This window comes from Bacillus sp. Hm123, assembly GCF_051842975.2.
In the GTDB taxonomy this organism is placed as follows: Bacteria; Bacillota; Bacilli; order Bacillales; family Domibacillaceae; genus Bacillus_CE.
Map to the genome: position 1 here is coordinate 1,229,482 of NZ_CM200277.1, position 57,671 is coordinate 1,287,152.

Here is a 57,671-nt window from a genome sequence, read left to right on the forward strand (position 1 = left end):
GAGATGTGATTGACCTAGCACCAACTTTGGAAGAAGCGATTCTTTTGGAAGTACCAATGCAAGTGTTGAGCGAAGATGCTGATCAGCATGTGATTCCATCAGGGAAAGGCTGGGAGTATCATAGCGAAGAGGAGCTTCCGAAAGAAGAAAAAAAGGTCGATCCGCGATTAGCAGGTCTGGCTGACTTTTTCAAATCAAATGAGGAATGAAAATTGAGAAGTACCAGCTAATTCTGGCTTCATATACTTACAATCTCTTTTAAGGAGGTGGAAATAATGGCAGTACCTTTTAGAAGAACTTCTACGACTAAAAAGAACAAACGCCGTACGCATTTCAAATTACAAGTACCTGGTATGGTAGCATGCCCGAACTGTGGTGAAATGAAATTGGCTCACCGTGTTTGTAAAGAGTGCGGAACATATAAAGGAAAAGAAGTTGTAAGCAAATAATTTTGTTTACTTATTCGATCCTAATAAAAAAACGTGAAGAGACCATGGCTCTTCACGTTTTTTTATTGAAGACTTTACTAGATGGAGGCTACAATGGGTGAAAGGGGAGGGAAAGTGGATGGATTTTCAAATGAAACGATTACATAATGGCATTTTAGAATTTACAATCACACGACCAGAAAAAAGAAACGCTGTCAATTTCGAAGTGATGGAAGGGTTAGATCGAGCGATTGAACGTGCGAAAGAGCCGGATGTGCGAGCGTTAGTCATTACAGGCGAAGGAGAGCAAGCCTTTTGTTCAGGTGGAGATTTATCGGTTTTTCATGCGCTACGAACAGAAGAGGAAGCATACCGCATGCTTTCAAAAATGGGCAAAATCTTGTATAAACTAACGATTTTACCAAAGCCGACGATTGCGTTAATTAATGGGACAGCGGTCGGTGGAGGCTGTGAAATTGCGACTGCTTGTGATTTCCGAATTGCTAAGGCAGGAGCGAAAATGGGCTTTATTCAAGGAAGTTTAGCGATTACAACCGGTTGGGGTGGAGGGACGTTACTGTTTGAACGAATCGCTCCTTATCATGCCTTAAAACTATTATCGGAAGCAGCTATTTATCGGGCCGAGCAATTAGCCGATATTGGCTTCATTCATCGAGTGGTTGATAAAGTCAATGAGGAAGTTGTTGAGCGTTTTTGCAGAATGAATCTACTATTCATAGCTCGGTATTATCTGCCTATAAGCAAATACAAATTCGGAAATGGGCATCTAGTGACCTATCGGAGAGAATCGAACAAGAAATTAGGCAATGTGCGATTCTTTGGGAGGCAGAAGCTCATCATGAGGCTGTCGCTAGCTTTTTAAACAAGAAATAAAAAATTGGACCATAATGGATGAGTATCCGATATGGTCCAATAACGATTTAACTAATTTTTTGTGTGATGATAGAGTTTGGGTCCCAAAGTAAACGGGAACTAGTCTCTGATAAGGGTACAAAGTTCATTTTTTGCCAGAAGCTATTGGATTTCACACGTGCCTTAGTTAAAATCGGCAAATTAAAGGATTTAGCAAAGTCGACAAGCTGTAAGCCGAGGCCTTTATGCTGAAATTGAGGTAGTACCTCTAGTTTCCAAATTTCAAGGTATCTGTCTGAAATATCTTTCAGTAAGTTTTCTCGATCTTGCTTCACATATAAACACATGCGAGCAACAAGCTTATCTCCGTAGTAAATACCGTAAAATGGGGAGGTTGCATTATCCTCGACCATAGTGATTTGAATCTCTTCTAACATGGATAGTTCTTCTAATCCATACTCTTTAAAGCTTTTAAATTCTTCTATCGTTTTGAAATTTACTTTTAAATTTTTAACTGATAATTGCATGTTATTTCCTCCTATAAGTATTGAGAATTGCATAATCAATTTTATATTTTTATTATATAATATAAATTCAGATAAATGAATAGGCTTCTTGATAACGCTTTCATTTTTTGTGGAATTACTAAAAGAAACGATCATTCTATTGTGAAAGAGGTAAAAAGTTGTGGGAATTGGAATCATTGGAGGCGGCGCTATAGGCCTTTTGTTCGCCACGCAAATGACAGAAATGGATTCAACGATCGTATTTACTAAAACGGTTGAACAAGCAAGGACGCTCTCTGAACAAGGGATTACACGTATCGAAGACGAACAAACAGTCACCCGTTATGTTCAAGCAGATATAACAGAACATATGAGGGATTATCAGCTCGATCTTTTATTTATTGCTGTGAAACAATATCAATTGCCAAACATTCTTCCTTATCTCCAGCAAATAAGCGATGATGTCCCATTTGTGTTTTTGCAAAATGGGATGGGACATTTACAAGAATTAGATCGTTTGACTCATAAGCATCTGTATGTGGCAACCGTCGAGCATGGAGTGCTTCGTACAGACATGACGATGATTGGCGTGAGAGGACGAAATCGAACAAATATTTCTGTTTATCGAGGGGAAGAGCAAAAGTTATCTCCGTTTTTGAAGTTGTTTGAGGAAACGTTTCCGTTCGTGTGGAGAGAGAACCCAAGAACGATGCTACTTGAGAAGTTGGCGGCGAATGTCGTAATTAACCCATTAACAGCGGTATTAAAGGTCACTAATGGAGAGTTGATGACCAACTCCGCTTTTTTGAAACTGGCTCAAACTATATTTATTGAATTTTTAGCGGTATTTCAAAATGATGTCCAAGAAACACTGTGGACGAACATTGAGCAAATTTGTTTAAAGACCGCCAATAATCGCTCCTCGATGTTAAGTGATTTAGAAAAAGGGCAACAGACGGAAGTAGAAGCGATTGTAGGCTATGTGTTGAACGAAGCAGCGAAGAAAGAAGTAGATGTTCCATTGCTACAAACCCTTTATTGGATGATCAAAGGGTTAGAGAAAAAATCATTCAATTGAGTCGCAATATTTCTTCTTATTTTCAATAGATGGTATACTCAAACAAGTAAAAATGTATGTAGAAAGGAAGTTCATATATATGGAACTGGATCGGATTTCCCTTCCGGCGATTAATCAATTTGCTTCTCTTTACTTAAAGCAAGAAGCGCCTGTAACGGACTTTTTTCATTATCAATTAACGGAAGAAGATGTGTATCAACAGCGAGTAGCTGACTTAAATAACAGAAGCTTTATGAGGGACTCTCTCGTAGATTGTATTGAGAGTTATATGGGAACATTACCAAAGTCTGAAATGGTCGCGACCTCCCTTCGAAAATTAAAGGATGAACGGTCGACTGTAGTGATCGGTGGACAGCAAGCGGGCTTATTAACGGGGCCGCTGTATACTATTCACAAAGTTATTTCGATTATCAAATTAGCAGAGCAAAAAGAAAAGGAACTCGGTATTCCTGTTGTTCCTGTTTTTTGGATTGCTGGGGAAGACCATGACTTTTTAGAAGTGAATCATGTTTATGTTAAATCTGATGAAATGATGGAGAAAAAAACGTATCCAGAAAAAATGTTAGAAAAGCGAATGATATCTGATATTGAATTTGATCATCAGCAAATGAAGCATTGGGTGGAAAAGTTATTCGCTAATATGGAAGAGACGGAACATACGAACCAGCTGTTACGTTTCGTCCATGAAGCGATCGATCGCTCTGTGACGATTACCGACTTTTTCACGAGTTTGATTCATTCCTTATTCAGTCAATATGGACTACTTTTGGTTGACGCAGCTCATCCTTCATTAAGGCGATTAGAGTCATCGTTTTTCAAACAGATGATTGAGCGGACGGAAGAAATTACGGCGAGCGTGCAAGAAGCGCAACAAACCGTGACAACTCATTCGTTTAAGCAAATGATCGAGTTATCTCCTCAAGCAGCCAATCTGTTTATTTATGAAAATAATGAACGACTGTTGCTAGAATATGATCGAGCTAGAGAGTTATTCATCAGGAAAAGTGGAGGTATTCAATATTCTAGAGAAGAACTGCTTCACTTATTGGAGTGTCATCCAGAAAAATTCAGCAATAATGTAGTGACGCGGCCATTGATGCAGGAATGGTTATTTCCTACGCTTGCTTTTATTGCTGGTCCGGGTGAAATTGCTTATTGGGCGGAGTTAAAGAATGTCTTTGAATTATTTGAGATGAAAATGCCGCCGATTGAAGCTCGTTTAAACATGACTTTAATTGAACGAAACATTGTGAGCGACTTACAGGAGTTAAACATTTCGCTAGATTCTGCTTTAATTCATGGAGTAGAAAAGGAACAAGAGCTGTTTTGGCAGTCGGTTAGAGATGATCATTTTCATGAGTTGATTGCGTCCGTTCAAACCTCTTTAATGGAACACTATGATATGTTTGAGGAAAGAGCAAAGCGATTGCATAAAGGGACACTACCGATTATCGAAAAGAATCGTCAGTTTCATTTGCAACAGCTGCAATTTTTAGAGAAAAAAACAGATGATATGTTGAAACGTCAGCATGAGGATGTACTAAGTAAATATGTTCGTGTGCAGCAGGCATTAAAGCCTGGAGGAGCCCCTCAAGAGCGGATATGGAATGTTTTCTACTTTTTAAATAAATATGGTCTTGATGTTGTTGATGAACTAATGAAACTGGACTATGTATTTAATGGGGAACATCAAGTGGTGAAAATTTAACATGTGAACCAGATCTTTTCGTAAATAGTGAGAGATCTGGTTTTTTATTATGTTTGGAAATTGAATAAATTGTAAGATTCACCCGTAAAAAGAACGGTTTTTGTGAATGAAGGCGATGTGATTACTGGCTAATTCAGAGAATATGGTGAGGGAAAGTGGTTTATGAGCGAATTTAGCGAAAGAAAGAGATGAAAAGTTTTGTTTAAAAGCAGGGATTTAATGGTTTGGGCAGAAATCAAAAATAGTGGAGAAAAGCGGGTGGTTGTGGTAGAGTTAGGGAAGAAAATCAATCGCTAAAATTGTCGAGATTAAGGTTGATTTTGATATTTATGAAATCGATTGGAATGGTGATTCTTGAACTTTGAACATACAACCGTATTATTAAAAGAAACAGTAGACGGATTAAACATCCACCCGAATGGAATTTATGTAGATTGTACACTTGGCGGTGCTGGACATAGCGAATATTTATTATCTCAACTAGGTGAAGAGGGAAAGTTATACGCTTTTGATCAAGACGAAACAGCGATCAAACATGCGAAGGAAAAACTTGCTCGCTTCGGGGATAAGGTTGTATTCGTGAAAAGCAATTTTAAATATATACGTGAAGAGCTTCAACGTCTCGGTGTCGACAAAGTAGATGGTATTTTATATGATTTAGGCGTTTCATCCCCGCAACTGGATACCCCAGAAAGAGGATTTAGCTACCATCACGATGCCCCGTTAGACATGAGAATGGACTTAACAGGCGGTGTCACTGCCTATGAAGTGGTCAATCATTGGCCATATGAACATCTCGTCAGAATCTTTTTTCAGTATGGAGAGGAAAAATTTTCAAAGCAAATTGCTCGTAAAATTGAAGCGGCTCGCGAGAAGAGCCCGATTGAAACAACGGGTGAGCTTGTCGAGTTAATTAAAGAGGGCATACCAGCGGCAGCTAGAAGAAAAGGGGGTCATCCGGCGAAACGAATTTTCCAAGCGATTCGAATTGCAGTGAATGATGAGCTAGGTGTGTTCGAACAGTCAATAAAGAACTCCATTGAATTACTGAATTCAAAAGGACGGATTAGCGTCATTACGTTCCACTCATTAGAGGATCGAATTTGCAAAACAATTTTTAGAGCAGCAAGTAAAGGGCCGGATCTTCCGCCTGGTTTGCCTGTGATCCCTGAAGAGTATCAACCGGAACTAACGTTAATTACTAGAAAACCAATACTACCTTCAGAAGAAGAGTTGCAGCATAATAACCGTGCGCGCTCGGCAAAGCTTCGTATTGCTGAGAAAAGATAATCGAATGAACAGGGGAGGAGAAGATGAATAATTTAGCGAAAAAGCAAGTCGTACATTCGAGTAAGCAAGCCACTATTAATAGAGGTGAACAACGACAAAAACGTTTTTTGTTTACGCCAGGAGAAAAAATTCTATTTCTGTTATTCGCATTGACCATTTGTTTCATGGGGGCACAAATTATTTCTACTCAAACAGCTGTCTATGAAGTGAATACAGAGATTCAACAGATTGAAAACAAGGTTAAAGAGCAACAAAGGGTAAACAATGACCTTAAAGTTCAAGTAAGTGAAGAAAGCACTTATGAGAAAATATGGAAACGAGCGAAAGAATTGGGGCTTAATTTGAGTGAACAAAATGTTAAGGTTGTGCAACCACAATGAACGCAAATAAAAAAAATATGAACAAAGGAGCAGCGATATTATTTTCAATATTCGCCTTGCTCTTTTTTGTCTTATTCGTTCGCTTTTTAACGATTCAAGTGTCTGGAAAAGTGGATGGGCACTCATTGAAAAATGAAGCGCTTCAAAAATATTTACGGACGGATGTTTTAGAGGCGAAGCGGGGAACGATTTATGATCAAAAAGGAGACGTCATCGCTGAAGATACAAGTTCATTTACCCTTGTAGCTATTTTAGATCAGTCCATGACGACCGATCCTAAAAAACCTAAGCATGTGACGGACCGAGAAAAAACGGCTAAAGTATTGGCTAAGTATATTGATCTTGAGACGGATGAAGTTGAAAAGATATTAAACAAAAAAAAGTCAGATGGAACCCCTCCTTTCCAAGTTGAATTCGGCAAAGCAGGTCGGAACTTATCGAATAAAACAAAGAAAAATATAGAAAACGAAAAGTTACCTGGAATTGTCTTTATGAGAGATTCAAAACGTTTCTATCCCAATGGAAAGTTTGCCTCTCACTTAATCGGTTTTGCCCAAAAAACAGATGACGCCAACCATTCCATGATAGGAAGAATGGGGATTGAAAAAGCGTACGAAAAGTATTTACAAGGTACCAATGGAAAAATACAGTATAAAAGTGATTTGTGGGGATACTTATTACCCGGAAAGAAAGAAATGGTTAAAGATCCAGAAAACGGAGATAACATTCACTTAACGATTGATACGAAAATACAAACGTTTTTAGAAGATGCTCTCAATGAAGTGGAGCAGCAATATAAGCCGGGCAAGGCATTTGGTATTGTGGCTGATGCGAAAACAGGAGCGATCTTAGCAATGAGTCAAAGACCGTCATTTCATCCTGGAACAAGAGCAGGCTTAGATCAAAACTGGCAAAATGATTTAGTGGAATATTCATTTGAACCAGGATCGACGTTTAAAATGTTTACCTTAGCTGCTGCGATCGAAGAAGGGGTGTTCAACCCGAATGCTTTCTTTAAATCTGGTAGTTATAAAGTTGGACCAAATGTCATTCGAGACCATAATGGTGGAAATGGTTGGGGGAGTATTAGTTATTTAGAAGGGATGCAACGATCCTCCAACGTTGTGATGGCTAACTTGCTAGAAAAAATGGGTCCGGATGTCTTTAGACAATACTTGGATGATTTTCATTTTGGTCAAAAGACGGGCATTGATTTACCTAATGAAGCGACGGGTAGTATTCTTTATCGCTATCCGATTGAAAAAGTGACAACATCTTTTGGACAGGGAACAACTACTACTCCTTTGCAAATGATTCAAGCCGCAACGGCGATCACCAATGAGGGAAAAATGATGAAGCCTTATGTCATTGATCAAATCGTTGATGATCAATCAAAAGAGGTAGTCGTTGATCATAAGCCAAAAGTGGTAGGCGAACCGATTTCAAAAGAAACCGCTCAGCAAGTGTTAGATGTATTAGAAACAGTCACTAGTTCTGAACATGGAACGGGAAAAGCGTATCAAATTCAAGGATATGAAGTAGCTGGAAAAACAGGAACAGCCCAAATGCCTGACCCAAAAGGAGGGTATTTAACAGGGCGAAACAATTATATTTTCTCCTTTTTAGGAATGGCTCCTAAAGATGATCCGAAATTAATTGTTTATGTGGCGGTGGCTCAACCTCAATTAGAAGAAGAAGGTGGGTCTGCTCCTGTTTCTAAAATATTCAATCCTGTTATGAGAAATAGCTTACAATATTTGAATATCGAACCGAAGCAAGGAGTTACTGTGAAAACAGTGAAGCTACAGGACTGGACGAAGAAAAAGAAGGAAGAAGCAGTCAAATCCTTATCAAAAGACGGCGTAAAGCCGGTTGTTATAGGGAAAGGGCGAAAGATCGTTGGACAGCTTCCAGAAACAGGAGCTAAGTTGCTGCAAGGAGAGAAAGTGATCTTAAAAACCGACGGCGAATTAACGATGCCTGATCTAAAAGGATGGTCGTTACGCGATGTGACGAAGCTTGCAAACCTTGCAAACCTTCGGGTGAGCTTCACGGGAGAAGGGTATGTACAGAGCCAAAATATTCAACCAGGTACCGTGTTAAAATCGAATCAAAAGCTAATTGTGACATTGAAGAAACCAAAAGAAAAATCGAAGAAATAACAGAAAGAAAGCTGCTCAGCTAGGCAGCTTTCTTTTTTTCATAAAAGCAATTGTTTTGCATATATTGGATTGAGAATGGAAGGGGGGGCTTGGTTGAAAAGGGCATCGGCTGTTACGGTAAGGAAACGGCTTATTTTTGTCTTGTTATCTGGGTTAATCATTTTCTCCATCATCGGTTTTCGTCTGGCATATGTGCAGTTTGCCTTAGGCGATGATTTGACGAATAAAGCAAAAGACTTATGGAGTAGAAATATCCCTTTTGAGCCAGAGAGGGGAAAGATTGTGGATAGAAATGGGGTCGCTTTAGCTGACAATAAAAGTGCACCAACCGTTTACGTCGTCCCTCGACAAATTGAAGATCCAGTCAGTGCCTCTAAACAATTAGCTTCGGTATTAAATATGTCACCGACTAAGGCATATCAACATGTTACAAAACAAATCTCTATGGAGAGAATTCATCCAGAGGGGAGAAAAATCTCTTTTGAAAAAGCAGAACAGGTGAGAAATTTAGAAATCAAAGGAGTATATATAGCGGAGGATTCGAAAAGGCATTATCCATTTGGCAAAAGCTTAGCTCACGTTTTAGGTTTTGCCGGCATTGATAATCAAGGGTTAATGGGATTAGAAGCATTTTATAATAAGGAGTTAAGTGGTCAAAAAGGCTCCATGAGTTTTTTTTCTGATGCAAAAGGAAAAAGAATGCCGCAAATGCCAGATGGTTATACTCCCCCAACTGACGGACTGAATTTAAAGTTAACGATTGATTCAAAGATCCAAACGATTATGGAAAGAGAATTAGATTTAGCAGAAGTGAAGTATCAGCCAGATGGAGCGGTTGCTATCGCTATGAATCCTAACAATGGAGAAATTTTGGCGATGGCGAGTCGACCTTCTTTCTATCCGGAGAAATTCCAGGAGGCATCTCCGGAAGTTTTTAATCGAAATTTACCGATTTGGAGCACATATGAGCCGGGATCTACGTTTAAGATCATTACGCTTGCCGCAGCATTAGAAGAAAAGAAGGTGGACTTGTATAAGGATCACTTTCATGACCCCGGATTTGTCAGTGTAGGGGGAGCGAAATTAAGATGTTGGAAGAGAGGAGGACACGGTCATCAATCCTTTTTAGAAGTCGTTGAAAACTCTTGTAACCCTGGGTTTGTTGAGTTAGGGGAACGATTAGGGAAGGAAAAACTTTTGTCTTATGTTCGGTCCTTTGGATTTGGTGAGAAAACTGGAATTGATTTACAAGGGGAAGCGAAAGGATTATTATTTAAGCTAAATCGAATGGGACCAGTGGAGCAAGCGACGACCTCTTTTGGACAAGGGGTGTCCGTCACGCCGATACAGCAAGTAGCAGCGGTTTCTGCGGCGGTGAATGGTGGCACGTTATATGAGCCATATGTAGCGAAAGAATTGGTGGACCCTGTTAGTAGAGAGGTAGTGAAAAAGAAAACGCCTGTTGTCAAAAGACGGGTCATTTCTGAAGAAACATCCAAACAAATTCGTTTTGCTTTAGAAAGTGTTGTCGCACAAGGAACCGGAAGAAATGCCTTTGTGGAAGGCTATCGAGTGGGAGGCAAAACGGGAACGGCACAAAAAGCTCGTGATGGAGTTTATTTAAAAAATAATCACATTGTCTCCTTTATTGGAGTAGCACCAGCGGATGATCCGCAAATTGTCATCTACACAGCGATTGACAATCCGAAAGGAACGATACAATTTGGTGGGACGGTCGCGGCCCCTATTGTAGGGAAGATGATGGAAGATAGCCTGCAAATATTAAATGTTCAACCAAGAAAGAAGCAAATAGAGAAAGAAGTGAAGTGGGATGATCCGCAAATTGTGAAAGTGCCAAATTTAATTGGCTTATCAAAGAAGGAGTTATCTGTACAGTTAGAAAATTTAAAATTAGAGATTTCGGGAAGTGGTCAAAAAGTAGTGCAGCAATCACCGATGCCTGGTACAAAAGTCGAAACAGGCTCAGTTATTAGGATATATTTAAATTAACAGCTTGAAAGAAACCTATTTCCCGTCATATAATTGGCGGGGATTTTCATTTATTCATGAAAGCAGTCGCATCTATTGCTTTTTTTAGTTAAAATAGTAAAGGTAATTAAAAAGCAATCAATACATAGGTTGGCAATAAAGAAAGGATTGAAAATAGTGAAATTATCAGACTTATTAAAGTCACTTCCTTATTATAAAATGGTAGGCTCAGCGGATCCTGTAGTGTTATCGATTGAAAATGATCATCGTCAAGTCATGGATGGCACTTTATTTCTTTGTATAAAAGGATATACGTTTGATGGACATTCCGTCGCGCAAGAAGCGATCAATAAAGGAGCGGTCGCGATTGTCGCAGAGCAGCCGATTGAAGTAGAAGGAGCACCCGTTATTCTTGTATCGAGCACGAAACGAGCGATGGCTACGCTTGCGGATTGTTATTACGGCTCCCCAACTAAGCATATGAATGTCATCGGTATTACAGGAACGAACGGCAAGACAACAACGAGTCATTTGTTGAATGAAATATTTGTAGAAGCAAAAGAGACGACAGGCTTAATTGGTACGATGTATATGAAGATCGGGGATGAAACGATAGAAACGAAAAATACGACGCCTGAAAATTTGACGCTACAAAAAACATTTAAAGATATGTATGAGAAAAACGTGACGACAGCCATTATGGAAGTCTCCTCGCATGCTTTATTAGAGGGGCGTGTCTGGGGTTGTGATTACGATATTGCTGTATTTACTAACTTAACGCAAGATCATTTAGACTATCACCATACGATGGAAGACTATCGGGCAGCGAAAGGTTTGCTTTTTACAAGGCTTGGTAATACATTCTCGGCAAATAAACCGAAATTTGCTATTTTAAATGAAGATGACGAAGCGTCGGCGATTTACAAGCAAGAAACAGCCGCTCATCTTGTGACATATGGGATTGATCACGAGGCGATGTTCCGAGCGAAAAATATGAAGTTGACAGCTAGCGGAACGGAATTTGACTTAGTGTTTCCAGAAGGTAGAAAAACCGTTCGTACTAATTTAGCTGGGAAATTTAATGTGTACAATGTTTTGGCGGCGATTGCAGCGGCTTATTCTAAAGGGATCTCAATCGATACGATTCTATCAGCGATTGATAAAATCAAAGGTGTAGCTGGCCGGTTTGAGCTAGTGCCGAACGAAGAAAATATTTCCGTCATTGTTGATTATGCACACACGCCAGATAGTCTAATCAATGTATTAAAAACGGTTAAAGAGTTAGCGACCGGTCGTGTATTCGTTGTTGTTGGTTGCGGGGGAGACCGCGATAAAACAAAACGACCGTTAATGGCTCAAGCAGCATGTGAATTCGCTACGAATGCAGTATTTACTTCTGATAATCCTCGCAGTGAAGATCCTTTAGCTATTTTAAAGGATATGGAAGCAGGAGTGCATGGAGAAAGCTATACGATCATTGCCGATCGAAAAGAAGCCATCTTCTATGCGATCGAAGCAGCCCAGCCAGGAGATATTGTCGTGATTGCTGGAAAAGGGCATGAGACCTATCAAATTGTAGGTGATCGCGTATTAGATTTTGATGATCGTGCGGTGGCGAAAGCGGCGCTTGTAAACAGGAAAGAAGAGGAGAAATAATATGCTAGAGAGAGATGTCTTTTTAACGATGGCGATGGCTTTTGTCATTACTGTGGCGATTGCACCGTTGTTCATCCCGTTTTTAAGAAGGTTGAAGTTTGGGCAAAGTATTAGAGAGGAAGGGCCTGAATCCCATCAAAAAAAATCGGGAACACCGACGATGGGTGGGATCGTGATCCTGCTATCGATCATTATTACCGCGCTATTTATGGCGCAAATTTATTCAGGGATCGGCACAGAAACGGTTTTGCTATTATTAGTGACAGTTGGATTTGGGTTACTTGGCTTTTTGGATGACTTTATTAAAGTGGTCATGAAGCGAAATTTGGGCTTAACATCGAAGCAGAAGCTTTTAGGTCAAATCGTGATCTCGATTATTTTCTATGTTATTTATACGAATGCGAATTTATCAACGGAATTAACTTTCCCTTTAACAAATATTACAATTGATTTAGGAATATTTTATGCCCTCTTTTTAATTTTCTGGTTAGTCGGCTTTTCGAATGCGGTGAATTTAACAGATGGCTTAGATGGACTTGTATCAGGTGTGTCAGCGATTGCTTTCGGTGCCTTTGCTGTCATTGCGTGGAGTCAAGGAATGGATGAAACAGCAATATTTGCTTTTGCTGTTGTTGGGGCGGTATTAGGATTTTTAGTCTTTAATGCTCACCCTGCAAAAGTGTTTATGGGAGATACGGGTTCTCTTGCTTTAGGTGGAGCGATTGCGACCATTTCCATTTTAACGAAAACGGAATTTTTACTGTTAGTGATCGGTGCGGTGTTTGTGGCAGAAACTTTATCTGTCATGATTCAAGTTGTTTCTTTTAAAACGACAGGGAAACGTGTATTTCGTATGAGTCCGCTTCACCACCATTTTGAGCTTGGCGGTTGGTCTGAGTGGAGAGTAGTTGTCACTTTTTGGACGGTCGGTGTGTTATGTGCAGTGATCGGAATTTATATCGGAGCGTGGATGTAATTGAAAACAATAACAGATTTTCAGCATAAAAAAGTTCTTGTACTTGGATTAGCAAAAAGTGGAGTGAGTGCTGCTTTGCTTTTACATAAGCTCGGTGCTTTTGTGACAGTGAATGACCAAAAGCCGTTAGATGAAAATCCGCAAGCTCAACATTTACTTGAGCAAGGGATTACAGTGATTTGTGGCAGTCATCCGATTGAGTTGCTTGAAGAAGGGTTTGAAATGATTGTAAAGAACCCTGGTATTCCGTACTCTAATCCGCTTGTCAACGGAGCGGTTGCTAGAGGCATTCCAGTATTAACAGAAGTAGAGCTTGCTTATTTAATTTCAGAAGCTCCGCTCATCGGTATTACCGGAACAAATGGGAAGACAACGACAACAACCCTTATTTATAAAATGTTTGAAGCAGATCGTAAAAAAGCGATTATTGCGGGGAATATTGGTGAAGTAGCTTCTCAAGTCGTTCAACAAGCTACGGAAGAAGACCATGTCGTCATCGAGCTTTCCTCGTTTCAGTTGATGGGCATTGATCGATTCTGCCCGCATATTGCCATTATTACGAATATCTATGATGCTCATCTTGATTATCATGGAACGAAAGAGGAATATGTAAAGGCAAAACTAAATATCGCAAAAAATCAAACAGAAGACGATTTCTTTATTGTTAACGCCGATCAAGAAGAATTGTTCCAGTTCGCTAAGCAATCAAAAGCAGTGATTGTTCCGTTCTCGACGAAAACAAAGGTTGCTAATGGAGCCTATGCAGAGAATGGTGAGGTGTGTTTCCGTGGAGAAAGTATTATGAAGCTTCAAGATATTGCTTTACCTGGTATGCACAACTTAGAAAATATTTTATGTGCGATCTCAGCAGTGAAGTTGGCGGGTGTGTCGAATGAGGCGATTCAAGAAGTGCTATCTACTTTTTCGGGCGTCAAACATCGGACGCAATTTGTTCGTGAGCTGAATGGCAGAAAATTTTATAATGATTCGAAAGCGACGAATACGTTAGCGACGAAAAGTGCTCTGTCTGCTTTTGCAGGTCCCACTATTTTGCTAGCTGGCGGGTTAGATCGCGGGAATGGTTTTGATGATTTGCTTCCGTATTTACACAATGTGAAAGCGTTAGTGACATTTGGGCAAACGGCAAATAAGCTAGCTGAAACCGCTCGTAAGGCAGGAATTGTCGAGGTAGTGAAAGTGGAAGCTATGACAGAAGCAGTTACTAAGGCGTATCAGTTGTCGCAGTCTGGCGATACGATTTTATTATCTCCTGCTTGTGCTAGCTGGGATCAGTATAAAACTTTCGAACAGCGCGGAGATATATTTATTGAGGCGGTGCATACACTTAACTAAGAGCCTGTCTTAGTTTAAGTGAGAGCGTGATGGACAAGGCTCTGATTCTATGAATTAGAGGTGTTTGTCATTGTCGGTAAAAAAGTCTGCACCTGATTATTTGTTGCTCATTGTTATTTTGTTATTGCTTACTATTGGCATCACGATGGTGTATAGTGCGAGTGAAGTGTGGGCTAAATACAAGTTTGATGACCCTTTCTTTTTTGCTAAAAGGCAGTTGTTATTTGCTGGTGTTGGCCTTGTTGCAATGTATTTTATTACAAATGTGGAATATTGGACTTGGAGAAGACTTTCAAGGCTTGGGATCATCATCTGTTTCATCCTGTTAATTCTAGTTCTTATTCCCGGCGTTGGAATGGTTCGGAATGGATCTCAAAGCTGGATCGGAGCTGGGGCCTTCTCGATCCAGCCTTCGGAATTTATGAAGCTTGCAATGATCATTTTCTTATCTGGATATTTAGCAAACAATCAAAAATATATGATGGAGTTTCGTAAAGGATTAGTGCCTGCTCTCGCACTCGTGTTTACTGCTTTTGGATTAATTATGTTACAACCAGACCTTGGGACAGGAACGGTCATGGTTGGCACTTGTGTCGTGATGATTTTTGTGGCAGGGGCAAGAATCTTTCACTTTGCGATGCTCGGCATGGTCGGTTTGGTGGGGTTTGTCGGTTTAGTGTTATCGGCCCCCTACCGGATGAAACGGATTACTTCGTTTTTAGATCCTTGGTCTGATCCGCTAGGCAGTGGCTTTCAAATTATTCAATCCCTCTATGCGATCGGACCTGGTGGATTGTTTGGGTTAGGAATAGGCGAAAGCAGGCAAAAGTATTACTATTTACCTGAACCACAAACGGACTTTATTTTTGCTATTTTAGCAGAGGAGCTTGGTTTTATTGGCGGCGTGTTTCTGCTGTTGTTATTTTCTCTTTTGCTTTGGCGGGGGATTCGCATAGCGTTAGGAGCCCCTGATTTATTCGGTAGCTTTTTAGCGGTAGGGGTGGTAGCTATGGTTGCCATTCAAGTGATGATCAACGTCGGAGTAGTGACGGGGCTGATGCCAGTGACGGGTATTACGTTACCTTTTCTAAGCTACGGTGGGTCATCGTTAACATTGATGCTTGCTGCTATGGGTATTTTATTAAACATCAGTAGATATTCACGATATTAAAAAAGAAGCCTTTTAAGGTTTCTTTTTTTAGGGAGGAGCAGTTGATTGGATTATTATTCGTTCAGTTAAAAAGATCCAATGATTTCGCTTTCTTTAAAGGATATTGATTGATTATCGCGAAATATTGATTTAATATGAGAATGCACGAATTGTGATATGGCTTATTTTTTGAGCGATGGAAATGTAACAATTAGATGAAAATTGCTACATTTTTTTTGATTTATTTTCAATTAGACTAAAGCTATATTTATATAGTAAGAAAATGTAGTATGATAGTAAAAGCTTTCAAGAAGTTATTTTCTTGAAATGTACCAATACTTGAGAGGGTATATATTAATTTGAGGTGAAAAACGATGAAGGTTGTTGTTAGTGGCGGGGGAACGGGAGGCCATATTTATCCGGCTCTTGCTCTTATTCGAATGATAAAGGAAAAACATCCTGAAACATCCTTTTTATACATTGGAACAGAAGCGGGATTGGAATCTAAATTAGTAACAAGAGAAGCTATCCCTTTTCGAACAATCGAAATCACTGGTTTTAAACGTTCGATATCGATGGAAAATGTAAAGACTGTGATGCGCTTTCTAAAAGGAGTTAGCGAGTGTAAGAAAATGTTGCGGGAATTTAAACCAGATGTTGTCATCGGTACAGGAGGCTATGTTTGTGGACCTGTTGTGTATGCAGCTTCAAAGCTTGGAATCCCCACAATTATTCATGAGCAAAATAGTGTACCGGGCTTAACGAATAAGTTTTTGAGTAAGTATGTCGACAAGATCGCTATTTGCTTTCAGGAAGCGGAAACGTTTTTTCCAAAAGAGAAGGTTGTGCTGACAGGAAATCCTCGTGCCTCAGAAGTGGCGAATGCGAAACCATCTGGGATTTTGAGTGAGTTTGGTTTAACGAATGATAAGAAAACGGTATTAATTTTTGGTGGAAGTCGAGGAGCACGTCCAATTAATGAAGCGGTTATTCAAGCACTACCAACTATTGCTGAGCGAATGTATCAAGTGCTTTATATTACTGGTGAGGTTCACTATAATCAAGTGGAATCAGAAATTGAGAAGGTAGGAAAGCCGAAAAATGTAGCGATTGCTCCATTTATTTACAATATGCCAGAGGTGCTTGTTGAAAGTGATTTAGTGTTATCTCGAGCAGGAGCAACGACCTTAGCTGAATTAACGGCTTTAGGTGTACCGAGTATTCTTGTACCAAGTCCTTATGTGACCAATAATCATCAAGAGAAAAATGCTCGTTCACTTACTGACCACCAAGCAGCTAGTTTATTACATGAAAAAGATTTAACAGCAGAAACGTTAATTAAACATTTAGATGACATATTATTAGATGAAACTGAATTAGAAACGATGAAACAAGCGGCTGGAAAATTAGGAATTAAAGATGCATCCGATCGTCTATATAAAGTGATGCTCCAATTGACAGGAAGAAGCTGAGAAAGAATCTAGCAGCTAATGCTATTTTGTATAGTAATATTTAATGCGAGATGAGCTATGTCGTTTCTATATTTATAAACAGTCCGTTTGTCGGGAGGAACAGGCATGGAAAAGGGAAAGATCATTTCAATTGAAGAGCGAATTCCACAGCTGAAAAAGCTAAAAAAACGCAAAACGAATCGGCGCCTTGTTAGTATCGTTTCGCTCTTTTTTCTAATTGTGATTACCATTGTCTATTTTCAGTCTCCCCTTAGTCGAGTGCAGCAAATTGATGTAATTGGTAACCATTTTCTATCTAAAGCTGAAGTGATTGAAACAAGTGGGCTTCGTGAGGAAAGTAGCTTGTGGCGTGTAAACAAACAGGGGGTGGCTGAGCAATTAAAACAGCATCCGAAAATTAAAGATGGAGCAGTCACTTGGTCCTTTCCGAACAAATTAGTGATCAAAGTAGAAGAACGGGCTAAGCTTGCTTATTTGTCAAAAGGAAAGAGTTTTTATCCTGTTTTAGATAATGGAACGGTGTTGAAAACAGCTACAACACAAACATTAGATGAGCTTCCGGTACTCCATGGATTTAAAGAAGGAAAAGTGTTAGATAAAATGATGCAGTCTTTAGGAGATTTACCAAATGAAATTACTAATTCAATCTCTGAAATTTATTATCAACCTAAAAAGACAGATTCCTATCATATTCAATTATTTATGAATGACGGATTTGAAGTATCCGCTTCATTGAAGACATTTTCTGACAAGATGGTGTATTATCCATCGATTGTAAGTCAATTAGACCCCAATGTTAAAGGGGTTATCGATATTGAAATAGGCTCCTATTTCAGGGCATACGACGCGAAAACTAGTGGCCAAGAAGAACAATCACCACTAGATCCATAAAAATTTGAGGTTTTGATCGTTCAAAAACAAAATTTTGTTTGTTCTTCCTCTTTATTGAGCGAGGTTTGGCTTTTCTAGGTGTACATCTTAGTGTAGACTGATAGGTAACAGTTCTTCCTTTAAAGGGGTTAAAATCAGTTATTTTGTTTTCTGAAAATAAAAATGGAAAAGACTGAAAAAACGATGAATATTAAAAGGGAAATTTGTTCAAAATGACGAATACTCTCTGTATAAAAATGAATAATGAGTAGTTCTATTGTTGTTCGATCAAAGAGTGGTTTTGGAGGTAAAGGAGGTGCCAAAGAATGAACAGCAATGAAATTTTAGTTAGCCTTGACATCGGTACATCCGCCATAAAGGTCATTATTGGGGAAATGGTTAATGATTCTTTAAATATTATCGGTGTTGGAAGTGTTAAATCTAAAGGCATTCGCAAAGGTTCTGTGGTGGACATAGATGAAACCGTTCATTCTATTAAAAAGGCCATTGAGCAGGCTGAGAGAATGGTGGGCATGGAGATTAAGCAAGTGATTGTGGGGATCGCTGGTAATCATGCGGTTTTGCACCCATGCAACGGTGTTGTTGCTGTATCTAGCGAAAATAGAGAGATAACAGATGAAGATATTATTAGAGTAATGGATGCTTCTCAAGTGATGTCTATTCCTCCTGATCGCGAAATCATCAATGTTATTCCTAAGCAGTTTATTGTAGATGGCTTGGATGAAATTATGGATCCAAGAGGAATGATCGGAGTCCGTTTGGAGATGGAAGGTATTATTGTAACGGGTTCTAAAACATTTTTACATAATACGTTGCGTTGTGTAGAACGGGCTGGCCTAGAAATTATGGATATTGTGTTTCAACCACTAGCTGCTGGGGAAATTGCTTTATCAAAGGATGAACAAAACTTAGGAACCGTGTTAGTTGATATCGGTGGAGGGTCTACGACGGTCTCTACCTTTAATCAAGGCCACTTAAAAGGAGCGGTTGTTTTTCCAATAGGTGGCGATCACATTACAAAAGATTTATCCATCGGGTTGCGGACTTCGACGGAGGATGCCGAGCAAGTAAAGCGAACCTATGGTCATGCTTTTTATGAGCTCGCTTCTGAAGAGGAAGTGTTCAGTGTTCCAATCATAGGAAGCGATCAGCATCAACAATTTAACCAGCTTGAAATTTCTGATATCATTGAGGCTAGGTTAGAAGAAGTGTTTGAAATGGTGATTGAGGAATTGAGGCATCAAGGAGTTCACGATGTACCTGGAGGCTTTGTTTTAACTGGAGGAACATCTGCTATACCAGGTATCCTTGATTTAGCGCAAGATGTGTTCCAAAACCGTGTTCGCGTGGCTATTCCTGATTATATCGGGGTAAGGGAACCGCAATATACGGCAGCGGTTGGTTTAATTAAATATGCGTACAAAAATGCTAGATTGCAAGGAAGAAATGTAAGCACAACTCTAGAGCCAATGACTGTAACTGAGACGCAGCCGAAAGAAGCACCTAAGCCTAAAAAGGTGAAACCTGAGAAGACAGAAGATCAAAAATTGACTTCGAAAGTAAAAAAATTCTTCGGCTACTTTTTTGAAGAATAGTCATCATAGAGAAATAACGACGAATTAGGAGGATTTGTCATGTTGGAGTTTGATACTAATTTAGATTCATTAGCAACAATTAAAGTTATAGGTGTAGGTGGCGGCGGAAATAATGCTGTGAACCGCATGATCGAGCATGGGGTTCAAGGAGTAGAATTTATTGCTGTTAATACGGATGCCCAAGCATTAAATCTGTCAAAAGCAGAAATAAAAATGCAAATTGGTTCAAAGCTGACTCGTGGACTTGGAGCAGGAGCGAATCCAGAAGTTGGGAAGAAAGCAGCGGAAGAAAGCAAAGAGCAAATTGAAGAAGCATTACGTGGAGCGGATATGGTATTCGTTACAGCGGGAATGGGTGGAGGAACAGGAACGGGAGCAGCCCCTGTAATCGCTCAAATTTCTAAAGACCTTGGAGCATTAACTGTGGGGGTTGTTACACGTCCTTTTACGTTTGAAGGTCGTAAGCGTGCCACACAAGCAGCAGGTGGAATAGAAGCGATGAAGGCTGCTGTGGATACGTTAATTGTTATTCCAAATGATCGTTTATTAGAAATTGTCGATAAGAGCACACCGATGCTTGAAGCATTTAGAGAAGCGGACAATGTTCTTCGCCAAGGGGTTCAAGGTATTTCAGATTTAATTGCTACTCCTGGATTAATTAACCTTGACTTTGCTGATGTGAAAACGATTATGTCGAATAAAGGATCAGCACTAATGGGGATCGGGGTAGCTTCTGGCGAAAATCGCGCAGCGGAAGCAGCAAAAAAAGCGATTTCTAGTCCATTGCTTGAAACATCTATCGATGGTGCACAAGGTGTGATTATGAACATTACTGGCGGCACAAATTTAAGCTTATATGAAGTTCAAGAGGCAGCCGACATTGTAGCTTCTGCTTCTGATCAAGAAGTGAATATGATTTTTGGTTCTGTTATTAACGAAAACTTAAAAGATGAAATCGTAGTAACAGTGATTGCAACCGGATTTAAGGAGTCTGCTATGCAACCACCTAAGCAACCGCGTACTGGACTTGGCCAAGCAAAGCCTCAACCATCGACGGTCACTCCGGCGCCTAAACGAGAAGTGAAGCGGGAAGAGCCTGTTCAACAAGAAATGCCACCAAGGCAGCATTCACAGCCAGTAGAAGACACACTTGATATACCAACTTTTCTTCGTAATCGTAATCGACGTCGATAAGTCGAGAGTGTTTTCATTAATAATTAAATATCATTTGAAATTAACGGAAAAGAGTAGTAGTAAAGATGCTACTCTTTTCTTTTTTATTATAGGACAATAGTTCTAATTGTGCAATTTATAACTAAAATCGTTTGACAAACTTCGAAAGCTTCCATGAAAAACTTTTCTTTTTTTCTTCCTAATTGTGACAGACTTTTATTATTGTGTCCTCTATACTTAAATCAACTTAACTGCTAACAATTTATTTGCCAGGAGGAGGACGGTATGATCCTTTATTTAGATGCCTTATGGTTATTGAATTTTTTAGCGGATTGTTTATTGCTTTGGATGAGCGCTATATTTTTGAAACGTTCAGCCAAATGGTATCGTCTATTGTTAGGTGGGTTGGTCGGATCGATCAGTGTCTTTTTCATCATCAGTCCTTGGACAGAATTGACTGGACATCCAGTGTCTAAGTTGGCTTTATCTATTAGTATGGTACTTGTTGCATATGGTTTTAAGCGTTGGAAATTTTTCTTTACTAATTTAATGACCCTTTATTTTTCTACTTTTTTAACGGGAGGCATGCTTTTAGGGGCCCATTATTTTATCCGATTCGATATGGATATTGAGTCTAACGTATTTTTGGCAAGCTTACGCGGTGTTGGTGATCCGATTAGTTGGATATTTGTGATGTTTGGTTTCCCATTAGCATGGTATTTTGCTAAAAACAGAATGGACGACTTTCAAACAGCGCAAATACAGTATGATCAGTTGATGGATGTGACGATTGAGATGAACGGCTTAGTTTTATTCGTTAAAGGGTTAGTGGATACCGGTAACCAATTACAAGATCCGATCTCGAAAACGCCGGTGATGTTAGTGTCAACAAAAGGGATAGAAGAAAAATTCCCAAGCGAGATTATTGTCAGCTCTGATCAACCAGAACGATTATTACTAGATGACGGGCGTCTTCCGAATGAATGGCTGGAAAAAATGAGAATTATTCCCGCGAAATCTGTGGGAAAAGCTCAACAGTTGCTACTTGCTTTTAAACCGGACAAGGTGCAGATCAGCAATGGGCATAAGCGAATTGATGTAAATAAAATATTGGTAAGCTTTACGACCGTACAATTGTCTTCAGATGATCAGTTCTCCTGTATTCTACATCCTAAAATGGTCCTTGCCTTTTCCTATGAAGAAGTTTCTTAAGGTGGTTTCATTCTGTCTATATCAACTTATTAAGAGGGAGGTTGCTTTATGAAAACTTTACGAATAAAAATGGCGTATTACTGGTATAAGCTTCTCATTAAACTAGGTTTGAAGACCGATGAAATATACTATATTGGCGGCAGTGAAGCTCTCCCGCCACCTCTTTCGAGAGATGAAGAAGAGAAGTTGTTATCTAAACTGCCAAACGGAGATCAGGCTGCTAGAGCGTTGTTGATTGAAAGGAATTTGCGATTAGTCGTTTATATAGCTAGGAAGTTTGAAAATACAGGGATCAATATTGAAGACTTAATTAGTATTGGGACGATTGGGTTAATTAAAGCCGTCAATACATTTAATCCCGAAAAGAAAATTAAACTAGCTACTTACGCTTCTCGCTGTATTGAGAATGAAATCTTAATGTATTTAAGACGGAATAATAAAATTAGATCGGAAGTTTCCTTTGATGAACCATTAAATGTCGATTGGGACGGAAATGAACTATTACTTTCAGATGTTTTAGGAACCGAGAACGACGTCATTACGAAAGATATTGAAGCAGGAGTAGACAGAAGCTTGCTATTTAAAGCGATGGAGCAGCTCTCAGATCGGGAAAAACAAATCATGGAGCTAAGATTTGGCTTAAGGGGTGGTGAGGAAAAAACTCAAAAAGATGTAGCGGACCTCCTGGGGATTTCGCAATCATATATTTCTAGGTTAGAGAAACGAATCATTCATCGACTGCAAAAAGAATTCAATAAGATGGTGTAGAAGCGGAGTATTCCGCTTTTTTTTCTTTTTGTCCAGCTCCAGGAGCTAGCGACTAGTGGACTTCCACAATCCTCCTTGCGATAAGTCAACATCGATTCACTGTCGTTCATCGTGTTTCCTTTATCTCGATCGGCTCGTTCCAGTCCATACGTCGCTGAACAGCGCCTTCCGCTTTTCTTGTGTCCAGCTCCGCCTCCTAGACACTCGAGTCAAATGCCAGCCTGACTGCATGGCTGAAGAACGCCATTTCGTCATTCTGTCATTTGCTTGTCGTGTCTGGACAGTCGGCTCCGCTTTTCTAGGTGTCCAGCTTCAGCGGCCAGACTCTCGGACATAAGCCGTCACGCCTATGTGGCAAAGAACGCCACTACGGCGGTCCGTCTTATGCCTGCCGAGTCTAAACGGCCGCTTCCGCTTTTCTTGTGTCCAGCTCCGCCTCCTAGACACTCGAGTCAAATGCCAGCCTGACTGCATGGCTGAAGAACGCCATTTCGTCATTCTGTCATTTGCTTGTCGTGTCTGGACAGTCGGCTCCGCTTTTCTAGGTGTCCAGCTTCAGCGGCCAGACTCTCGGACATAAGCCGTCACGCCTATGTGGCAAAGAACGCCACTACGGCGGTCCGTCTTATGCCTGCCGAGTCTAAACGGCCGCTTCCGCTTTTCTTGTGTCCAGCTCCGCCTCCTAGACACTCGAGTCAAATGCCAGCCTGACTGCATGGCTGAAGAACGCCATTTCGTCATTCTGTCATTTGCTTGTCGTGTCTGGACAGTCGGCTTCGCTTTTCGATTTGTCCAGCTCCAGGCGCTAGCGACTAGTGAACTTCCGCCATCCTCCTTGCGATAAGTCAACATCGATTCACTATCGTTCATCGTGTTTCCTTTATCTCGTACGGATGGCTCCAGTCCATACGTCGCTAAACAGCGCCTTCCGCTTTTCTTTTTATGCATAGTTTTCTTTTTGCAGGGAGATACTGTGGTTGTACAGCAGTTCCTGCGAGGAGGGGATTTTTCATAATGGCGCGTAATAAAGTTGAGATTTGCGGTGTGGATACTTCGAAGCTCCCTGTGTTAAAAAATGAAGAGATGAAGGTGTTATTTAAGCGTCTTCAGGCGGGCGAGTGGTCAGCGCGTGAGACACTTGTGAATGGGAATTTGCGACTGGTGCTAAGTGTGATCCAGCGCTTTAATAATCGCGGCGAGTATGTGGATGATTTGTTTCAAGTAGGCTGTATCGGTTTGATGAAATCTATAGATAATTTTGATTTAAGTCATAATGTGCGATTTTCTACTTATGCAGTACCGATGATTATCGGTGAAATTAGAAGGTATTTGCGGGATAATAATCCGATAAGGGTCTCTCGTTCTTTAAGGGATATTGCTTATAAAGCATTACAGGTGCGGGAAAGGATGATGACGGAGACGTCTAAGGAGCCGACAGCGGAAGAAATTAGTAAGGAGCTCGGTTTGACAAAGGAAGAAGTTGTTTTTGCGCTTGACGCGATTCAAGATCCGGTCTCATTATTTGAGCCTATTTATAATGATGGCGGAGATCCAATATTTGTGATGGATCAATTAAGTGATGAAAGCCACAAGGATACGAATTGGATAGAAGAAATTGCTTTGAAAGAAGGATTGAAAAGGTTAAATGAACGCGAAAAAATGATTATTCGCAAACGGTTTTATCAAGGGAAAACACAAATGGAAGTAGCTGATGAAATTGGTATTTCTCAAGCTCAAGTTTCTAGGCTTGAAAAAGCAGCTATTAAACAAATGAATAAAAATATTAATTAATATTCTCTGTATGACTCTGAAGCGACCTACGCAAGAAGAGTCTTATTTTTTTATGTCCGCATATAATGAAAACAGTAAATAGATGAGCGGGGGGACAAACAAGTGAGTAGAATATCAGAATTCCAGCTTAAAGACATTGTGAACGTCGCCAACGGAAAGAAGCTTGGAAATATTACAGATATTCATTTGAATTTGACAGCTGGTACGATCGATTCTATCGTCATCAGTAGAGGAGGAAAGATGTTTGGCTTTTTTGGCAAAGAAGAAGAGATTGTGATTCCTTGGCCGCAAATTGTTAAAATTGGAGAGGATGTCATTCTCGTTCGTCACTCTGCTGCTATTAATTCTATTGAAGTGACATCAAAAGAGGAATAATTTCTTTTTTCCTTGACATGTCGAACGTGATTTTATGTTAAACTAGAGGAAAATCATCGGGAGTATGAAGAATGAAGGAACCATTTGTTTCTGTTCATAATAGTGTGTATATCATTAAAGAATGGCAAGACATTGACGCAAACCTTGTCGCTGGCTTTACTACAAAAGAAGGCGGACTAAGTCAAGGAGCTTTTAACAGCTTGAATGTCGGATTTCATGTTCATGACTGTTTAGAAGATGTATGTGGAAATCGTCAACTATTAGGTAAGGTTTTGAACTTTCCAGCATCCAATTGGGTAGGAGCTGTTCAGACGCACGACCATCGAATCGTTGAAGTTGGGAAAAAAGATAAAGGAAAAGGTGCACTCGATTACGACACAAGTTTCGAAGCAACAGATGGCTTCTTTACAGATGAAAAAGGGATACTGTTGACGTTATGCTATGCCGATTGTGTACCTCTTTACTTTTTTTCAAACAAGTCTAAGAGAATAGGAACGGCACATGCTGGTTGGAAAGGGACAGTGTTAGGAATTGGATTTGACATGGTGAGGAAATGGCAAGAAGACGGTATTCAACCAGAAGACATCGAGGTGGTCATTGGGCCATCGATATGCAAAGAATGTTATGTCGTTGATGATCATGTAATAGAGAAAGTTCGTCAATGGGTAGATTCAGAAAAGGAAATGCCTTATGCGGCAGTTGATGGAAGTAAGGGTCAATATCATTTATCGTTACAGCTACTCAATAAATTGATTGTTATGAAAGCGGGCATTCCGCAAAAAAATATTAAAATAACTCATTATTGTACAAGTTGTCAGAATGAATTTTTTTCCCATCGTCGTGACGTTGGAAAGACAGGGCGAATGATGGGGTTCATTGGTTGGAAGGAGAAATAAGTACGATGAAAGTAATAGATAATTTAAAAAATATTCAAAAGAATATCGAAAAAACTTGTCAAAAAGTAGACAGAGATCCCGATGAAATCAAACTGATCGCAGTGACTAAGTATGTATCAACAGAGCGAGCGCAAGAAGCTCTTGAAGCAGGTATTGTTCATCTCGGTGAAAATCGAGATGAAGGACTGTTGAAAAAGTGGGAAGTGTTAAAGGACGAGCCTGTTTGGCACTTCATAGGTAGTTTGCAAACAAGAAAAGCAAAAAATATTATTGACCATGTATCATACATACATTCTCTCGATCGTTTGTCGCTTGCTGAAGAAATTAATAAACGGGCGACTCAACCGATGAATTGTTTGATTCAAGTCAATGTATCCGGAGAAGAGTCGAAGCATGGCCTGCATCCGGAAGAGGTGATTCCTTTCGTTCAGCAACTAGAGCAATTGGAAAAAGTGAACGTGTGCGGCTTAATGACGATGGCACCTTTAACAGAGGATGAAGACTTGTTGCGCAGTTGTTTTAAACAATTAAAGCAGCTACAAGAACAGGTGCAAAAACTAGGTTTAACGTATGCGCCGTGTCAAGAGTTATCAATGGGAATGAGTAATGACTATACAATTGCCGTTGAAGAAGGAGCAACAATGATTCGGGTCGGTACGGCTCTTGTTGGGGAATAGAGTCCGGGAGGTGGAATGATGGGAATCAAGTCTAAATTTAAAGAGTTGTTTTTTTTGGATGATGAGGACTATCAGCTAGAGGCAACGACAGATGAAGTAGAGCAGGAAGAGGTTAAACAACCTAAGTCCGCTAAGAAAAATGTAGTGAGCTTGCAAAGTGTACAAAAGGCTTCAAAAGTGATTCTTTTTGAACCGAGAGTATTTGCAGAAGCACAGGAAATTGCGGATCATTTAAAGAATAGAAAAGCAGTGATTGTGAATTTGCAACGTATTCAGCATGATCAAGCGAAGCGAATAGTTGATTTTTTAAGCGGTACCGTCTACGCTATTGGTGGGGAAATTCAACAGTTGGGTCCGAAGATTGTTCTTTGTACACCTGATAACGTGGAAGTTACAGGGAATATTTCGCAATTTTTACCCGAAGAAGATACTGATAATTCGAGGTGGTAGTAAACAATATGCAAATTGTTTTTAGTTTTTTAATGGGAGCTATTCAACTTTATTCTTGGGCATTAATTATTTATATTTTAATGTCTTGGTTTCCAAATGCACGAGAAACGAGTATTGGGCAATTTTTAACGAAAATATGTGAACCGTATTTGGAGCCGTTTAGAAAAATCGTTCCACCACTGGGCATGCTTGATCTATCCCCACTTGTTGCTTTTCTTGTGCTAAAATTGGCTACGGCAGGAATAGTTCAATTACAATATTGGATGATTACATTATTTTGACCAAAAAAGAGGGAGACGTTGGCTCCCTTTTTTGCATCGATCAAAGGAGTAAAGATCATGTCCATTTATCAGCATTTTCGCCCGGAAGAAAAAGAGTTTATTGACCAGGTGCTACAATGGAAAAATGAAGTAGAACAAATGTATGCGCCAAAGCTGACAGATTTTCTAGATCCTAGAGAGCAGGAGATCGTGCAGGCGGTCGTCGGTCGCCATAGTGAAGTCAAAGCTGTCTTTTTCGGTGGAGCAACGAATACCGAAAGAAAACGAGCGTTAATTACACCAGAATACTTCCAGCCTGAAGCGGAAGATTTTGATATTATACTATATGAAATTTCTTATCCAGAGAAGTTTGCCTCGATCGAGCATTCGCAAATTTTAGGAAGCTTAATGGGAGTCGGGTTACGCCGTGGGAAGTTTGGCGATATTTTAACAGACGGTCAGAGATATCAATTTTTAGTGGCGAAGGAAGTCAGTAGCTATATTCAGGTAAATGTGAGCCATATCGGAAAAGTAGCTGTTCGTTTGCAGGAGAAAGAATCTGACGAGGCATTAACGAAAGTGGAAGAATGGAAAGAAATTAATACAACCGTTTCCTCCTTGCGACTAGATGCGATGATTGCAGCACTTTCTCGGTTATCGAGACAAAAAGTGCAAACTTTAATTAAATCAGGTATGGTAAAAGTGAATTGGAAAAAGGTTGAAGACCCTGCTTTTGAATGTTCAGTAGGTGATGTGTTTTCTATTAGAGGAATAGGCAGAAGTAAATTTTTAATAAATGAAGGAAAAACAAAGAAGGACAAATGGCGGATTATGCTAGGTCTTTTGAAATAAATTATGAAAATTTCACGATTTTTATCACAAGTAGCCAAAAAAGCATTATAATATGTAGCATGATGAAAAAAGCCAGTTTTAGATCTGTAGTGGAGGTGGGCGAATGCCTTTAACGCCGTTAGATATACATAACAAAGAATTCAGTCGAGGCTTCCGTGGATACGATGAAGATGAAGTCAACAGTTTTCTCAATCAAGTGATTAAAGATTACGAACTGATTATTCGTGAAAAGAAAGATTTAGAAGATCAGCTTGCTGCACAAACTGAAAGGCTTGATTATTTCTCTAATATTGAAGAGACATTGAATAAATCGATTGTTATCGCTCAGGAAACTGCGGAAGAAGTGAAAAGAAATGCTCATAAAGAAGCGAAGTTATTAATTCGCGAAGCTGAAAAGAATGCTGATCGCATTGTAGATGAATCTTTATCTAAAGCGAGAAAGATTGCGGTTGAAATTGAAGAGTTGAAAAAGCAATCTAAAGTGTTTCGGATGCGTTTTAAAATGTTAATGGAAGCCCAGCTTGATTTATTAAGCAATGATGACTGGGATGCCTTGATGGAATTTGAAGTGGATGCCGAAGAACTAGAAAAGTTAAGTGAAGAAGGCGTCTAAGCTTGACGAGAGAGCATTCAATTTCTATAATTGAAACATTATCAACTATATATTTATGCGATGATAGGGAAAGTACATGTCTGTAGCTTTTGCAAGCGAACTAGGGACGGTGGAAGCCTAGTAAAAGCGGGAAATGGAAGATCACCCTGGAGCCCTCAACTCGAACGGTCGTATCTTAGTAGAGAAGAGCGAGTCATTCACGATACGAATGTTCAAGTGAACAAGTATAACAGCTTGTTAAGCAGGGTGGTAACGCGGGAAACCTTCTCGTCCCTTTTTAGGGGATGAGAAGGTTTTTTTGTATTATTTAAGTAGTGATGTGTACATGAAGGAGGATAAAAAATGGAGTATAAAAATACGTTATTAATGCCAAAAACGGAATTTCCGATGAGAGGGAACTTACCAAAGCGCGAGCCTGATCGGCAGCAAAAATGGGATGAAATGGACATCTATAAAAAAGTACAAGAGCGGACAGAAGGACGCCCGATGTTCATTCTTCATGACGGCCCTCCATATGCCAATGGTGATATTCATATGGGGCATGCGCTTAACAAAATTTTAAAGGACTTTATCGTTCGATATAAATCGATGAGCGGCTTCCATTCTCCGTATGTTCCAGGGTGGGATACGCACGGTTTGCCGATTGAGCAGGCGCTAACAAACAAAGGCGTGAAACGTAAAGAAATGACGGTTGCTGAATTCCGTAAACTTTGTGAAGAATATGCGTATGAGCAAATTGAACGTCAAAGACAGCAATTTAAGCAGTTAGGTGTACGTGGAGATTGGGAAAACCCATATATTACATTAAAGCCAGAATACGAAGCGCAACAAATTAAAGTATTCGGTGATATGGCGAAAAAAGGCTATATTTATAAAGGAATGAAGCCGGTTTATTGGTCTCCATCTAGTGAATCAGCGTTAGCGGAAGCTGAAATTGAGTACAAAGATAAGCGTTCCCCTTCGATTTATGTTGCCTTTGCTGTTCGCGATGGAAAAGGTGTGCTTGAGGAAGGAACAAACATCATCATCTGGACAACGACACCATGGACAATTCCAGCAAACCTTGGGATTTCTGTTCACCCTGACTTGACGTATGTTGTAGCAGAAGAAGCAGGCAAAAAATATGTCGTCGTTGAAGAATTGCTAGAAGAAGTGACGACAAAGCTTGGATGGGAAAATCCAGCAGTAACGAAAAAGGTCAAAGGGGCAGAGCTTGAGCATATTTTAACGAAGCACCCTCTTTACGATCGTGATTCATTAGTGATGTTAGGTGAACACGTGACAACTGATTCAGGTACAGGCTGTGTTCATACGGCACCTGGTCATGGGGAAGACGATTTCCTTGTTGGAAAGAAATACGGTTTAGACGTTCTTTGTCCAGTAAATGATCGTGGTGTGATGACAGCGGAAGCTCCTGGGTTTGAAGGCTTGTTCTACGATGAAGCAAACAAGCCAATTACAGAAAAGCTAGAAGAAGTTGGAGCGCTATTAAAGCTAGAATTCTTCACTCACTCATACCCGCATGATTGGCGTACGAAGAAGCCCGTTATTTTCCGAGCAACAGCTCAATGGTTTGCGTCGATCGATAAATTCCGTGGAGAGTTACTTGAAGCGGTCAAAGAAACAAAATGGGTGCCAACATGGGGAGAGACTCGTTTATTTAATATGGTTCGTGACCGTGGCGATTGGTGTATTTCTCGTCAGCGTGCATGGGGTGTGCCGATCCCAGTCTTTTATGCGGAAAATAATGAGCCGATTATTACAGATGAAACGATTGCGCATGTATCAGATTTATTCCGCGAGCACGGATCGAATATTTGGTTTGAAAAAGAAGCGAAGGAATTATTGCCTGAAGGCTTTACGCACCCAGGAAGTCCGAATGGTGAATTTACAAAAGAAAACGATATTATGGATGTGTGGTTCGATTCTGGTTCCTCCCACCAAGCTGTACTAGAAGAGCGTGATGACCTTGTTCGTCAAGCAGATCTTTATTTAGAAGGGTCTGACCAATATCGTGGTTGGTTTAACTCTTCCTTAACAACGGGTGTCGCTGTCACAGGAAAGGCACCGTATAAAGGGGTATTAAGCCACGGATTTGCTCTTGACGGTGAAGGACGTAAAATGAGTAAATCATTAGGAAATGTCGTTGTTCCTGCGAAAGTGATGCAGCAGTTAGGTGCTGATATTTTACGCTTATGGGTCGCTTCTGTTGACTTCCAAGCAGATGTTCGCGTATCGGATGCGATTTTAAAACAAGTAGCTGAAGTCTACCGTAAAATCCGTAACACATTCCGCTTCTTGCTAGGGAACTTAGCTGACTTTAACCCGGCAGAGCATAAAGTTTCTTATAATGACTTACGTGAAGTCGATCAATTTATGCTTGTGAAGTTAAATGATTTAATTAAAGAAGTACATCACCATTATGAGAATTATGAATTTGCAGCGATTTATCATGCGATCAATAATTTCTGTACGGTTGATTTAAGCTCATTCTATCTAGACTTCGCGAAAGATATTCTTTATATTGAAGCGGAGAATCACGAGGATCGTCGCGCGATTCAATCGGTATTATATGATACATTGTTAACTTTAACGAAAATGCTTTCTCCAATTTTAGCGCATACAGCGGATGAAGTATGGGCATATATCCCGAATGTGGAAGAGGAAAGCGTGCAGCTAACAGATATGCCGACATATGAAGAGTTAGAGCGGGCGGAAGAGTTAAAAGCAAAATGGACGACATTCATGTCTGTTCGCGATGATATTTTAAAAGCGTTAGAAGAAGCCCGAAATGCAAAGGTGATCGGAAAATCGTTAACAGCGAAAGTTACTTTATTTGCGAATGAGGAAACGAAAACGTTGCTTGATTCTATTCAAGAAGACTTAAAACAGCTATTTATCGTTTCTGCCTTTGAAATGGCTGGCTCTCTCGAAGATGCTCCAGAAGCGGCGATGCAGCTTGAGCATGGAGCAATTGTCGTAGAAAAAGCGGAAGGTGAAACATGTGAACGTTGTTGGGTTGTGACACCGACAGTTGGTCAAAACGACGCTCACTCGACGTTATGCCCACGCTGTGCAACTGTAGTAGAAGAGAATTATTCTCAGGCTTGATCTGATAAGCATACCTAGAATGGATGGTTAAAAAGGTTGTCCTGCTCGTGTTTGTTTTCTGATATATTAGACCAGTTTGGAATAATCATCGGAAGCGAACCTCACTGCAGGACAGCTTTTTTGTTGAAAAGATAAGGGAGCGTGACTCATCTTGAAGAATAGAGGAAATCTCTTGTATTATTTACTAGCACTATTTGTCATACTGTTAGATCAATGGACGAAGTGGCTAATTGTAAAAGGAATGAGCATTGGAGAAAGTGTGGAAGTGATCAAAGATGTTCTTTATATTACTTCTCACCGGAACCGTGGAGCTGCTTGGGGCATGCTTGAAGGTCAAATGTGGTTATTTTACATCATCACGGTTGTTGTCGTAATTGGAATCGTTTATTATATGCAGACTGAAGCGAAAAATAAACCGCTGATGCAAGGAGCACTCGCTTTTTTATTAGGAGGAGCAATCGGCAATTTTATCGACCGTATCTTTCGTCAAGAAGTGGTCGACTTTATTAATACGTATATTTTTAGTTATGATTTTCCGATTTTCAATATTGCCGATACAGCGTTAACAATGGGAGTGATCATGTTGATGATTGCGATGTTGATTGAAGAGCGGAAAGAAAAGGAGATGTCAAATGGAAAAGATGGAGCACAGCGTTCTTGAAGAGGAAAAGAATGCGAGAATAGATAAAGTAGTAGCTGGACTGAATGAAGAATGGTCACGTACACAGGTACAAGATTGGATTAAAGCAGGGCTAGTTCAAGTGAATCAACAAGCGGTGAAAGCCAATTATAAATGTACACCTGGTGATCAGCTAACCATTGAGATTCCTGCACCAGAGCCGCTCGATATTGAAGCGGAGGAAATGAATTTAGATGTTTATTATGAAGATGGGGATGTCCTTGTCGTTAACAAACCTCGAGGTATGGTTGTTCACCCGGCACCTGGACATGTAACGGGAACATTAGTGAACGGCTTGATGGCTCATTGTAAAGATTTATCGGGTATTAATGGTGTGATGCGCCCTGGAATTGTCCATCGAATTGATAAAGACACATCAGGATTATTAATGGTCGCTAAAAATGATTTAGCCCATGAAAAGCTCGTCCAACAACTCGTTGATAAGTCTGTGACAAGAAAATATAAAGCGATTGTGCATGGAATCATTCCTCATGATCACGGAACGATTGATGCGCCGATTGGACGTGATCAAAAGGATCGACAAAGCATGGCAGTCGTTGATGGAGGGAAGCAAGCTGTTACTCACTTTCAAGTGCTCGAACGATTTAAAGATTTTACGTTAGTGGAATGTGAGTTAGAAACAGGCCGAACGCATCAAATTCGTGTGCATATGAAATACATCGGCTACCCGCTAGCGGGCGATCCGAAATATGGACCGAAAAAAACGTTAGATATGGAAGGGCAAGCTCTTCATGCAGGTATTCTTGGCTTCGTTCATCCTCGAACGGAGGAATATTTGCAATTCGAAGCGCCGTTACCTCAGGAATTTGTAAATCTTCTCGACTTTTTAGCGAAAAATAATTGACAAACTCGAAAAGAAACGGTAAGCTGTTAACAGTTAAATAAGACCTTTAAAAAACAGTCCCGTGAGGCTGAGAAGGTATCGGATTGTAAGAATGACATAAGGATAAGTTTGTGTCTTTCTTATGCAAAATTTGACCTCTCACCTACATGGCGAGAGGTTTTTTGTGTGAGGAAATGCTCGAGAGGTGAGATCAAATGGAAAAAGCAGTAGTTATGGATCAACAGGCCATTCGTCGTGCTTTAACTAGAGTAGCTCATGAAATATTGGAGAAAAATAAAGGAATCGAAAATTGCATTCTCGTCGGTATTCGAACGAGAGGAATCTTTTTAGCGAAGCGTTTAGCTGATCGGATTAAGCAAATCGAAGGAGAAGAAATTCCTGTTGGTGACTTAGATATCACCCTTTACAGAGACGACTTGTCCGTTAAAACGGAGAGTAAAGACCCTGAAGTAAGAGGTTCTGACATTCCGACAGATATTACAAATAAAACGGTTATCTTAATAGATGATGTTCTTTATACAGGCAGAACGGTGAGAGCGGCTTTAGATGCTCTAATGGACATCGGCCGTCCATCACAAATTCAAATGGCAGTATTAGTCGATCGAGGGCATCGAGAGTTGCCAATTCGAGCAGACTTTATAGGAAAGAATATTCCTTCCGCTAGTAGCGAAAGAATTGTTGTGACTTTAGAAGAAGTAGATAATATAGATAAAGTAGTGATCCATGAATAAGTAACCTCTTTAATTGCTGTCCAGAGAGACTGGCAAAGAGAAACGAATGATCGAAACCTTTGATGAGAAATATACAAAAAAATGAATAAAGACCTTTTAATAATGTCCAGAGAGGCATTCAAGGGTAGAGAGACAAAAGGCGGTGTAGAACTGTGTGCACTTTTGTCTCTATGCAAAACACCCTTGAAAAAAAAAGGGTGTTTTTTTTGTGGAAATGGAGGCGGATCGACAATGATGCAAAATTTAGTTTCAATTAAAGGTATGCATAAAGATGAGATTTTGTTAATATTAATGCAAGCGGAAAAATTCGCTTCAGGGGAAAAATGGCATCCAGAAGAACAAACTTTCATCGCTAACTTGTTTTTTGAAGCAAGTACGCGGACGAAAACAAGCTTTGAAGTAGCAGAAAGAAAGCTTGGTCTTGAAGTCATTCCATTTGAAGCAGGAAGTTCAAGTGTGCTGAAAGGGGAAACGTTATACGATACCGTTCGCACGCTTGAATCAATCGGTGTCGATGCAGTGGTGATCCGCCATGAAGAAGAGGCATACTATGAACAATTAATAAACAAGGTGAACATCCCGGTCGTGAATGCTGGTGATGGCTGCGGACAACATCCGACCCAATGTCTACTCGATTTATTCACAATCCAACAAGAATTTGGTCGCTTTGAAGGCTTGAAAGTAGGGATTGTTGGAGACGTTCGTCATAGCCGAGTGGCAAGATCGAATGCAGAGGCATTAAGGAAGCTAGGAGCTGAAGTTCGCTTCTCAGGTCCATCAGAGTGGTTTGAACAGGAGTATTTAGAAGCAGGACAATTTACAGAATTAGATCAACTAATCGAAGAAGTAGATGTCCTTATGTTGCTTAGAATTCAACACGAGCGCCATGGAAGTGAATCATCGATGACAAAAGAACAATATCATCAAATGTATGGCTTAACGGTCGAGCGTGAGCGAAGAATGAAGCCAGGAAGTATCATTATGCACCCAGCTCCGGTGAATCGCGATGTAGAAATTGCAGATTGTCTTGTCGAGTGTGAACGCTCTAGAATTTTTAAACAAATGGAAAATGGTATGTACGTCAGAATGGCTGTGTTAAAACAAGTGTTAGAAGGGAGAATGTCAAATGAACTGGCTAATCAAAAATGGAAATATTCTTACTGATAATGGAGAAATGATCCAACAAGATATTCGTATTCAAGAGGGGAAAATCGCAGAGATGGGTGATCAACTCCCAACAAACGGTGAGACTGTATTTGAGGCGGACGGTCAATTAATTGTTCCAGGATTGATCGACTTACATGTTCATTTGCGTGAACCAGGCGGCGAGCATAAAGAAACGATTGAAACGGGCACATTAGCCGCAGCAAAAGGTGGATTTACAACGATTGCACCGATGCCTAATACTCGTCCAGTACCGGATACAGTGGAGCATTTAACCGCTTTAAATAACCGAATTGAAGAAACGGCTCATGTTCGAGTTCTTCCGTACGCATCGATTACGATTCGAGAAGCAGGTAAAGAGCTAACGGATTTTAACGGATTAAAACAAGCAGGTGCCTTCGCTTTTACCGACGATGGTGTTGGGGTACAAGAAGCAGGTATGATGTATGAAGCGATGAAACAAGCAGCCGCAATTGATGCAGCAGTTGTAGCCCATTGTGAAGACAACTCACTGATCTATGGTGGCGCTGTTCATGAGGGAACCTTTGCTGAAAAGCATAATATTCCTGGTATCCCATCGATATGTGAATCCGTACATATTGCAAGGGATGTCTTACTAGCAGAAGCAGCCGATTGCCATTATCACGTTTGTCATATTAGTACAAAGGAATCGGTAAGAACGGTGAGAGATGCGAAAAAAGCCGGCATTAAAGTGACAGCGGAAGTAACACCACATCACTTATTACTGTGCGATGAAGATATTCCTGAAATCGATACAAACTATAAAATGAACCCACCGCTAAGAGGAAAAGCGGATCAACAAGCTTTATTAGAAGGACTGTTCGATGGCACGATTGATTTTATCGCGACGGATCATGCACCTCATACAGCAGAGGAAAAAGCAGCGAAAATCCAATCCGCTCCATTTGGGATTGTTGGTCTAGAAACAGCGTTCCCGCTACTATATACAAACTTAGTAAAGAAAGAGATTATCAGTTTAAAGCAGTTAGTCGATTGGATGACGATCAAGCCAGCAGAAGCATTTGACCTGCCATATGGCAAGTTAGCAGTTGGAGCTGTAGCGGACTTAGCGATTATCGATTTAACAACTGAAAAAGAAATTAACCCAGATGAATTTGCATCCAAGGGAAAAAATACACCATTTACTGGTTGGGCATGTAACGGTTGGCCGACAGCGACATTTTTAGAAGGAAAAATGGTTTGGCAGGAAGGAAAGGTGCAAGCATGAAAAAACAATTAATCTTAGAAGATGGAACCATTTTTATCGGGAAAGGCTTCGGAAGCGATCAAGATACGACTGGAGAAATTGTCTTTACAACAGGAATGACTGGCTATCAAGAAGTGCTTTCTGATCCTTCTTATTGTGGACAAATTGTCACATTCACTTACCCGTTAGTTGGGAATTATGGAATTAATCGCGATGATTTCGAAACGATTCATCCAGCAGTGAAAGGATTAATTGTGAAAGAAGCAGCGGATTCTCCATCTAACTTCCGCAGTGAAATCACGCTAGATGCCTACTTGAAAATGAAAGCTATCCCGGCTATCGCTGGTATTGATACAAGAAAATTGACAAGAATTATTCGTCAATACGGTACATTAAAAGGTGCGATCGTTTCAATAGAAAAAAATGCACAAGACGTCATTCATCAACTACAGGCAACTGTGTTCTCGACGAACCAAGTCGCTCAAGTGTCAACGAAATCAGCTTATCCTAGTCCAGGACGTGGCTACCGCGTCGTATTGATGGATTTTGGTATGAAGCACGGCATTTTACGCGAACTTAACAAGCGTGATTGTGATGTGATCGTCGTGCCGCATGATACAACGGCAGAAGAGATCCTTCAATTTAACCCAGATGGAATTATGCTCTCTAACGGACCTGGAGACCCTAAAAGCGTGCCGCATGCAATTGAAACGATTAAAGCATTAATCGGAAAAGTACCAATCTTCGGAATTTGCTTAGGTCATCAGCTGTTCGCTCTAGCGTCAGGTGCGGATACATTCAAGCTAAAATTCGGTCACCGTGGATCGAACCATCCGGTGAAGGATTTAGAAACAGGAAAAACAGCGTTAACTTCTCAAAACCATGGCTATGCCGTAAGCGAAGAGTCGATTGCTCAAACCGAATTAAAAATTACTCACATTGCGTTAAATGACGGAACGGTTGAAGGTTTAGCTCATAAAGAATTCCCAGCCTTCTCTGTTCAATATCATCCAGAAGCATCTCCGGGACCAGAAGATGATAACCAACTATTTGACCGATTTATCAACATGATGAAAGCAAACGCAGGAAAGGAGCTTCAAAATGCCTAAACGTACAGATATTAAAAGCATTTTAGTTATCGGATCTGGCCCGATTGTGATCGGCCAAGCAGCAGAATTTGATTATGCCGGCACACAAGCGTGTCTTGCTCTTAAAGAGGAAGGATATCGAGTCATTTTAGTTAACTCCAATCCAGCGACGATCATGACGGATACGGAAATTGCAGATGCCGTTTATATTGAACCAATCACACTTGAATTTGTCAGCCGCATCATTCAAAAAGAACGTCCAGATGCTGTTTTACCAACATTAGGTGGGCAAACAGGTTTAAATATGGCTGTTGAACTGGCGAAAGCTGGCGTGCTTGAAGAGTATGGAGTGGAAGTGTTAGGGACGAAATTATCAGCGATTGAGCAAGCAGAGGATCGTGACTTGTTCCGCCAGCTGATGAACGAGCTGAGTGAACCCGTTCCTGAAAGTGAGATCATTCATACACTTGAAGAAGCGTATGCGTTTGTTGAAGAAATCGGCTATCCGGTTATCGTTCGTCCAGCTTATACGCTTGGAGGAACAGGCGGAGGTATTTGTACGAACGAAGAAGAGCTGATCGAAATCGTAACGAGCGGATTGAAATACAGCCCAGTAACGCAGTGCCTATTAGAAAAAAGTATCGCTGGTTATAAAGAAATCGAATATGAAGTCATGCGTGATTCGAACGATAACGCAATCGTCGTTTGTAACATGGAGAACATCGATCCAGTTGGTATCCATACGGGAGACTCGATCGTTGTGGCACCTAGCCAAACGTTAAGTGATCGTGAATATCAAATGCTACGAAATTGCTCATTGAAAATTATTCGTGCCCTTGGGATCGAAGGTGGATGTAACGTTCAGTTAGCGCTTGATCCACATAGCTTCCAATACTATATTATCGAGGTTAACCCACGTGTAAGCCGTTCATCTGCTTTAGCATCGAAAGCAACAGGCTATCCAATCGCGAAGCTTGCGGCTAAGATTGCCGTTGGTTTAACACTAGATGAAATGAAAAACCCGGTGACTGGAAAAACTTACGCTTGCTTTGAGCCAGCACTTGACTATATCGTCTCTAAAATTCCAAGATGGCCATTTGACAAGTTTGAATCAGCTAACCGTACACTAGGTACGCAAATGAAAGCGACTGGAGAAGTGATGGCGATTGGCCGTACACTTGAAGAATCTTTACTAAAAGCGGTTCGTTCACTTGAAAGTGGCGTCTATCATCTTGAACTTGATGAAATTAAAGAGATGGATGAGGCGATCATCGAAAAACGCATTAGAAAAGCAGGGGATGAGCGTCTCTTCTATATCGGTGAAGCGCTACGTCGCGGAGTAACAATCGAAACGATTCATGAATGGAGCGAAATCGACCTCTTCTTCTTACAAAAGTTCGCTAATATTGTCGCGTTTGAAAAAGACGTGCAAGCACAGCCGTTTAACGCAGAAGTAGCAAAGACAGCGAAAGAAATGGGCTTTGCAGATTGTACAATTGCGAAATTATGGGCGACTAGCGAGAAGGAAGTGTACGACTGGCGAAAAGAAAACGGCATCGTACCAGTCTTCAAAATGGTTGACACTTGTGCGGCAGAATTCGAATCTGCTACACCATATTATTACGGGACGTATGAAGAAGAAAATGAATCGATTGTCACTGATCGTAAAAGTATCATCGTTCTAGGCTCTGGACCAATTCGTATCGGTCAAGGGGTAGAATTCGATTATGCAACAGTACACTCGGTTTGGGCGATTAAAGAAGCAGGCTATGAAGCGATCATCGTCAATAATAACCCAGAAACCGTTTCAACTGACTTTAGTATCTCTGACAAATTATACTTTGAGCCGCTGACAGTGGAAGACGTGATGCACATCATCGATTTAGAGCAGCCAGAAGGTGTTGTCGTACAATTCGGTGGTCAAACGGCGATTAACTTGGCAGAAAAATTAGTAGAGCACGGCGTGAAAATTTTAGGCACAAGCCTTGAAGATTTAGATCGTGCGGAAAATCGTGATAAGTTTGAGCAAACGTTGCAAACACTTGGCATCCCACAACCGCTTGGAAAAACAGCCTTTTCAGTAGAAACAGCGGTGAAGATTGCTGATGAGATCGGCTATCCGGTACTTGTTCGTCCGTCTTACGTACTAGGTGGACGCGCGATGGAAATCGTCTATAAAGAAGCGGAACTATTGCAATACATGGAGAACGCAGTAAAAATAAATCCAGATCATCCAGTGCTCATTGACCGCTACTTAACAGGAAAAGAAATCGAAGTAGATGCGATTTCTGACGGAACAGACGTTGTCATCCCAGGAATTATGGAGCATATCGAACGTGCGGGTGTTCACTCAGGTGACTCAATCGCCGTTTATCCTCCACAGCAATTGACGCAAGATCAAAAGGATAAAATCATTGATTATACGATCAAGCTAGCAAAAGGCTTGAACATTATCGGGTTATTAAATATCCAGTATGTTGTATCAAAAGGCGATGTGTTCGTCCTTGAGGTGAACCCACGCTCAAGCCGTACCGTTCCATTTTTAAGTAAAATTACGAATGTCCCAATGGCGAACTTAGCAACGAAAGCGATCCTTGGTCATTCATTGAAAGAAATGGGGTACTCGACTGGACTCGTGAAAGAAGAAAAAGGAGTATTCGTAAAAGTTCCTGTCTTCTCATTCGCGAAGCTGCGTCGTGTTGACACAACACTCGGCCCTGAAATGAAATCAACGGGTGAAGTGATGGGGAAAGATGCTACTTTAGCGAAGGCTCTTTATAAAGGGTTAGTGGCTTCAGGAATTAAAATCCCGACAAAAGGAGCTGTCTTAATGACAGTAGCCGATAAGGATAAAGAAGAAGCATTGGCACTAGCAAAGAGATTCCACAACATTGGCTACCGACTATTAGCGACACAAGGAACAGCCCAATCGTTAAGCGAAGCAAACATTCCTGTTGAAGTGGTATCGAAAATTGGAGCTAAAGGACCAGATATGCTCGACATTATCCGCTCTGGTCAAGCACAATTCGTCATCAATACATTAACAAAAGGAAAGCAACCAGCTCGTGATGGCTTCCGTATTCGTCGAGAAACAGTAGAAAACGGCATTCCTTGCTTAACTTCATTAGATACAGCGGAAGCGATCTTACTTGTACTTGAATCGATGATCTTCTCTGCTGAAGCGATGCCAAAACCTGAAAATTCACCTGAAACTGAGGCGGTGCTTTCATGATCAAGAAAGAACTAATGACGGTTTTGTCCCAAGAAAAGATTGCTAAAAATATTTACGAGCTCACTCTTCAAGGTGAGCTTGTGAAGGAGATGAACGAACCAGGTCGGTTCGTTCATCTTAAAGTAAATAGTCAAATGATGCCGCTATTAAGACGCCCAATCTCGATTGCTAACATCGATCAAGAGAAACAACAGTTTACGATGATTTATCGTGCAGAAGGAGACGGGACGAAATTATTAGCGGAGAAAGCGGCAGGGGATGCAGTTGATGTGCTTGGTCCGCTTGGACATGGATTTCCGTTAGAAGAAGCGACAGCCGGTGAAACAGCTATTTTAGTCGGAGGCGGTATTGGAGTGCCACCTTTGTACGAACTATCTCAACGATTAAACGCTCACGGAGTGAAAACGATTCATGTACTTGGCTTCCAAGATAAGGACGCTGCCTTTTATATGGACAAGTTCTCTCAACTAGGCGACACGTATGCCGCGACAGTGGATGGCTCACTCGGTACGAAAGGCTTTGTTACAGATGTGATTAAGCAACACGATTTGAAGGCAGATATTTTATATTCTTGCGGTCCGATTCCGATGCTAAAAGCATTAGAAGCGATGCAGCTAACGAAAAAAGGATTCATCTCATTAGAAGAACGGATGGGTTGCGGAATTGGCGCTTGCTTTGCTTGCGTTTGCCATACACAAAATGATCCAACAGGTGCGGAATACCGCAAAGTATGTAGTGATGGTCCAGTATTTCCTATCGGGGAGGTGGCTTTATGAGTCGATTGAATATAGAACTTCCAGGATTAACATTAAAAAATCCAGTCATGCCAGCTTCAGGTTGCTTCGGTTTCGGTCGTGAATATAGCCAGCTTTATGATTTAAGTGAGCTGGGAGCGATCATGATTAAAGCGACGACAGAGGAGCCGCGCTTTGGAAACCCGACACCAAGAGTGGCCGAAACACCAGCAGGGATGCTGAATGCCATCGGTTTACAAAATCCAGGGTTAGAAAAGGTCATCGAGAATGAACTTGCTTGGTTGTCCCAATACGATGTGCCCATTATTGCGAACGTAGCTGGTTCTCAAGTAGATGACTACGTCGAAGTAGCGAAAAATATTTCGAAAGTGGACAATGTCCATGCATTAGAGTTAAACATCTCTTGTCCGAACGTAAAAACAGGCGGCATCGCTTTCGGAACGATTCCTGAAACAGCGAAAGAGCTAACGAAAAAAGTGAAAGAAGTGTCAGAGGTTCCTGTTTATGTGAAGCTATCTCCAAATGTAACGAACATTGTTGAAATGGCGAAAGCGGTAGAAGACGGTGGAGCCGATGGATTAACGATGATTAACACATTGATCGGTATGCGAATAGATATTAAAACAGGCAAGCCAATTATCGCGAACCGAACAGGTGGCTTATCAGGTCCAGCGATTAAACCGGTAGCGATTCGCATGGTCTATGAAGTAAGCCAGCAGACGAATCTCCCAATCATTGGAATGGGCGGGATTTCAACGGTAGAAGATATTATCGAATTTTTCTATGCAGGTGCGGATGCCGTAGCGATCGGAACAGCTAATTTCGTAGATCCATTTATCTGTCCAAATTTAATTGCAGAGCTAGATCAATTTTTACAAGTAAACAACATCGATCATATTAGTGAATTAACGGGAAGGAGCTGGAGTGAAAGTGGAAAGAGAACCTATTATTGCTCTTGATTTCCCAACTTGGCGAGAAACTGAAGCCTTTTTACAGCCGTTTGAAGGTGAATCATTATTTGTCAAAGTAGGAATGGAGCTTTACTTACAAAATGGACCTTCAATCGTTGAGCAGTTAAAAAAGATGAATCATCGTATCTTTTTAGACTTGAAGCTTCATGACATTCCTAACACGGTTCAGCACGCGATGAAAGGGTTAGCTAATCTTGGAGTGGACATGATTAATGTCCATGCAGCAGGCGGTCAAAAAATGATGGCAGCGGCTCGGGAAGGCTTAGAGCAAGGAACGAACGGTCAACGTCCAATTTTACTTGCCGTGACGCAATTGACGTCCACGTCAGAAGAACAAATGCAAACAGAACAGCTGATACCGGTTTCTTTAGAAGAATCGGTGCTTCATTATGCCAAATTAACAAAAGCTGCTGGCTGTGACGGAGTCGTTTGCTCTGTTCATGAAGCCGCAAAAATTAGTGAAGTATGCGGGACGGAGTTTTTAAAAGTGACACCAGGTATTCGCATGAAGGATGATGACGCGAATGACCAAAAACGGGTGGCTGATCCGCAAATGGCGAGAACACTCGGTTCATCAATGATCGTCGTTGGTCGCTCGATTACGAAGGCTGATCAACCGCTTGAAGCTTATCAAAAAGTAAAACAGCTCTGGGGAGGAATGTAACATGTTAAATAAACAAATTGCAGAACAATTATTAGAAATTAAGGCGGTATTTTTGCAGCCGAATGAGCCGTTTACATGGTCTTCAGGCATTCAATCGCCCATTTACTGCGATAATCGTTTAACGCTATCTTACCCAGAAGTGAGAAAGACGATCGCTAAGGGACTTGTGTCATTGATTCAAGAGCATTATCCAGAAGCGCAATTGATTGCAGGAACGGCGACAGCTGGTATTCCTCATGCGGCTTGGGTGAGCGATGAAATGGATCTCCCAATGTGCTATGTGCGCTCTAAAGCAAAGGGACATGGAAAAGGTAATCAAATCGAAGGAAAAGCGGAGCAGGGAACGAAAGTCGTCGTAGTTGAAGACTTAATCTCTACTGGTGGAAGTGCGGTAACGGCTGTTGAGGCTTTGCGTGAAGCAGGCTGTGAAGTGCTCGGAATCGTGTCAATCTTTACATATGAATTAGAAGCTGGCAAAGAAAAGTTAGCCGCTACTAACGTCTCTTCTCACAGTTTAAGTGAATACTCTACTTTAATCAAAGTCGCGGCAGAGAAACAATATGTACAAGAAAGCGACCTTGAAACATTGCGTAAGTGGCAGGAAAACCCTGGCGACTGGCGTTAATAGGGAATAAAAAGTGTCTTCTTTTTAGGAAAACAAGAGGCTGCTCAGAAAATCAGTTTTCATGACTTTCTGAGCAGCCTCATTCCTTGGTATTAAGTTATATAATATTTTTTTCTTTTAGAAACTTTTTGAAGAGTAGTGCGCCATATTCATAAGTCATATCATCTTCTTTAATGTTAGACTGATTGATCAACAGACCAAAATCCTCATATTTTTGATAGTGCTCCTCATCTTTCACTTTAAAAAATACAGCCTCTAAATCATACCCATCTTCATAATATCCTACATTTAAATGGTATTTTTCATCAAATTTCATCACTTCACTACTTAACTCCTTAAAAACTGATTACAATGATCATGTAGCCCCAGCCATTAGTCTATTTCGTACTTTTCATCTTTAACACTAAGTCTTCATTCGGTGTGACGTAGACGGTTTGTTGATTATCGTAAATAACAAAGCCCGGTTTGGCGCCGTTCGGCTTTTTGACGTGTCTCACTTTTGTGAAGTCGACTGGGACAGAACTAGAAGCTTTTGCTTTACTAAAATAGGCAGCGAGGTTCGCCGCTTCCAAAATTGTTTGCTCGGACGGTTCTTCGCTACGGATGAGGACATGGGAGCCAGGGATGTCTTTCGTGTGCAGCCAAATTTCATCGCGGCGAGCGAACTTATTCGTTAAATAATCATTTTGTTTATTATTTTTGCCGACAAATAGCAAAGTGCCGTCACTGGCAGTAAACGTTTCAATGTCAGGTTTTTTATTGGCGGGCTTTTTCTTTTTTGTCGCTTTTAATTTAATATATCCTTCCTCAGCTAGTTCTTCTCGTATTTCTTCAATGTCTTTTGGCGAAGCGGATTCAAGTTGTTGGAGCAAGTTATCGAAATAAAGGATTTCTTCGTTTGTTTTGTCAATTTGCTCCTTTACAACTAAGATGGCATTTTTCGCTTTTTGATATTTAGAGAAATATTTCTGCGCATTTTCCGAAGGGATTTTTCTCGGATCGAGTGCAATCGTTATTTTTCCACCTTCTTCATCGTAGTAGTTAACGACTTCAATTTCTGTCATTCCTTTTTCCACCGCATATAAATGAGCAGTTAGCAGCTCTCCCATCAGCTGAAACTGATCGGCATTTTCGGCTTCTTGAAGCGTGCGTTGTAGCTTCCCTAATTTTGTTTCGTTTTTCTCTTTTTCATTTTTAATGAATCGTTCGAGATCATTCGCTTGCTGTTTCACTCGATCGCGTGCCGCTTTGCCGACATAGTAACGATCGAGCAATTCACTCAAGGTAGCGAAGATTTTTCTTTCTCCTGCTAAATGACTCAAATCTTTCATATAAAAAAATGACTTTTGCTCCTGTTCAATGAACGTTGGCGTATATTGATGCTGCTTGATCGTGCTCATTTCGTTCACAAACGCATTTGGAAGCGTGTCGTGATTCGCCATGCCACATGTCGAAATAATTTCTTTCGCTATCAGCGGAGAGAGTCCAGCAAAGCTAGACACAAGCTGCCGGTCGAGACGACCGCTATTAAAGTCGATGTTTCGCAACACTTCTTCTGTATCGGCCTCTAATGGATTGGTTTTATGTTGTTCAGGAGGAGCGATGTACTCATATCCGGGCAAAATCGAACGATAGCTATTTACAGCTGCTGATATATGTTTAATGCTATCGATAATCGTTCCTTTTTGCTTGTCGACAAGGACAATATTGCTATGTCGTCCCATAATTTCGACAAATAGCTGTTTGTAAGATATATCTCCAATCTCATTTTTACCTTTGAACTCAAAAATGAGCAATCGATCGAGGCCTACTTGTTGAATATCCTCTAGTACCGCTCCTTCTAAATGTTTTCTCATCATCATACAAAAAAGTGGAGGCTCTTGCGGGTTTTCATAGGCTTCATTTGTAAGCTGAACGCGCGCATAGCTAGGATGGGCAGATAATAGTAGCTTATGGTTGCCTCCTTTAGCACGAATCACTAACACTGTTTCATTTTTGTATGGTTGATGAATTTTATTCACACGGCCACCTTGTAGCTGTTCTCGTAATTCTTTTGTAATTGCTCTTGTAAATAAACCGTCAAATGACATAGGCTGTCTTCCTTTTCTTCATATAAATTTCCTGCTTTCAAAAACTTATTCAAATCATATCATGTTTTTGCGTTTCACTGAATAATCTTGCTATGAGAAGGACAAGTTTGTTCGCTAAGGGGAGTGAGTAGATGAATTTTCATCAGCTGAAACAAGAGGAGGTTGAAAGCCAGCTTCAAACGAGCGTTCAGCGCGGATTAACAAAGGAAGAGGTGTCAAAAAGGAGGAAGCATTCGGGGTTTAATGAATTACAAGAGGCCAAGCTTCCTTCTGCTTGGCTTGTTTTCTTCCAGCAATTTAATGATTTTATGGTGTTTGTGTTAGTGGTGGCAACGGTTATATCAGCGATAATGGGTGAATATATTGATTCGATCGCGATCCTTGCGATTATTTTTATTAATGGGGTATTAGGTTTTTTACAAGAAAGAAAAGCAGAAAAGTCACTCCAAGCGTTGAAGGAATTATCTGCTCCACAAGCGCTTGTATTGAGAGATAACGAGTGGGTGAAAACCGCTTCTAAAGAAATTGTTCCAGGCGATATTTTGAAATTTTCCGCTGGCGATCGGATTGGAGCGGATGTGAGGCTTTTAGAAGCGGTCAATTTAGAAATTGAAGAATCGTCGATGACGGGAGAATCCGTACCTGTGGAGAAGCATGCGTCGCCAATGCAGGGAGAAGCGATCGCCCTTGCTGATTTGAAAAATATGGCGTTTATGGGGACGTTGATCACACGTGGAAATGGAGTCGGTGTGGTCACAGCTATTGGGATGAAAACAGCGATGGGGAATATTGCTGCGATGCTACAGCAAGCTGGAAAGACAGAAACGCCGTTGCAGCGCCGCTTAGAACAGCTTGGAAAATATTTAATTGTCGCCGCTCTCTTATTAACGATGCTAGTTGTTATTCTCGGAGTTTGGCAAGGGCATGAACTATATACGATGCTACTCGCAGGTGTGTCTTTAGCAGTCGCCGCGATTCCTGAAGGGTTGCCGGCCATTGTGACGGTGGCGTTGTCGTTAGGTGTTCAACGGATGATTAAACAAAAAGCAATTGTTAGGAAGTTATCTGCTGTTGAGACGTTAGGATGTACAACGATTATTTGTTCCGATAAAACAGGGACGATGACGCAAAATCAAATGACGGTCACCGATGTATGGAGTGGGGGAAAGCACTGGCTCATCAGTGGCAAGGGGTATGAACCTAAAGGGAAATTTTTTGAGGATCAGCGGGAAGTGCCAGCATCCTCTGAAAAAAGTTTGTATCAGTTGCTGACATTTGGATTGTTATGTAATCATGCGGAAATCAAAGAGAAGGAGAAAGAATATATCGTTCAAGGAGACCCAACGGAAGGTGCGTTAGTGACGGCGGCCTTAAAAGCAGGATTAAGCCGCAATCATCTTTCTTCTCAGTTCGTGATTGAAGAGGAGATTCCCTTCGATTCCACGAGAAAAATGATGACAGTCATTGTGAGAGATTCCAAAGGACAACGGTTTGCGGTAACGAAAGGAGCACCGGATGTATTAATGCGCCGTAGTCATTATATTTTATGGGAAGATCAAAAGCAGTTGTTGACAAAGGACTATCGTGAGCAAACAGAAGCTGCGATGGACTCATTAGCCTCTCGAGCGCTTCGGATGATTGCCATTGCCTATAAACCAATTTCTTCTGTAAACGGCAAAGGAACAGGTGTAGAAGATGGTCTAACATTTATCGGGCTACAAGGGATGATCGATCCTCCACGTAAAGAAGTAAAGCAAGCGATCACTGAATGCAAGCAAGCTGGAATTAAAACGGTGATGATCACGGGCGATCATGCTCAAACGGCTGCGGCGATTGCGGCTGATTTAGGCATCGCAAAAGAGGCATCGAAAATATTGGATGGACAGGCGCTAAGTCAAATGACAGATGTCGAGCTAGCGAAGGCAGCGGAAACGACGACCGTCTATGCAAGGGTTTCCCCAGAAGATAAATTAAAAATCGTCAAAGCGCTACAGAAAAATGGTCATATCGTAGCAATGACTGGTGATGGGGTCAATGATGCACCAGCTATTAAGGCGGCTGATATTGGGATATCGATGGGGATCACTGGCACAGACGTGGCAAAAGAGGCATCTTCTTTAGTGTTAGCAGATGATCATTTTGCGACGATTAAAGCAGCGGTCGAGGAAGGAAGAAGTATATATGAAAATATTCGTAAGTTTATTCGCTATTTATTAGCTTCGAATGTCGGGGAGATATTAGTGATGCTATTTGCGATGCTGTTAGCTCTTCCGCTCCCGCTAGTGCCAATTCAAATACTATGGGTTAATTTAGTGACCGATGGTTTACCTGCGTTAGCGCTAGGGATGGATCGATCAGAAGAAGATGTGATGAAACGGCCGCCAAGGCATCCGAAAGAAGGCGTGTTTGCTAGAGGGTTAGGATGGAAAATCATTTCTCGAGGATTTTTGATCGGGGCTGTGACATTAGCGGCTTTTATGATCACGTTAAACGAGCATCCGAATCATCTCGCTTATGCTCAAACAGTCGCCTTTGCTACGTTAGTGACGGCTCAGCTCATACATGTATTTGATTGCAGAAGCGAGCATTCCGTGTTAGCTAGAAATCCATTTGGAAATGTACATTTGATCGTCGCTGTTCTGTCGTCTTTTTTATTAATGGTCGCGGTTATTTATATGCCGAGCTTACAGCCGATTTTCCATACCGTGCCGTTACAAATGAGAGAATGGTTGCTGATCATCGGGATGTCAGCGATCCCAACATTTTTGTTAGCGGGTTCATTTTTTGCAAGAAAAAGCCGATGAAATATGGTACAATGAAAAAGGTAGTAGAGCAACCTCTATTGCCTTTTATTTTTTTGAATGGGAAGTGAGTGGCTGATGGTTAAAAGTATGACGGGGTTTGGCAGAAGTAAACTTAAATCAGCCAATCACGTAATAACGGTCGAAATGAAGTCAGTGAACCACCGTTTCAGTGAATTTCAAATACGAATGCCCAGACAATTAATGAAAATAGAAGATAAAATAAAGAAGAAATTGGCACAATATATACATAGAGGTCGAGTGGAGCTGTTTATTACGATCGACGGTGAGGGATTCATTCATCGAACGCTCCAAGCCGATTGGACGCTTATTGAAGAATACATTCAATTGATGGAAGTGATTTCGGATAAATATCAACTCGCAGGCCAGCCAGAATTAAAAGATTTGCTACAACGTCCGGATTTCATTACAATCGAGGAGAATGAAGAAGAGAACATTGTGGTGGAACAGCTTGTTCTTAAAGCGGTTGAGCAGGCGGTCGAACATCTTCATGACATGAGGTTCGTTGAGGGAGCTGAGCTAAAGAAAGATCTAGTACGCTTACTGAACAGCCTGGAACAAAGGCTCAACGAAGTGAAGCGGTTCGCTCCGTTAGTCATACAATCATATCGTCATCGACTTGAACGAAGATTAACAGAACTGACAGCCACTCCATTTGATCAAGATCGAATCTTAACAGAGGTAGCGATCTTTTCTGAGAAATCAGATATTCATGAGGAGTGTACTCGGCTTGATAGTCATATACAACAATTTCAGCAGACGCTGGAGTTATCGGAGCCCATTGGTCGTAAGCTCGACTTTATGATTCAAGAGATGAATCGAGAAGTGAATACAATAGGTTCGAAAGCGAATGATTCAAAGATTAGTTCCGCTGTTGTTGAACTTAAAACAACTCTTGAAAAAATGAGAGAGCAAGTTCAAAATATCGAATAACGTCAGAGCAAGCTGTTAAGCTATAGTTTGGGGGGAATTTATGTCCATTCGATTGATCAATATAGGTTTTGGAAACATTGTTTCTGCCAATCGAATCATTTCTATTGTCAGCCCGGAATCTGCGCCAATTAAACGGCTCGTGCAAGATGCAAGGGATCGTGGAACATTGATAGATGCTACGTATGGAAGAAGAACGAGAGCGGTAATTATGACGGATAGTGATCATGTGATCTTATCCGCTGTTCAGCCAGAAACGGTTGCTCAGCGCATCGTTTCGAAAGAGGAAGAGACAGAAGAAGGGTAGGGAACGTTATGAAAGAAAAAGGGTTACTGATTGTCTTATCAGGACCTTCAGGTGTGGGGAAAGGAACCGTCAGAAAAGAGATTTTTTCACAGTCCGATTTAAACTTTGAATATTCCATCTCAATGACCACTCGTGCTCCCCGCGAAGGAGAAGTAGACGGAGTGGATTATTTCTTTAAATCGAGAGAAGAGTTTGAACAGCTAATCTCTGAAGGGAAGCTGCTTGAATATGCTGAGTTTGTTGGCAATTATTATGGAACGCCAGTTGATTATGTGCGTGAAACCTTAGATGCTGGAAAAGATATTTTCTTAGAAATTGAAGTGCAAGGAGCTAAACAAGTTCGTGAAAAGTTCCCGGAAGGTCTATTTATTTTCTTAGCGCCGCCAAGTCTTTCTGTTCTTCATAGCCGAATCACCAATCGCGGGACAGAAAGCGATGAAGTCATTCAAGGGCGAATGGAGAAAGCTCGCAAGGAAATTGAAATGATGGAGCTTTATGATTACGTCGTTGAAAATGATGAAGTAGAAAAGGCTTGTAGTCGTATTCAATCAATCATTGTGGCAGAACATTGTCGCTTAGAGCGAGTGCAGCACCGTTATCAAAAAATGTTGGAGAGTGAATAATATGTTATACCCATCAATCGATAATCTTTTAACTAAAATTGATTCAAAATACTCATTAGTTAGTGTCGCAGCAAAGCGTGCTCGCAGCTTACAAGAAAATAGCACGACTCAAATGCTTGATTCTTATGTTTCTCACAAATTTGTGGGGAGAGCGCTAGAAGAAATTTATGCCGATAAATTGTCTATGAAAGAAAAGGATGTCAACGAAACATACTCTGACGAAGTGTAATGTAAACTGAACGAAGAGGGTGTCCCTTAAGTGCCTGGCTTCTCCACTTTAAAGCTAAACGTATAGTGGCTTCATTAACTATATATGGCGGTGGAGGTGCCTGGCTCTTTGCTTTTGGGACACCTTATTTTTTCATTCAAATGAGGCCGATCCTTTTTAATAATTGGAGGTTTTTTCTATGTTAAATGGAAAGAAAATACTATTGTGTGTAACTGGCGGAATTGCTGTTTATAAAGCAGCTGCTTTAACGAGCAAATTGACTCAAGGTGGAGCTTTAGTGAAGGTGATTATGTCTTCTTCTGCTCAAAAATTTGTGACACCTCTTACCTTTCAAGCCTTGTCTCGACATGATGTTTATACAGACACATTTGATGAAAAGCATCCGGAAGTGATTGCTCACATTGATTTAGCTGACTGGGCCGATTTGATTTTAGTGGCACCGGCTACAGCGAATATGATCGGGAAGCTAGCCAATGGATTAGCAGATGAGATGATTTCGACGACGATTCTCGCCTCAACTGCTCCTGTCTGGATTGCTCCAGCGATGAATGTTCATATGTATGATCATCCTGCCGTTAAACGGAATATTGACACGTTAGCGAGTTTTGGCTATCAATTCGTGGAGCCGAGTGAAGGATATCTTGCCTGCGGCTATGTAGGAAAAGGTCGTCTGGAAGAACCGGAGAAAATCGTTACGTTAATCGATCAATTTTTTCAAAAGAAAGAGCATCAGCCTTTGAAAGGGAAGAACGTGGTGATCACAGCGGGTCCGACGAGAGAAGCGATTGATCCTGTTCGATTTTTAACGAATCATTCATCAGGAAAGATGGGCTATGCTCTGGCCGAAGTAGCTAGAGAGCTAGGAGCGAATGTGGAGTTGATTTCTGGACCGGTGTCACTACCGAAACCAACGGGGGTTCAATTTACTCAAGTGCAAAATGCAGAAGAGATGTATCAAGCGGTGATGGCGAAATTTCAAGAAGCAGATATTGTGATTAAAACAGCCGCCGTTGCGGATTACCGCCCGAAAATGGTTCACTCTGACAAAATGAAGAAAAAAGAAGGCGACCTCGTCCTTGAAATGGAGCGGACAAAAGATATTTTAAAAACATTAGGACAAGAGAAAACACATCAATTACTGATCGGATTTGCCGCTGAAACCGATCGCGTAGAAGAATACGCCAAGCGAAAGCTCGAAGTGAAAAATGCCGATATGATTGTGGCTAATAATGTGAAAGCCACAGGAGCTGGTTTTGGTGGGGATACAAACATTATTACAATTTACAAAAAAGATGGCTCAAAAAAAGAGTTAGACTTAATGACGAAAAAAGAGGCAGCCTATGAGATTTTGGCAGAGGCGGTTGCTGAATTAACAAAGGGTGAGATCGAATGCAAGTAGCGAGCGTCATCGTCGACGTAGCAGCTATGCAAACGGATCGTTCATTTGACTATTTCATTCCAGATCAATGGTCTGGGATAATCGCACCTGGTATGAGGGTCATTGTGCCTTTTGGGCCGAGACATATTCAAGGTTTTGTGACAGAGGTGAAGAATCGTTCGGAAGTAGATAAGTTAAAGCCGCTAATTGAGCCGATGGATTTATTGCCCGTGTTAAATACAGAATTATTAGAGCTTGCCGATTGGTTAACGGAAACGACGTTATGCTTTAAAATATCTGCCTATCAAGTGATGCTACCGGCGGCGATGAAGGCGAAATACGAAAAAGTGTTTCGTTTCATTGATGGGAAAGAGCCAGCGACAGAAGAAGTAGTCGAGTTATTTCAACAGCGAACAGAGATTGGGTGGGAAGAGGTCGCAAAAGCAGGGCTACTGACGGTTTTTCGTCAAGAGGTAAAAGCTGATCGGATTGAGTTAGTGTATAAAGTGAAAAGTAAAGGCAACAAAAAAATGATTCGCATGATTGGCTGTGCACTTCCCGCGGATCAAAGCAAAGAATATGTAGATAAGCTTCCAGCGAATGCACTGAAACAAAAGCTCGTTCTAGACTATTTAATCCAGCAAGCATCTACATTTGTGTCAGCGAAAGAAGTGATGGAGGCAAGTGGTGCTTCGAGTGCGACGTTAAAGAGTTTAATTGAAAAGGGTCTCATAGTAGAGACAAAGCAGGAAATGTATCGAGACCCTTATGAAAATCGTGAGTTTCAAAAAACGGAACCATTGCCGTTAACAGAATTACAAGAGAAAGCGATCATTCCTGTTCTGCAATCGATTGAACAAGAGCAGCATGACACCTTTTTACTGTATGGAGTGACCGGCAGTGGAAAGACAGAAATTTACTTGCAATCGATTCAAAAAGTGCTTGAAAAAGGGAAGGAAGCGATTGTGCTAGTTCCGGAAATATCGCTTACTCCGCAAATGGTTTACCGTTTTAAAGGGCGCTTTGGGGATGATGTTGCTGTTTTGCATAGCGGCTTATCGACTGGAGAGAAGTATGATGAATGGCGAAAAATCCAGCGCAAGGAAGTGAAGGTGGTCGTCGGTGCGCGGTCAGCTATTTTTGCTCCTTTTGAAAACCTTGGCATTATTATTATCGATGAAGAGCACGAAACGAGTTATAAACAAGAGGAGAACCCTCGTTATCATGCAAGGGAAACGGCCATTAAGCGAGCACAACATTATCATTGTCCGGTGATTTTAGGTAGTGCTACTCCGGCGTTAGAAAGCTTTGCTCGTGCGCAAAAGGGAGTATACAAACTGCTGACTTTATCGAAACGGATGAATGATCAAGCGTTGCCGGAAGTTGAAATTGTCGATATGCGCGAGGAGCTAAGAGATGGGAATCGGTCGATGTTTTCTAGGTCTTTATTTGAAAAGCTAGAGGACCGATTGCAAAAAGGTGAACAAACGGTGCTATTTTTAAATAAGCGCGGTCATTCTTCCTTTATTATGTGTCGCGATTGTGGGTACGTATCTGGTTGTCCTCATTGTGATATTTCTTTAACATATCATCGCTATCGTCATCAGATGAAATGCCATTATTGTGGCTATGAAGAGCCGGTTCCAAACACCTGTCCAGAATGTAATAGTGAGCATATCCGCTATTTCGGAACAGGAACCCAAAAAGTAGAAGAAGAGCTTGGGAAGCTATTACCTCATGCGAAAGTGATCCGAATGGATGTGGATACAACGAGCAAAAAGGGCGCTCATGAAAAGCTACTGCGGCAATTTGAAGAGGGCAAAGCTGATATTTTATTAGGGACACAAATGATTGCGAAAGGATTAGATTTCCCTAATATTACGCTCGTCGGCGTCCTTACGGCTGATACGATGCTTCATATTCCAGATTTTCGCGCATCGGAAAAGACGTTTCAATTGTTGACGCAAGTAAGTGGGCGCGCCGGTCGTCACGAGCTTCAAGGGGAAGTAGTCATTCAAACGTATACACCAGAGCATTACAGCATTCAGTTGGCTGGAGCGCAAGATTACGATCAATTTTATCAACAGGAAATGATGATTCGCAAGATGGGGCATTACCCACCTTTTTACTTTTTAGCGTTAGTGACGGTAAGTCATTATGATGTGCTCACGGCTTCATCGATTACCGAAAAAATTGCGGATTATTTACGATCTCAATTGTCTCGATCAGCGATTATTCTTGGTCCAGTCGCCTCTCCCATTCCGCGGATCAATGATAGATATCGTTATCAATGTTTGATAAAATACAAACGGGAACCGAAACTAAATGAAGGATTAAAAACGATATTGGAGCATTACACGAAACAACATAAAGATAAGCATTTACAAGTAGCTATAGATGTCAATCCATTTATCATGATGTAAAGTGAAATGTTACAAGAAGATTAAGGAGGATGTTGTTTGGCCTATTTACCGATTGTAGAGGCTCCAGCTAATATTCTTGAAAAAGAGTGCGCACGTGTAACGGAGTTTAATAAAAAGTTAAAAAAGCTAGTGAATGATATGCATGAAACGATGATTGAAGCAGACGGAGTCGGACTAGCTGCTCCGCAAGTTGGTGTCGATCTGCAAGTAGCGGTTGTCGATGTAGAAGACGAGAATGGCTTAATTACCTTAATTAACCCCGTTGTTGTAGAGGAAAAAGGAAAACAGACAGATGTAGAAGGGTGTCTTAGCTTTCCTGGGTTATATGGGTATGTGACTCGACCTTCTTATGTCAAAGTGAAGGCGCAAGATATAAAAGGGCGCTATTTCTTAATCGAAGCACGCGACTTTTTAGCAAGAGCGCTCTTGCATGAAATCGACCATTTACATGGTGTATTATTTACGTCAAAAGTAGAGGAATATATTTCAGAAGAACAATTAGAAAAGGAGGGAGCAGAATGACGAATATTGTCTTTATGGGCACACCTGATTTTTCTGTCCCTGTATTACAAACGTTAATTCAAGATGGTTATCATATTCAAGCGGTGGTGACACAACCAGACCGTCCAGTGGGAAGAAAGCGGGTGTTGACTCCGCCTCCGGTGAAAGAAGAAGCGTTAAAGCATGACATTCCCGTCTTTCAACCCGAAAAACTACGCTCATCAGAAGAGCTTCAACAAATCATTGATTTACAGCCCGATGTTATTGTGACGGCTGCTTATGGACAACTGTTACCGAAGAAGCTATTAGAAGCCCCGAAACATGGATGCATCAATGTTCATGCCTCTTTGCTTCCTGAGTTGCGCGGTGGCGCCCCGGTTCATTATTCCATTCTACAAGGAAAAGAAAAGACGGGGATCACGATTATGTATATGGCGGAAAAATTAGATGCTGGGGATATCATTAGTCAAGCGGAGGTCATAATAGAAGAGACGGATCATGTCGGCAGCTTGCATGATAAGTTGAGTGCGATTGGCTCTAAGCTACTATCAGACACGCTTCCTAAATTATTAGCAGGTGAAATTCAGCCAATTAAACAAGATGAGCAGCAAGCCACATTTGCTTCTAATATTAAAAGAGAGCAAGAAAAGGTTGATTGGTCAAAAAATGGGGAAGAAATCTATAACCATATTCGTGGACTTCATCCGTGGCCAGTCGCTTATACACAGCTAGATGGAAAAGTAATGAAAATTTGGTGGGGAGAAAAGGTCGCTACTAATAAAGAAGCGCCAGCGGGTACGATCCTTTCCATTGAAGATGATGGCTTTATCGTGGCGACAGGAAATGAAACAGCGATTAAAGTGACAGAATTACAACCTTCAGGGAAAAAGAGAATGTCTGCCCAGCAGTATTTACGAGGAGCCGGTGCAGATTTACCGATCGGCAAGCAGTTAGGAGAATAGGATGACAAACAAGAAAAAACAAGTGCGTGAAATTGCACTCGATTTGTTACAATCAGTAGAGAAAAATCATTCCTACAGCAATCTGTTACTGCATTCAGCGATAGAAAAAAATGCCCTTTCAGGAAGAGATGCTGCTCTACTAACGGAGATCGCTTACGGTACGATCCAACGAAAAATGACGCTTGATTTTTATTTAGCTCCGTTTTTGAAGAAGAAAATTGAGCCGTGGGTGAAACAGCTGTTACGTATGTCGGTTTATCAAATAGTTTATCTCGATAAAGTGCCGGAGCGAGCAGTTATTCATGAAGCGGTTGAAATTGCAAAGACAAGAGGGCATAAAGGGATTAGCGGTTTAGTTAACGGAGTGCTTCGTTCGGTTCAGCGAGAAGGATTGCAGGATTTGGGTCAAATTACAGATGAGGCAGAACGCATCTCGATCGCGACCAGTCATCCTCTGTGGCTAGTTCAAAGATGGGTGGCCCAATTTGGAGCTGAAAAAACGAAAGCGATGTGTGAACTGAACTTAATTGCACCAGTGCAAACGATTCGGGTAAACGCAACGAAAGCCAGTCGAGATGAAGTGGTTCAAAAGTTACAAGAAGAGGGATTTCAAGTAGAACCGAGTCCATTTATTCCAGAAGCGATCCGAATTTTGAAAGGCAACATCGCTCGCTCGGAAGTGTTTGCAAAAGGACTGGCTACGATTCAAGATGAAAGCTCGATGATTGTTGCTTATGCACTTGATATTCATCAAGATCAAGCGATACTCGATTCCTGTGCAGCTCCTGGAGGGAAAACGACGCATATAGCAGAAAAGCTGCAACAGACAGGGAAGGTCATCGCCCTTGATTTACATGAACATAAAATTAAATTAATTAAAGAAAATACTGAAAGACTAGGGTTAGAAAATGTGGAAGCACAAGCGCTTGATAGTCGAAAAGCAGGAGAGATGTTTCCAAAAGAAAGCTTTGATCGGATTTTAGTCGATGCTCCTTGCTCTGGCCTTGGCGTTCTTCGCAGAAAGCCGGATATTAAATACGCTAAGAAGGAAGAAGACCTTCTTGCTTTGCAAAACGTGCAATTAGCTATTTTACAGGCAGTCACACCACTGTTAAAAAAAGGCGGAGTGCTTGTGTATAGTACATGTACGGTCGATCGTGAAGAAAACGAAGGGACAGTAGCGAAATTTCTAGCTTCTAACTCTGAGTTCGAACCAGTGGCATTGGATCATTTACCTCCTAAGATTCAAGCATTAACAACGGATCATATGTTACAAGTATTTCCGCAAGACTTTGGCGGAGATGGGTTCTTTATCAGTAAATTTAGAAAGAAGGTATAATAATGGAGCAGACAAAATCACAAAAAGATTCATCAGCAAACGAGCCGCAGCTCCCATCGATTTATTCTTTGCAGCTGGCAGATTTGAAAGATTGGTTAAAGGAACAAAAGGAACAGCCATTTCGGGCAGAACAAATTTTTGATTGGTTATATAAGAAAAGAGTAGCTACTTTTGAAGATATGTCGAATGTATCTGTAGCATTAAGAGAGAAGCTAGCCGCCCATTTCACGCTCACTACATTAAAAACACTTATCCAGCAAGAGTCGGCAGATGGAACGATCAAATTTTTATTTGAGCTTCATGATGGCTATTCCATTGAAACGGTTTTAATGCGTCATGAATATGGCAATTCTGTATGTGTTACGACTCAAGTAGGATGC

Annotated in this window: 55 protein-coding genes, 1 pseudogene and 1 other annotated feature (2 of these 57 only partly in view); of the genes and pseudogenes, 50 read left to right on the top strand and 6 right to left on the bottom strand. The window is 41.0% G+C overall.

Translation table 11 applies throughout. The annotated features are described in order from the left end of the window. The 3 genes and pseudogenes from ACSVDJ_RS06440 to ACSVDJ_RS06450 all read left to right on the top strand — a co-directional run. On the top strand, positions 1–209 hold the 3' portion of the coding sequence (locus ACSVDJ_RS06440) for a YceD family protein (RefSeq protein WP_439169345.1). 319 nt of this gene lie to the left of the window's left edge; the window shows 209 of its 528 coding nt (coding positions 320–528); its start codon lies beyond the left edge, outside the window; its stop codon occupies positions 207–209. 66 nt (positions 210–275) lie between these two features. Then, on the top strand, positions 276–449 hold the full coding sequence (gene rpmF, locus ACSVDJ_RS06445; RefSeq protein ID WP_094834941.1) for a 50S ribosomal protein L32: 174 nt from the start codon (positions 276–278) through the stop codon (positions 447–449). Positions 450–567: 118 nt separating this feature from the next. Beyond that, a pseudogene (locus ACSVDJ_RS06450) lies at positions 568–1,322 on the top strand (enoyl-CoA hydratase/isomerase family protein). Positions 1,323–1,369: 47 nt separating this feature from the next. On the opposite strand, the gene ACSVDJ_RS06455 reads toward ACSVDJ_RS06450, so the two are convergent. Beyond that, positions 1,370–1,828: an N-acetyltransferase gene (locus ACSVDJ_RS06455; RefSeq protein ID WP_439169344.1), complete on the bottom strand. Its 459-nt coding sequence runs from the start codon at positions 1,826–1,828 to the stop codon at positions 1,370–1,372. Positions 1,829–1,988: 160 nt separating this feature from the next. Between ACSVDJ_RS06455 and ACSVDJ_RS06460 the strand changes: the two genes are divergently transcribed. The 16 genes from ACSVDJ_RS06460 to sigE all read left to right on the top strand — a co-directional run bounded on the left by ACSVDJ_RS06460 (position 1,989) and on the right by sigE (position 22,660). Continuing rightward, positions 1,989–2,885 (top strand): 2-dehydropantoate 2-reductase, encoded by an 897-nt coding sequence (locus tag ACSVDJ_RS06460; RefSeq protein WP_439169343.1) that lies wholly within the window; start codon positions 1,989–1,991, stop codon positions 2,883–2,885. Positions 2,886–2,964: 79 nt separating this feature from the next. Continuing rightward, positions 2,965–4,593 carry a bacillithiol biosynthesis cysteine-adding enzyme BshC gene (bshC, locus tag ACSVDJ_RS06465; RefSeq protein ID WP_439169342.1) on the top strand — a complete coding sequence of 543 codons (1,629 nt, stop codon included), beginning with the start codon at positions 2,965–2,967 and terminating at the stop codon, positions 4,591–4,593. Between the two features lie 354 nt (positions 4,594–4,947). Continuing rightward, positions 4,948–5,883, top strand: coding sequence for a 16S rRNA (cytosine(1402)-N(4))-methyltransferase RsmH (rsmH, locus tag ACSVDJ_RS06470; RefSeq protein ID WP_439169341.1), 936 nt, complete (start codon positions 4,948–4,950; stop codon positions 5,881–5,883). 23 nt (positions 5,884–5,906) lie between these two features. Then, positions 5,907–6,263 (top strand): cell division protein FtsL, encoded by a 357-nt coding sequence (ftsL, locus tag ACSVDJ_RS06475; RefSeq protein WP_439169340.1) that lies wholly within the window; start codon positions 5,907–5,909, stop codon positions 6,261–6,263. Beyond that, positions 6,260–8,425: a penicillin-binding protein gene (locus ACSVDJ_RS06480; protein WP_439169339.1), complete on the top strand. Its 2,166-nt coding sequence runs from the start codon at positions 6,260–6,262 to the stop codon at positions 8,423–8,425. Before ftsL ends, ACSVDJ_RS06480 begins: the two co-directional genes overlap by 4 nt. Before the next feature lie 75 nt (positions 8,426–8,500). After that, positions 8,501–10,435 carry a stage V sporulation protein D gene (locus tag ACSVDJ_RS06485; RefSeq protein ID WP_518620610.1) on the top strand — a complete coding sequence of 645 codons (1,935 nt, stop codon included), beginning with the start codon at positions 8,501–8,503 and terminating at the stop codon, positions 10,433–10,435. A gap of 156 nt (positions 10,436–10,591) precedes the next feature. Continuing rightward, positions 10,592–12,070, top strand: coding sequence for a UDP-N-acetylmuramoyl-L-alanyl-D-glutamate--2,6-diaminopimelate ligase (locus ACSVDJ_RS06490; RefSeq protein ID WP_439169337.1), 1,479 nt, complete (start codon positions 10,592–10,594; stop codon positions 12,068–12,070). Position 12,071: 1 nt separating this feature from the next. After that, complete coding sequence (mraY, locus tag ACSVDJ_RS06495) at positions 12,072–13,046, top strand: phospho-N-acetylmuramoyl-pentapeptide-transferase (protein WP_439169336.1); 975 nt, start codon at positions 12,072–12,074, stop codon at positions 13,044–13,046. Further along, on the top strand, positions 13,047–14,399 hold the full coding sequence (murD, locus tag ACSVDJ_RS06500) for a UDP-N-acetylmuramoyl-L-alanine--D-glutamate ligase (RefSeq protein WP_439169335.1): 1,353 nt from the start codon (positions 13,047–13,049) through the stop codon (positions 14,397–14,399). Positions 14,400–14,469: 70 nt separating this feature from the next. Next, positions 14,470–15,570, top strand: a complete 1,101-nt coding sequence (gene spoVE / locus ACSVDJ_RS06505; protein WP_439169334.1) for a stage V sporulation protein E — start codon at positions 14,470–14,472, stop codon at positions 15,568–15,570. A gap of 353 nt (positions 15,571–15,923) precedes the next feature. After that, positions 15,924–17,021 carry an undecaprenyldiphospho-muramoylpentapeptide beta-N-acetylglucosaminyltransferase gene (gene murG / locus ACSVDJ_RS06510; protein ID WP_439169333.1) on the top strand — a complete coding sequence of 366 codons (1,098 nt, stop codon included), beginning with the start codon at positions 15,924–15,926 and terminating at the stop codon, positions 17,019–17,021. A 105-nt stretch (positions 17,022–17,126) separates the two neighbouring features. Next, on the top strand, positions 17,127–17,912 hold the full coding sequence (locus ACSVDJ_RS06515) for a cell division protein FtsQ/DivIB (RefSeq protein ID WP_439169332.1): 786 nt from the start codon (positions 17,127–17,129) through the stop codon (positions 17,910–17,912). 305 nt (positions 17,913–18,217) lie between these two features. Next, positions 18,218–19,507 (top strand): cell division protein FtsA, encoded by a 1,290-nt coding sequence (gene ftsA, locus ACSVDJ_RS06520; protein WP_439169331.1) that lies wholly within the window; start codon positions 18,218–18,220, stop codon positions 19,505–19,507. A gap of 39 nt (positions 19,508–19,546) precedes the next feature. Further along, positions 19,547–20,701 (top strand): cell division protein FtsZ, encoded by a 1,155-nt coding sequence (gene ftsZ / locus ACSVDJ_RS06525; protein ID WP_439169329.1) that lies wholly within the window; start codon positions 19,547–19,549, stop codon positions 20,699–20,701. A 264-nt stretch (positions 20,702–20,965) separates the two neighbouring features. Further along, entirely contained in the window at positions 20,966–21,892 is a 927-nt protein-coding gene (gene spoIIGA / locus ACSVDJ_RS06530) for a sigma-E processing peptidase SpoIIGA (RefSeq protein ID WP_439169327.1), read from the top strand. 48 nt (positions 21,893–21,940) lie between these two features. Beyond that, on the top strand, positions 21,941–22,660 hold the full coding sequence (gene sigE, locus ACSVDJ_RS06535; protein WP_439169326.1) for an RNA polymerase sporulation sigma factor SigE: 720 nt from the start codon (positions 21,941–21,943) through the stop codon (positions 22,658–22,660). A gap of 120 nt (positions 22,661–22,780) precedes the next feature. Here the strand turns inward: sigE and ACSVDJ_RS06540 are convergent, their stop codons facing one another. From ACSVDJ_RS06540 to ACSVDJ_RS06550, 3 genes are read right to left on the bottom strand one after another with little or no spacing between them, the layout of a single operon-like run. Then, positions 22,781–22,915, bottom strand: coding sequence for a hypothetical protein (locus ACSVDJ_RS06540; protein ID WP_439169325.1), 135 nt, complete (start codon positions 22,913–22,915; stop codon positions 22,781–22,783). 57 nt (positions 22,916–22,972) lie between these two features. Continuing rightward, entirely contained in the window at positions 22,973–23,158 is a 186-nt protein-coding gene (locus ACSVDJ_RS06545; RefSeq protein ID WP_518620283.1) for a hypothetical protein, read from the bottom strand. A 57-nt stretch (positions 23,159–23,215) separates the two neighbouring features. Then, the gene (locus ACSVDJ_RS06550; protein ID WP_518620285.1) at positions 23,216–23,608 is read right to left on the bottom strand and encodes a hypothetical protein; all 393 of its coding nucleotides are present in this window, start codon (positions 23,606–23,608) and stop codon (positions 23,216–23,218) included. Positions 23,609–23,674: 66 nt separating this feature from the next. On the opposite strand from ACSVDJ_RS06550, the gene sigG reads away from it, so the two are divergent. The 20 genes from sigG to pyrE all read left to right on the top strand — a co-directional run bounded on the left by sigG (position 23,675) and on the right by pyrE (position 43,687). Then, positions 23,675–24,451, top strand: a complete 777-nt coding sequence (gene sigG, locus ACSVDJ_RS06555) for an RNA polymerase sporulation sigma factor SigG (RefSeq protein WP_439169308.1) — start codon at positions 23,675–23,677, stop codon at positions 24,449–24,451. A 102-nt stretch (positions 24,452–24,553) separates the two neighbouring features. Continuing rightward, entirely contained in the window at positions 24,554–24,826 is a 273-nt protein-coding gene (locus ACSVDJ_RS06560; protein ID WP_439169307.1) for a YlmC/YmxH family sporulation protein, read from the top strand. 71 nt (positions 24,827–24,897) lie between these two features. Next, positions 24,898–25,722: a peptidoglycan editing factor PgeF gene (gene pgeF, locus ACSVDJ_RS06565; protein ID WP_439169306.1), complete on the top strand. Its 825-nt coding sequence runs from the start codon at positions 24,898–24,900 to the stop codon at positions 25,720–25,722. A 5-nt stretch (positions 25,723–25,727) separates the two neighbouring features. Then, positions 25,728–26,399, top strand: coding sequence for a YggS family pyridoxal phosphate-dependent enzyme (locus ACSVDJ_RS06570; protein WP_439169304.1), 672 nt, complete (start codon positions 25,728–25,730; stop codon positions 26,397–26,399). An 18-nt stretch (positions 26,400–26,417) separates the two neighbouring features. Further along, positions 26,418–26,849 carry a cell division protein SepF gene (locus tag ACSVDJ_RS06575; protein WP_439169322.1) on the top strand — a complete coding sequence of 144 codons (432 nt, stop codon included), beginning with the start codon at positions 26,418–26,420 and terminating at the stop codon, positions 26,847–26,849. A gap of 8 nt (positions 26,850–26,857) precedes the next feature. Next, complete coding sequence (locus ACSVDJ_RS06580) at positions 26,858–27,130, top strand: YggT family protein (RefSeq protein WP_439169303.1); 273 nt, start codon at positions 26,858–26,860, stop codon at positions 27,128–27,130. Between the two features lie 57 nt (positions 27,131–27,187). Continuing rightward, on the top strand, positions 27,188–27,961 hold the full coding sequence (locus ACSVDJ_RS06585; protein WP_439169302.1) for a YlmH family RNA-binding protein: 774 nt from the start codon (positions 27,188–27,190) through the stop codon (positions 27,959–27,961). A 103-nt stretch (positions 27,962–28,064) separates the two neighbouring features. Next, on the top strand, positions 28,065–28,574 hold the full coding sequence (locus ACSVDJ_RS06590; protein ID WP_439169301.1) for a DivIVA domain-containing protein: 510 nt from the start codon (positions 28,065–28,067) through the stop codon (positions 28,572–28,574). 51 nt (positions 28,575–28,625) lie between these two features. Beyond that, positions 28,626–28,852: a binding site (T-box leader), on the top strand. A gap of 64 nt (positions 28,853–28,916) precedes the next feature. Next, positions 28,917–31,685 (top strand): isoleucine--tRNA ligase, encoded by a 2,769-nt coding sequence (gene ileS / locus ACSVDJ_RS06595; RefSeq protein WP_439169299.1) that lies wholly within the window; start codon positions 28,917–28,919, stop codon positions 31,683–31,685. Positions 31,686–31,836: 151 nt separating this feature from the next. After that, a complete protein-coding gene (gene lspA, locus ACSVDJ_RS06600; RefSeq protein WP_439169298.1) occupies positions 31,837–32,346 on the top strand; it encodes a signal peptidase II in 510 nt (169 codons plus the stop codon). Beyond that, a complete protein-coding gene (locus ACSVDJ_RS06605) occupies positions 32,318–33,229 on the top strand; it encodes an RluA family pseudouridine synthase (protein ID WP_439169297.1) in 912 nt (303 codons plus the stop codon). The genes lspA and ACSVDJ_RS06605 overlap by 29 nt, the downstream gene beginning before the upstream one ends. 194 nt (positions 33,230–33,423) lie before the next feature. Continuing rightward, positions 33,424–33,960, top strand: a complete 537-nt coding sequence (gene pyrR / locus ACSVDJ_RS06610) for a bifunctional pyr operon transcriptional regulator/uracil phosphoribosyltransferase PyrR (RefSeq protein WP_439169295.1) — start codon at positions 33,424–33,426, stop codon at positions 33,958–33,960. A gap of 234 nt (positions 33,961–34,194) precedes the next feature. Further along, a complete protein-coding gene (locus ACSVDJ_RS06615) occupies positions 34,195–35,124 on the top strand; it encodes an aspartate carbamoyltransferase catalytic subunit (RefSeq protein ID WP_439169321.1) in 930 nt (309 codons plus the stop codon). Further along, a complete protein-coding gene (pyrC, locus tag ACSVDJ_RS06620; RefSeq protein WP_439169294.1) occupies positions 35,087–36,373 on the top strand; it encodes a dihydroorotase in 1,287 nt (428 codons plus the stop codon). The genes ACSVDJ_RS06615 and pyrC overlap by 38 nt, the downstream gene beginning before the upstream one ends. Further along, positions 36,370–37,461: a carbamoyl phosphate synthase small subunit gene (locus ACSVDJ_RS06625; RefSeq protein ID WP_439169293.1), complete on the top strand. Its 1,092-nt coding sequence runs from the start codon at positions 36,370–36,372 to the stop codon at positions 37,459–37,461. Before pyrC ends, ACSVDJ_RS06625 begins: the two co-directional genes overlap by 4 nt. Further along, a complete protein-coding gene (gene carB / locus ACSVDJ_RS06630; RefSeq protein WP_439169292.1) occupies positions 37,454–40,672 on the top strand; it encodes a carbamoyl-phosphate synthase large subunit in 3,219 nt (1,072 codons plus the stop codon). Before ACSVDJ_RS06625 ends, carB begins: the two co-directional genes overlap by 8 nt. Continuing rightward, entirely contained in the window at positions 40,669–41,448 is a 780-nt protein-coding gene (locus ACSVDJ_RS06635; RefSeq protein WP_439169291.1) for a dihydroorotate dehydrogenase electron transfer subunit, read from the top strand. The genes carB and ACSVDJ_RS06635 overlap by 4 nt, the downstream gene beginning before the upstream one ends. After that, entirely contained in the window at positions 41,445–42,386 is a 942-nt protein-coding gene (locus ACSVDJ_RS06640) for a dihydroorotate dehydrogenase (RefSeq protein WP_439169290.1), read from the top strand. Before ACSVDJ_RS06635 ends, ACSVDJ_RS06640 begins: the two co-directional genes overlap by 4 nt. Then, positions 42,358–43,062 carry an orotidine-5'-phosphate decarboxylase gene (pyrF, locus tag ACSVDJ_RS06645; RefSeq protein ID WP_439169289.1) on the top strand — a complete coding sequence of 235 codons (705 nt, stop codon included), beginning with the start codon at positions 42,358–42,360 and terminating at the stop codon, positions 43,060–43,062. The genes ACSVDJ_RS06640 and pyrF overlap by 29 nt, the downstream gene beginning before the upstream one ends. Before the next feature lies 1 nt (position 43,063). Continuing rightward, on the top strand, positions 43,064–43,687 hold the full coding sequence (gene pyrE, locus ACSVDJ_RS06650) for an orotate phosphoribosyltransferase (RefSeq protein ID WP_439169288.1): 624 nt from the start codon (positions 43,064–43,066) through the stop codon (positions 43,685–43,687). A 97-nt stretch (positions 43,688–43,784) separates the two neighbouring features. Here the strand turns inward: pyrE and ACSVDJ_RS06655 are convergent, their stop codons facing one another. Next, positions 43,785–44,003 (bottom strand): DUF3986 family protein, encoded by a 219-nt coding sequence (locus tag ACSVDJ_RS06655; protein WP_439169320.1) that lies wholly within the window; start codon positions 44,001–44,003, stop codon positions 43,785–43,787. A gap of 61 nt (positions 44,004–44,064) precedes the next feature. Further along, a complete protein-coding gene (locus ACSVDJ_RS06660; protein WP_439169287.1) occupies positions 44,065–45,777 on the bottom strand; it encodes an Rqc2 family fibronectin-binding protein in 1,713 nt (570 codons plus the stop codon). A 131-nt stretch (positions 45,778–45,908) separates the two neighbouring features. Between ACSVDJ_RS06660 and ACSVDJ_RS06665 the strand changes: the two genes are divergently transcribed. From ACSVDJ_RS06665 to rlmN, 11 genes are all read left to right on the top strand, one after another. Beyond that, entirely contained in the window at positions 45,909–48,581 is a 2,673-nt protein-coding gene (locus ACSVDJ_RS06665) for a cation-translocating P-type ATPase (protein ID WP_439169285.1), read from the top strand. Positions 48,582–48,656: 75 nt separating this feature from the next. Continuing rightward, positions 48,657–49,532 carry a YicC/YloC family endoribonuclease gene (locus ACSVDJ_RS06670; RefSeq protein ID WP_439169319.1) on the top strand — a complete coding sequence of 292 codons (876 nt, stop codon included), beginning with the start codon at positions 48,657–48,659 and terminating at the stop codon, positions 49,530–49,532. A 40-nt stretch (positions 49,533–49,572) separates the two neighbouring features. Next, positions 49,573–49,836 carry an extracellular matrix/biofilm regulator RemA gene (gene remA, locus ACSVDJ_RS06675; protein ID WP_094833866.1) on the top strand — a complete coding sequence of 88 codons (264 nt, stop codon included), beginning with the start codon at positions 49,573–49,575 and terminating at the stop codon, positions 49,834–49,836. A gap of 8 nt (positions 49,837–49,844) precedes the next feature. Next, the gene (gmk, locus tag ACSVDJ_RS06680; protein WP_439169284.1) at positions 49,845–50,459 is read left to right on the top strand and encodes a guanylate kinase; all 615 of its coding nucleotides are present in this window, start codon (positions 49,845–49,847) and stop codon (positions 50,457–50,459) included. Between the two features lies 1 nt (position 50,460). Further along, the gene (gene rpoZ, locus ACSVDJ_RS06685) at positions 50,461–50,688 is read left to right on the top strand and encodes a DNA-directed RNA polymerase subunit omega (RefSeq protein WP_094833864.1); all 228 of its coding nucleotides are present in this window, start codon (positions 50,461–50,463) and stop codon (positions 50,686–50,688) included. A 178-nt stretch (positions 50,689–50,866) separates the two neighbouring features. Then, positions 50,867–52,087, top strand: coding sequence for a bifunctional phosphopantothenoylcysteine decarboxylase/phosphopantothenate--cysteine ligase CoaBC (gene coaBC / locus ACSVDJ_RS06690; RefSeq protein WP_439169283.1), 1,221 nt, complete (start codon positions 50,867–50,869; stop codon positions 52,085–52,087). Further along, on the top strand, positions 52,078–54,489 hold the full coding sequence (gene priA, locus ACSVDJ_RS06695) for a primosomal protein N' (RefSeq protein ID WP_439169282.1): 2,412 nt from the start codon (positions 52,078–52,080) through the stop codon (positions 54,487–54,489). The genes coaBC and priA overlap by 10 nt, the downstream gene beginning before the upstream one ends. A gap of 36 nt (positions 54,490–54,525) precedes the next feature. Continuing rightward, entirely contained in the window at positions 54,526–55,011 is a 486-nt protein-coding gene (def, locus tag ACSVDJ_RS06700; RefSeq protein ID WP_439169281.1) for a peptide deformylase, read from the top strand. Further along, positions 55,008–55,952: a methionyl-tRNA formyltransferase gene (fmt, locus tag ACSVDJ_RS06705; RefSeq protein ID WP_439169280.1), complete on the top strand. Its 945-nt coding sequence runs from the start codon at positions 55,008–55,010 to the stop codon at positions 55,950–55,952. The genes def and fmt overlap by 4 nt, the downstream gene beginning before the upstream one ends. A 1-nt stretch (position 55,953) precedes the next feature. Then, positions 55,954–57,291: a 16S rRNA (cytosine(967)-C(5))-methyltransferase RsmB gene (gene rsmB, locus ACSVDJ_RS06710; protein WP_439169279.1), complete on the top strand. Its 1,338-nt coding sequence runs from the start codon at positions 55,954–55,956 to the stop codon at positions 57,289–57,291. A gap of 2 nt (positions 57,292–57,293) precedes the next feature. After that, positions 57,294–57,671, top strand: partial view of a dual-specificity RNA methyltransferase RlmN gene (gene rlmN / locus ACSVDJ_RS06715; protein ID WP_439169278.1) — the 5' portion only. 714 nt of this gene lie beyond the right edge of the window; only the first 378 of its 1,092 coding nucleotides appear in the window; it begins with the start codon at positions 57,294–57,296; its stop codon lies off the right edge, out of view.

Excerpts from the sequence above, each read along its gene's own strand:
- rpmF (WP_094834941.1), top strand. The coding sequence starts at position 276 with ATGGCAGTACCTTTTAGAAGAACTTCTACGACTAAAAAGAACAAACGC.
- ACSVDJ_RS06455 (WP_439169344.1), bottom strand. The coding sequence starts at position 1,828 with ATGCAATTATCAGTTAAAAATTTAAAAGTAAATTTCAAAACGATAGAA.
- bshC (WP_439169342.1), top strand. The coding sequence starts at position 2,965 with ATGGAACTGGATCGGATTTCCCTTCCGGCGATTAATCAATTTGCTTCT.
- ftsL (WP_439169340.1), top strand. The coding sequence starts at position 5,907 with ATGAATAATTTAGCGAAAAAGCAAGTCGTACATTCGAGTAAGCAAGCC.
- ACSVDJ_RS06480 (WP_439169339.1), top strand. The coding sequence starts at position 6,260 with ATGAACGCAAATAAAAAAAATATGAACAAAGGAGCAGCGATATTATTT.
- ACSVDJ_RS06485 (WP_518620610.1), top strand. The coding sequence starts at position 8,501 with ATGGAAGGGGGGGCTTGGTTGAAAAGGGCATCGGCTGTTACGGTAAGG.
- mraY (WP_439169336.1), top strand. The coding sequence starts at position 12,072 with ATGCTAGAGAGAGATGTCTTTTTAACGATGGCGATGGCTTTTGTCATT.
- murG (WP_439169333.1), top strand. The coding sequence starts at position 15,924 with ATGAAGGTTGTTGTTAGTGGCGGGGGAACGGGAGGCCATATTTATCCG.
- ACSVDJ_RS06515 (WP_439169332.1), top strand. The coding sequence starts at position 17,127 with ATGGAAAAGGGAAAGATCATTTCAATTGAAGAGCGAATTCCACAGCTG.
- ftsA (WP_439169331.1), top strand. The coding sequence starts at position 18,218 with ATGAACAGCAATGAAATTTTAGTTAGCCTTGACATCGGTACATCCGCC.
- ftsZ (WP_439169329.1), top strand. The coding sequence starts at position 19,547 with ATGTTGGAGTTTGATACTAATTTAGATTCATTAGCAACAATTAAAGTT.
- spoIIGA (WP_439169327.1), top strand. The coding sequence starts at position 20,966 with ATGATCCTTTATTTAGATGCCTTATGGTTATTGAATTTTTTAGCGGAT.
- sigE (WP_439169326.1), top strand. The coding sequence starts at position 21,941 with ATGAAAACTTTACGAATAAAAATGGCGTATTACTGGTATAAGCTTCTC.
- ACSVDJ_RS06540 (WP_439169325.1), bottom strand. The coding sequence starts at position 22,915 with ATGACGAAATGGCGTTCTTCAGCCATGCAGTCAGGCTGGCATTTGACT.
- ACSVDJ_RS06545 (WP_518620283.1), bottom strand. The coding sequence starts at position 23,158 with ATGACGAAATGGCGTTCTTCAGCCATGCAGTCAGGCTGGCATTTGACT.
- ACSVDJ_RS06550 (WP_518620285.1), bottom strand. The coding sequence starts at position 23,608 with ATGCATAAAAAGAAAAGCGGAAGGCGCTGTTTAGCGACGTATGGACTG.
- sigG (WP_439169308.1), top strand. The coding sequence starts at position 23,675 with ATGGCGCGTAATAAAGTTGAGATTTGCGGTGTGGATACTTCGAAGCTC.
- pgeF (WP_439169306.1), top strand. The coding sequence starts at position 24,898 with ATGAAGGAACCATTTGTTTCTGTTCATAATAGTGTGTATATCATTAAA.
- ACSVDJ_RS06570 (WP_439169304.1), top strand. The coding sequence starts at position 25,728 with ATGAAAGTAATAGATAATTTAAAAAATATTCAAAAGAATATCGAAAAA.
- ACSVDJ_RS06575 (WP_439169322.1), top strand. The coding sequence starts at position 26,418 with ATGGGAATCAAGTCTAAATTTAAAGAGTTGTTTTTTTTGGATGATGAG.
- ACSVDJ_RS06580 (WP_439169303.1), top strand. The coding sequence starts at position 26,858 with ATGCAAATTGTTTTTAGTTTTTTAATGGGAGCTATTCAACTTTATTCT.
- ACSVDJ_RS06585 (WP_439169302.1), top strand. The coding sequence starts at position 27,188 with ATGTCCATTTATCAGCATTTTCGCCCGGAAGAAAAAGAGTTTATTGAC.
- ACSVDJ_RS06590 (WP_439169301.1), top strand. The coding sequence starts at position 28,065 with ATGCCTTTAACGCCGTTAGATATACATAACAAAGAATTCAGTCGAGGC.
- ileS (WP_439169299.1), top strand. The coding sequence starts at position 28,917 with ATGGAGTATAAAAATACGTTATTAATGCCAAAAACGGAATTTCCGATG.
- ACSVDJ_RS06605 (WP_439169297.1), top strand. The coding sequence starts at position 32,318 with ATGGAAAAGATGGAGCACAGCGTTCTTGAAGAGGAAAAGAATGCGAGA.
- pyrR (WP_439169295.1), top strand. The coding sequence starts at position 33,424 with ATGGAAAAAGCAGTAGTTATGGATCAACAGGCCATTCGTCGTGCTTTA.
- ACSVDJ_RS06615 (WP_439169321.1), top strand. The coding sequence starts at position 34,195 with ATGCAAAATTTAGTTTCAATTAAAGGTATGCATAAAGATGAGATTTTG.
- pyrC (WP_439169294.1), top strand. The coding sequence starts at position 35,087 with ATGAACTGGCTAATCAAAAATGGAAATATTCTTACTGATAATGGAGAA.
- ACSVDJ_RS06625 (WP_439169293.1), top strand. The coding sequence starts at position 36,370 with ATGAAAAAACAATTAATCTTAGAAGATGGAACCATTTTTATCGGGAAA.
- carB (WP_439169292.1), top strand. The coding sequence starts at position 37,454 with ATGCCTAAACGTACAGATATTAAAAGCATTTTAGTTATCGGATCTGGC.
- ACSVDJ_RS06635 (WP_439169291.1), top strand. The coding sequence starts at position 40,669 with ATGATCAAGAAAGAACTAATGACGGTTTTGTCCCAAGAAAAGATTGCT.
- ACSVDJ_RS06640 (WP_439169290.1), top strand. The coding sequence starts at position 41,445 with ATGAGTCGATTGAATATAGAACTTCCAGGATTAACATTAAAAAATCCA.
- pyrE (WP_439169288.1), top strand. The coding sequence starts at position 43,064 with ATGTTAAATAAACAAATTGCAGAACAATTATTAGAAATTAAGGCGGTA.
- ACSVDJ_RS06655 (WP_439169320.1), bottom strand. The coding sequence starts at position 44,003 with ATGAAATTTGATGAAAAATACCATTTAAATGTAGGATATTATGAAGAT.
- ACSVDJ_RS06660 (WP_439169287.1), bottom strand. The coding sequence starts at position 45,777 with ATGTCATTTGACGGTTTATTTACAAGAGCAATTACAAAAGAATTACGA.
- ACSVDJ_RS06665 (WP_439169285.1), top strand. The coding sequence starts at position 45,909 with ATGAATTTTCATCAGCTGAAACAAGAGGAGGTTGAAAGCCAGCTTCAA.
- ACSVDJ_RS06670 (WP_439169319.1), top strand. The coding sequence starts at position 48,657 with ATGGTTAAAAGTATGACGGGGTTTGGCAGAAGTAAACTTAAATCAGCC.
- remA (WP_094833866.1), top strand. The coding sequence starts at position 49,573 with ATGTCCATTCGATTGATCAATATAGGTTTTGGAAACATTGTTTCTGCC.
- gmk (WP_439169284.1), top strand. The coding sequence starts at position 49,845 with ATGAAAGAAAAAGGGTTACTGATTGTCTTATCAGGACCTTCAGGTGTG.
- rpoZ (WP_094833864.1), top strand. The coding sequence starts at position 50,461 with ATGTTATACCCATCAATCGATAATCTTTTAACTAAAATTGATTCAAAA.
- coaBC (WP_439169283.1), top strand. The coding sequence starts at position 50,867 with ATGTTAAATGGAAAGAAAATACTATTGTGTGTAACTGGCGGAATTGCT.
- priA (WP_439169282.1), top strand. The coding sequence starts at position 52,078 with ATGCAAGTAGCGAGCGTCATCGTCGACGTAGCAGCTATGCAAACGGAT.
- fmt (WP_439169280.1), top strand. The coding sequence starts at position 55,008 with ATGACGAATATTGTCTTTATGGGCACACCTGATTTTTCTGTCCCTGTA.
- rsmB (WP_439169279.1), top strand. The coding sequence starts at position 55,954 with ATGACAAACAAGAAAAAACAAGTGCGTGAAATTGCACTCGATTTGTTA.